The sequence below is a fragment of the Paenibacillus zeirhizosphaerae genome (assembly GCF_030705605.1).
In the GTDB taxonomy this organism is placed as follows: Bacteria; Bacillota; Bacilli; order Paenibacillales; family Paenibacillaceae; genus Paenibacillus; species Paenibacillus zeirhizosphaerae.
The window spans coordinates 115343-171739 of the sequence record NZ_JAPCKK010000011.1; the positions used below are offsets into that span (position 1 = coordinate 115343).

General features: G+C 51.9%; 59 protein-coding genes (2 of these 59 only partly in view). 22 read left to right on the top strand and 37 right to left on the bottom strand.

The features are described 5' to 3' along the window. On the bottom strand, positions 1-1424 hold the 5' portion of the coding sequence (locus OIN60_RS05205; protein WP_370872379.1) for a spore germination protein. It extends 175 nt beyond the left edge of the window; 1424 of the gene's 1599 nt are visible here — the first part of the coding sequence; its start codon is at positions 1422-1424; its stop codon lies beyond the left edge, outside the window. 246 nt (positions 1425-1670) lie between these two features. On the opposite strand from OIN60_RS05205, the gene OIN60_RS05210 reads away from it, so the two are divergent. Both OIN60_RS05210 and OIN60_RS05215 read left to right on the top strand, forming a co-directional pair. Then, positions 1671-2024, top strand: a complete 354-nt coding sequence (locus OIN60_RS05210; protein WP_305753794.1) for an AbrB/MazE/SpoVT family DNA-binding domain-containing protein — start codon at positions 1671-1673, stop codon at positions 2022-2024. Further along, positions 2025-2318, top strand: a complete 294-nt coding sequence (locus OIN60_RS05215; RefSeq protein WP_305753795.1) for a type II toxin-antitoxin system RelE/ParE family toxin — start codon at positions 2025-2027, stop codon at positions 2316-2318. 68 nt (positions 2319-2386) lie between these two features. Here the strand turns inward: OIN60_RS05215 and OIN60_RS05220 are convergent, their stop codons facing one another. The 7 genes from OIN60_RS05220 to OIN60_RS05250 form a co-directional block, all read right to left on the bottom strand. Next, positions 2387-2797, bottom strand: coding sequence for a DoxX family protein (locus OIN60_RS05220; RefSeq protein WP_305754089.1), 411 nt, complete (start codon positions 2795-2797; stop codon positions 2387-2389). A 96-nt stretch (positions 2798-2893) separates the two neighbouring features. Further along, a complete protein-coding gene (locus OIN60_RS05225) occupies positions 2894-3754 on the bottom strand; it encodes a M56 family metallopeptidase (protein WP_305753796.1) in 861 nt (286 codons plus the stop codon). Positions 3755-3757: 3 nt separating this feature from the next. Further along, positions 3758-4171: a BlaI/MecI/CopY family transcriptional regulator gene (locus tag OIN60_RS05230; RefSeq protein ID WP_305753797.1), complete on the bottom strand. Its 414-nt coding sequence runs from the start codon at positions 4169-4171 to the stop codon at positions 3758-3760. Positions 4172-4286: 115 nt separating this feature from the next. After that, positions 4287-5087 (bottom strand): winged helix-turn-helix domain-containing protein, encoded by an 801-nt coding sequence (locus OIN60_RS05235; protein WP_305753798.1) that lies wholly within the window; start codon positions 5085-5087, stop codon positions 4287-4289. Beyond that, the gene (locus OIN60_RS05240) at positions 5063-5458 is read right to left on the bottom strand and encodes a Fur family transcriptional regulator (RefSeq protein WP_305753799.1); all 396 of its coding nucleotides are present in this window, start codon (positions 5456-5458) and stop codon (positions 5063-5065) included. The genes OIN60_RS05235 and OIN60_RS05240 overlap by 25 nt, the downstream gene beginning before the upstream one ends. Before the next feature lie 293 nt (positions 5459-5751). Further along, the gene (locus OIN60_RS05245; RefSeq protein WP_305753800.1) at positions 5752-6885 is read right to left on the bottom strand and encodes an NADH-dependent flavin oxidoreductase; all 1134 of its coding nucleotides are present in this window, start codon (positions 6883-6885) and stop codon (positions 5752-5754) included. 100 nt (positions 6886-6985) lie between these two features. After that, positions 6986-7435: an Rrf2 family transcriptional regulator gene (locus OIN60_RS05250; protein WP_370872400.1), complete on the bottom strand. Its 450-nt coding sequence runs from the start codon at positions 7433-7435 to the stop codon at positions 6986-6988. A 186-nt stretch (positions 7436-7621) separates the two neighbouring features. On the opposite strand from OIN60_RS05250, the gene OIN60_RS05255 reads away from it, so the two are divergent. The 8 genes from OIN60_RS05255 (at position 7622) to OIN60_RS05290 (ending at position 13723) form a co-directional block, all read left to right on the top strand. After that, the gene (locus tag OIN60_RS05255) at positions 7622-9559 is read left to right on the top strand and encodes an anaerobic ribonucleoside triphosphate reductase (protein ID WP_370872401.1); all 1938 of its coding nucleotides are present in this window, start codon (positions 7622-7624) and stop codon (positions 9557-9559) included. Next, positions 9556-10065 carry an anaerobic ribonucleoside-triphosphate reductase activating protein gene (gene nrdG, locus OIN60_RS05260; RefSeq protein WP_305753803.1) on the top strand — a complete coding sequence of 170 codons (510 nt, stop codon included), beginning with the start codon at positions 9556-9558 and terminating at the stop codon, positions 10063-10065. Before OIN60_RS05255 ends, nrdG begins: the two co-directional genes overlap by 4 nt. A 100-nt stretch (positions 10066-10165) precedes the next feature. Then, positions 10166-10549 carry a DUF948 domain-containing protein gene (locus OIN60_RS05265; protein WP_305753804.1) on the top strand — a complete coding sequence of 128 codons (384 nt, stop codon included), beginning with the start codon at positions 10166-10168 and terminating at the stop codon, positions 10547-10549. 231 nt (positions 10550-10780) lie between these two features. Beyond that, positions 10781-11110, top strand: coding sequence for a PadR family transcriptional regulator (locus tag OIN60_RS05270; protein ID WP_305753805.1), 330 nt, complete (start codon positions 10781-10783; stop codon positions 11108-11110). Then, entirely contained in the window at positions 11103-11654 is a 552-nt protein-coding gene (locus OIN60_RS05275) for an HAAS signaling domain-containing protein (protein WP_305754090.1), read from the top strand. The genes OIN60_RS05270 and OIN60_RS05275 overlap by 8 nt, the downstream gene beginning before the upstream one ends. Positions 11655-11656: 2 nt before the next feature. Next, positions 11657-12541, top strand: coding sequence for a DUF4097 family beta strand repeat-containing protein (locus OIN60_RS05280; protein ID WP_305753806.1), 885 nt, complete (start codon positions 11657-11659; stop codon positions 12539-12541). Between the two features lie 110 nt (positions 12542-12651). Further along, positions 12652-12960: an antibiotic biosynthesis monooxygenase gene (locus OIN60_RS05285; protein WP_305753807.1), complete on the top strand. Its 309-nt coding sequence runs from the start codon at positions 12652-12654 to the stop codon at positions 12958-12960. Positions 12961-13003: 43 nt separating this feature from the next. Then, positions 13004-13723, top strand: a complete 720-nt coding sequence (locus OIN60_RS05290) for a 3-ketoacyl-ACP reductase (RefSeq protein WP_305753808.1) — start codon at positions 13004-13006, stop codon at positions 13721-13723. 173 nt (positions 13724-13896) lie between these two features. Here OIN60_RS05290 and OIN60_RS05295 read toward each other — a convergent pair whose 3' ends face one another. The 6 genes from OIN60_RS05295 to OIN60_RS05320 all read right to left on the bottom strand — a co-directional run bounded on the left by OIN60_RS05295 (position 13897) and on the right by OIN60_RS05320 (position 19336). Then, positions 13897-14355, bottom strand: a complete 459-nt coding sequence (locus OIN60_RS05295; RefSeq protein WP_305753809.1) for a hypothetical protein — start codon at positions 14353-14355, stop codon at positions 13897-13899. 61 nt (positions 14356-14416) lie between these two features. Continuing rightward, positions 14417-15544 carry a nitric oxide synthase oxygenase gene (locus OIN60_RS05300; RefSeq protein WP_370872381.1) on the bottom strand — a complete coding sequence of 376 codons (1128 nt, stop codon included), beginning with the start codon at positions 15542-15544 and terminating at the stop codon, positions 14417-14419. A gap of 164 nt (positions 15545-15708) precedes the next feature. Beyond that, the gene (locus OIN60_RS05305) at positions 15709-16191 is read right to left on the bottom strand and encodes a Dps family protein (RefSeq protein ID WP_305753810.1); all 483 of its coding nucleotides are present in this window, start codon (positions 16189-16191) and stop codon (positions 15709-15711) included. Between the two features lie 301 nt (positions 16192-16492). Continuing rightward, positions 16493-16906 (bottom strand): hypothetical protein, encoded by a 414-nt coding sequence (locus OIN60_RS05310; RefSeq protein WP_305753811.1) that lies wholly within the window; start codon positions 16904-16906, stop codon positions 16493-16495. 570 nt (positions 16907-17476) lie between these two features. Continuing rightward, positions 17477-18397: an alpha/beta hydrolase family protein gene (locus OIN60_RS05315; RefSeq protein WP_305753812.1), complete on the bottom strand. Its 921-nt coding sequence runs from the start codon at positions 18395-18397 to the stop codon at positions 17477-17479. A 177-nt stretch (positions 18398-18574) separates the two neighbouring features. Beyond that, complete coding sequence (locus OIN60_RS05320; RefSeq protein ID WP_305753813.1) at positions 18575-19336, bottom strand: SDR family oxidoreductase; 762 nt, start codon at positions 19334-19336, stop codon at positions 18575-18577. 120 nt (positions 19337-19456) lie between these two features. On the opposite strand from OIN60_RS05320, the gene OIN60_RS05325 reads away from it, so the two are divergent. After that, a complete protein-coding gene (locus tag OIN60_RS05325; RefSeq protein WP_305753814.1) occupies positions 19457-19894 on the top strand; it encodes a MarR family winged helix-turn-helix transcriptional regulator in 438 nt (145 codons plus the stop codon). 126 nt (positions 19895-20020) lie between these two features. On the opposite strand, the gene OIN60_RS05330 is transcribed toward OIN60_RS05325, so the two are convergent. The 8 genes from OIN60_RS05330 to OIN60_RS05365 form a co-directional block, all read right to left on the bottom strand. Beyond that, on the bottom strand, positions 20021-21733 hold the full coding sequence (locus tag OIN60_RS05330) for an adenine deaminase C-terminal domain-containing protein (RefSeq protein WP_305753815.1): 1713 nt from the start codon (positions 21731-21733) through the stop codon (positions 20021-20023). Between the two features lie 87 nt (positions 21734-21820). Beyond that, positions 21821-22885 (bottom strand): ABC transporter ATP-binding protein, encoded by a 1065-nt coding sequence (locus tag OIN60_RS05335; RefSeq protein ID WP_305753816.1) that lies wholly within the window; start codon positions 22883-22885, stop codon positions 21821-21823. Between the two features lie 15 nt (positions 22886-22900). Next, complete coding sequence (locus tag OIN60_RS05340) at positions 22901-23689, bottom strand: ABC transporter permease (RefSeq protein ID WP_305753817.1); 789 nt, start codon at positions 23687-23689, stop codon at positions 22901-22903. 6 nt (positions 23690-23695) lie between these two features. Next, positions 23696-24517 carry an ABC transporter permease gene (locus OIN60_RS05345; RefSeq protein WP_305753818.1) on the bottom strand — a complete coding sequence of 274 codons (822 nt, stop codon included), beginning with the start codon at positions 24515-24517 and terminating at the stop codon, positions 23696-23698. 29 nt (positions 24518-24546) lie between these two features. Continuing rightward, on the bottom strand, positions 24547-25521 hold the full coding sequence (locus tag OIN60_RS05350; RefSeq protein WP_305753819.1) for a nucleoside hydrolase: 975 nt from the start codon (positions 25519-25521) through the stop codon (positions 24547-24549). Further along, the gene (locus OIN60_RS05355; RefSeq protein ID WP_305753820.1) at positions 25521-26597 is read right to left on the bottom strand and encodes an ABC transporter substrate-binding protein; all 1077 of its coding nucleotides are present in this window, start codon (positions 26595-26597) and stop codon (positions 25521-25523) included. The genes OIN60_RS05350 and OIN60_RS05355 overlap by 1 nt, the downstream gene beginning before the upstream one ends. A 178-nt stretch (positions 26598-26775) precedes the next feature. Next, the gene (locus tag OIN60_RS05360) at positions 26776-27120 is read right to left on the bottom strand and encodes a DUF2294 domain-containing protein (protein WP_305753821.1); all 345 of its coding nucleotides are present in this window, start codon (positions 27118-27120) and stop codon (positions 26776-26778) included. A 195-nt stretch (positions 27121-27315) separates the two neighbouring features. Continuing rightward, entirely contained in the window at positions 27316-28266 is a 951-nt protein-coding gene (locus tag OIN60_RS05365) for a nucleoside hydrolase (protein ID WP_305753822.1), read from the bottom strand. 232 nt (positions 28267-28498) lie between these two features. Here OIN60_RS05365 and OIN60_RS05370 point away from each other — a divergent pair, with 232 nt between their 5' ends. Further along, positions 28499-29128, top strand: coding sequence for a hypothetical protein (locus OIN60_RS05370; RefSeq protein WP_305753823.1), 630 nt, complete (start codon positions 28499-28501; stop codon positions 29126-29128). 272 nt (positions 29129-29400) lie between these two features. On the opposite strand, the gene OIN60_RS05375 is transcribed toward OIN60_RS05370, so the two are convergent. Together OIN60_RS05375 and OIN60_RS05380 are read right to left on the bottom strand one after the other, a co-directional pair. Next, entirely contained in the window at positions 29401-29949 is a 549-nt protein-coding gene (locus OIN60_RS05375; protein WP_305753824.1) for a MarR family winged helix-turn-helix transcriptional regulator, read from the bottom strand. Next, entirely contained in the window at positions 29939-32272 is a 2334-nt protein-coding gene (locus OIN60_RS05380) for an ATP-dependent DNA helicase (RefSeq protein ID WP_305753825.1), read from the bottom strand. The genes OIN60_RS05375 and OIN60_RS05380 overlap by 11 nt, the downstream gene beginning before the upstream one ends. A gap of 304 nt (positions 32273-32576) precedes the next feature. Here OIN60_RS05380 and OIN60_RS05385 point away from each other — a divergent pair, with 304 nt between their 5' ends. After that, positions 32577-32753, top strand: coding sequence for an aspartyl-phosphate phosphatase Spo0E family protein (locus OIN60_RS05385; RefSeq protein WP_305753826.1), 177 nt, complete (start codon positions 32577-32579; stop codon positions 32751-32753). Between the two features lie 246 nt (positions 32754-32999). Here OIN60_RS05385 and OIN60_RS05395 read toward each other — a convergent pair whose 3' ends face one another. Continuing rightward, complete coding sequence (locus OIN60_RS05395; RefSeq protein ID WP_305753827.1) at positions 33000-33734, bottom strand: TetR/AcrR family transcriptional regulator C-terminal domain-containing protein; 735 nt, start codon at positions 33732-33734, stop codon at positions 33000-33002. Between the two features lie 130 nt (positions 33735-33864). On the opposite strand from OIN60_RS05395, the gene OIN60_RS05400 reads away from it, so the two are divergent. Further along, entirely contained in the window at positions 33865-34230 is a 366-nt protein-coding gene (locus tag OIN60_RS05400; RefSeq protein WP_305753828.1) for a VOC family protein, read from the top strand. Positions 34231-34301: 71 nt separating this feature from the next. On the opposite strand, the gene OIN60_RS05405 is transcribed toward OIN60_RS05400, so the two are convergent. The 4 genes from OIN60_RS05405 to OIN60_RS05420 all read right to left on the bottom strand — a co-directional run bounded on the left by OIN60_RS05405 (position 34302) and on the right by OIN60_RS05420 (position 39319). Further along, positions 34302-35990: a glycerol-3-phosphate dehydrogenase/oxidase gene (locus OIN60_RS05405; RefSeq protein ID WP_305753829.1), complete on the bottom strand. Its 1689-nt coding sequence runs from the start codon at positions 35988-35990 to the stop codon at positions 34302-34304. Positions 35991-36194: 204 nt separating this feature from the next. Then, positions 36195-37688, bottom strand: a complete 1494-nt coding sequence (gene glpK / locus OIN60_RS05410) for a glycerol kinase GlpK (RefSeq protein WP_305753830.1) — start codon at positions 37686-37688, stop codon at positions 36195-36197. Positions 37689-37728: 40 nt separating this feature from the next. Continuing rightward, the gene (locus OIN60_RS05415; protein WP_305753831.1) at positions 37729-38550 is read right to left on the bottom strand and encodes an MIP/aquaporin family protein; all 822 of its coding nucleotides are present in this window, start codon (positions 38548-38550) and stop codon (positions 37729-37731) included. Positions 38551-38761: 211 nt separating this feature from the next. Then, positions 38762-39319, bottom strand: a complete 558-nt coding sequence (locus OIN60_RS05420) for a glycerol-3-phosphate responsive antiterminator (RefSeq protein WP_305753832.1) — start codon at positions 39317-39319, stop codon at positions 38762-38764. Positions 39320-39594: 275 nt separating this feature from the next. Between OIN60_RS05420 and OIN60_RS05425 the strand changes: the two genes are divergently transcribed. From OIN60_RS05425 to OIN60_RS05455, 7 genes are all read left to right on the top strand, one after another. Further along, positions 39595-40479, top strand: coding sequence for a PRD domain-containing protein (locus OIN60_RS05425; protein ID WP_305753833.1), 885 nt, complete (start codon positions 39595-39597; stop codon positions 40477-40479). Further along, on the top strand, positions 40476-40982 hold the full coding sequence (locus tag OIN60_RS05430) for a PTS sugar transporter subunit IIA (RefSeq protein WP_305753834.1): 507 nt from the start codon (positions 40476-40478) through the stop codon (positions 40980-40982). Before OIN60_RS05425 ends, OIN60_RS05430 begins: the two co-directional genes overlap by 4 nt. 31 nt (positions 40983-41013) lie before the next feature. Beyond that, entirely contained in the window at positions 41014-42471 is a 1458-nt protein-coding gene (locus OIN60_RS05435; RefSeq protein WP_305753835.1) for a PTS transporter subunit EIIC, read from the top strand. Positions 42472-42945: 474 nt separating this feature from the next. Continuing rightward, positions 42946-44220 carry an ABC transporter substrate-binding protein gene (locus OIN60_RS05440; protein WP_305753836.1) on the top strand — a complete coding sequence of 425 codons (1275 nt, stop codon included), beginning with the start codon at positions 42946-42948 and terminating at the stop codon, positions 44218-44220. A gap of 32 nt (positions 44221-44252) precedes the next feature. Continuing rightward, positions 44253-45128: a carbohydrate ABC transporter permease gene (locus OIN60_RS05445; protein WP_305753837.1), complete on the top strand. Its 876-nt coding sequence runs from the start codon at positions 44253-44255 to the stop codon at positions 45126-45128. A 22-nt stretch (positions 45129-45150) separates the two neighbouring features. Then, the gene (locus OIN60_RS05450) at positions 45151-45978 is read left to right on the top strand and encodes a carbohydrate ABC transporter permease (protein ID WP_305753838.1); all 828 of its coding nucleotides are present in this window, start codon (positions 45151-45153) and stop codon (positions 45976-45978) included. Between the two features lie 111 nt (positions 45979-46089). Continuing rightward, entirely contained in the window at positions 46090-46218 is a 129-nt protein-coding gene (locus OIN60_RS05455; RefSeq protein ID WP_305753839.1) for a hypothetical protein, read from the top strand. 69 nt (positions 46219-46287) lie between these two features. Here the strand turns inward: OIN60_RS05455 and OIN60_RS05460 are convergent, their stop codons facing one another. The 6 genes from OIN60_RS05460 to kduI form a co-directional block, all read right to left on the bottom strand. After that, positions 46288-48015: a hypothetical protein gene (locus OIN60_RS05460; RefSeq protein WP_305753840.1), complete on the bottom strand. Its 1728-nt coding sequence runs from the start codon at positions 48013-48015 to the stop codon at positions 46288-46290. Positions 48016-48277: 262 nt separating this feature from the next. Then, positions 48278-49570, bottom strand: coding sequence for an MFS transporter (locus OIN60_RS05465; RefSeq protein WP_305753841.1), 1293 nt, complete (start codon positions 49568-49570; stop codon positions 48278-48280). 65 nt (positions 49571-49635) lie between these two features. Further along, positions 49636-50787: a winged helix-turn-helix domain-containing protein gene (locus OIN60_RS05470; protein WP_305753842.1), complete on the bottom strand. Its 1152-nt coding sequence runs from the start codon at positions 50785-50787 to the stop codon at positions 49636-49638. A 187-nt stretch (positions 50788-50974) separates the two neighbouring features. After that, positions 50975-51751 carry a 2-dehydro-3-deoxy-D-gluconate 5-dehydrogenase KduD gene (gene kduD / locus OIN60_RS05475; RefSeq protein WP_305753843.1) on the bottom strand — a complete coding sequence of 259 codons (777 nt, stop codon included), beginning with the start codon at positions 51749-51751 and terminating at the stop codon, positions 50975-50977. Between the two features lie 103 nt (positions 51752-51854). Beyond that, complete coding sequence (locus OIN60_RS05480) at positions 51855-52502, bottom strand: bifunctional 2-keto-4-hydroxyglutarate aldolase/2-keto-3-deoxy-6-phosphogluconate aldolase (protein ID WP_305753844.1); 648 nt, start codon at positions 52500-52502, stop codon at positions 51855-51857. Positions 52503-52523: 21 nt separating this feature from the next. Next, a complete protein-coding gene (gene kduI / locus OIN60_RS05485; protein WP_305753845.1) occupies positions 52524-53354 on the bottom strand; it encodes a 5-dehydro-4-deoxy-D-glucuronate isomerase in 831 nt (276 codons plus the stop codon). A gap of 299 nt (positions 53355-53653) precedes the next feature. On the opposite strand from kduI, the gene OIN60_RS05490 reads away from it, so the two are divergent. Next, complete coding sequence (locus tag OIN60_RS05490) at positions 53654-54604, top strand: sugar kinase (RefSeq protein WP_305753846.1); 951 nt, start codon at positions 53654-53656, stop codon at positions 54602-54604. Between the two features lie 24 nt (positions 54605-54628). Here OIN60_RS05490 and OIN60_RS05495 read toward each other — a convergent pair whose 3' ends face one another. After that, positions 54629-55666 carry a LacI family DNA-binding transcriptional regulator gene (locus OIN60_RS05495; protein ID WP_305753847.1) on the bottom strand — a complete coding sequence of 346 codons (1038 nt, stop codon included), beginning with the start codon at positions 55664-55666 and terminating at the stop codon, positions 54629-54631. Positions 55667-56009: 343 nt separating this feature from the next. After that, a protein-coding gene (locus OIN60_RS05500) for a hypothetical protein (RefSeq protein WP_305753848.1) crosses the window boundary here: on the bottom strand, positions 56010-56397 show its 3' portion. It continues 104 nt past the right edge of the window; only the last 388 of its 492 coding nucleotides appear in the window; the start codon falls outside the window, past its right edge; it ends in the stop codon at positions 56010-56012.

Below are 56397 nucleotides of genomic sequence, written 5' to 3' on the forward strand. Positions count from 1 at the left end.
AAGGAGGTTAATTTGGTCAAATGGACGGTGATCAGAACCGTGCCGATGATGATCCCGAACAGCCCGAAGGCCCCAGCCAGAATCATGAGCGGAAAACGCAGCATCCGAACCGTAATGGCAAAGTTAAAGCGTGGAATCGTAAAAGATGCGATCCCGGTCAGCGAGACGATGATCACAACAGGCGCCGAAACAATGCCTGCCTGCACCGCCGCCTGCCCGATTACGAGTGCCCCGAGAATGCTCACCGCCTGTCCCACGGTCTTCGGCAGCCGAATCCCGGCCTCCCGCAGCGCTTCAAAGGATACTTCCATCATCATCGCCTCGACAATCGCCGGAAAAGGAATGGATTCACGGGCTGCGGCTATGCTCAGAATCAGGGTTGTAGGAAGCATATCCTGGTGGAAGGTCGTCACCGCAATGTACAGGGCAGGCAGGAAGAGAGCAATGGTCAGAAAAAAAAATCGAATCCAGCGCACCATATTGCTGATAAAAAAACGTTCGTAATAGTCCTCGCTGGCCTGCATCATTTGCCACATCGTTACCGGTCCGATCAATGCAAACGGGGTACCGTCAACGAGTATGGCGAACCGTCCTTCCATAAGCTGGGCGACCACCGTGTCCGGCCGTTCCGTATACTGCATTTGCGGAAAAGGCGAGTGAGGGTGGTCTTCAATCAGTTCTTCAATATAACCGGTTTCCAGTACGGCATCGATCTTGATTTGATGCAGTCTTTGTTTCACATCCTCAATCAGTTTTTCACTGGCCATCCCCTCCATGTAGGCAAGCGCAACGCTGGTCTTGGTCTGTTCTCCGAGAGTAAGAGCGTATAGCTTGAACATGGGATTCTTCAGCTTGAAACGCAGCAGGGCCGTATTCACCCGCAGGGTCTCGGTGAAGCCCTCACGCGGCCCGCGGATGACTGCTTCAGTCTCAGGCTCCTGCACACCGCGCCGTGCGCCGCCTTTCACACTGAACAGATAGGCTGTCGCCGAACCCGCCAAAAACAATACGGCGTTGGCATCTAGTACAGCCTCCGTGACCTGCTGGAATTGATCCGTTGACTTGACCTGGGAGAGTGAGACCCGCATCTCGTCCACCGGCTCCAGATGCACCTTTGTCCCTTCGTTTGTCTCGATCAGCGCTTGGATGACAGGCTGCAGGATATGCATCTGCAAATCCTCAGTTTTGACCGTCCCCTCCAGAAAAACCAACAACCCCCTGCGGCCCGGTGCCACCGTAAGCTTCCGGAAAATGATATCCGAGCAATCACGCAAAATATCCTTCATCGCCTTCTCATTTTCTTCAAGGCTGCTGCTCAACGGTCGTTCAAGCCACTTCATTTCCGGCAGCTTTGGGGCAGGTTGCTTGCTCCGATTTACTGCAGGCTGCTTTCTTCCCTTCCAGGGAAATCTGATCTTCTTCATCCGCCCTCCTCCTTCACTGCTCCTTACTTGGCCAAATGTGGTTCCACAGGTTAGGATGTGTCTTGCCAGGTAAATTTATGTACATAAGACGCTCCGAGAACAAAGCATCCTTAGCGGCTCTTCTGTATCAAAGTTCTTAGGTGAAAAACACTATTCAAACGACTAAATATCGTTTACTATAAGTAAAGAAACAAAGAAGTAAAGAAAGGGTATATTATGACAATAACGAATGAGGCGGTGGAACATGTGGAATGGAAACGTGCACGAGTCTCCCAAAAACGCCAAGTCACAATACCTCAAAAACTTTTTGAACAAGCAGGCATCAAAGACGAAGTAGAATTTGGCATTAAGGGCCGAAACATAATTATGCGCCCGGTACGTGAGAATATAGGAAATGATTATTTTGGGGATTTGATTTTAGCTGATCTCATTCAAGAAGGATATAAGGAACAGGAATTGCTGACTAAGTTCCGTGAAAGACAGGCCGAATTGCACGGAGCTGTAAAAACACTAATTGCCGAATCCGTACAGACTGCTCGTGACTACAATGGCACCGATGATGAAACGGATGAATTGTTTGGCGACGTTATGGGGGATTAAATGTTACCCGTCACATATCTCGCTCCAGCGAAAAAATATTTCAAAAAGCTAGTTGAAAAACCACTTAAAAAACGCTATTTAGATGCAATTGATGCAATAAGAATGGATCCTTATATAGGAGAGCAAAAAACAGGCGACTTAACAGGTGTGTATGGTTACGACGTATCGTATCAAGGCACTAATTATGAGATTGCTTATCGAGTTGAAGAAAATGATGACGGGGAACTTGTCGTCGTTATTTTGGCGGGTTCCAGGGAGAATTTCTATGAAGAATTGAAACGTTATACAAAATAAAAAAGACCGAACCGGTGTGATCATTTGCCCGGTTCGGTCCTTCTTTTGTGTCTAAGAAGCTATCCTAATTAAACGGTTTGGGTGTTGCTGACTCCGGATCTTTTGCGGGCAATGACCGCATCCACCGAATACGCTCCTGCGCCGGTAAGTAGCTGCTGCAACGAGCCGAACAGAACGATCAGATCAAATTCAATCGCCATAAACCCTTGGCCAAACTTGGCGGTCAGCAGCACGCCAATCATAACCGCCGTCAGCGCGGCACCGGCAAAACGCGTGCCCAAGCCCAAAACGAGCAGAATACCGCCAACAAGCTCGATCGCGGCTACGGTCGGAGCGAGAAAGCCTGGAAGTCCGAGGCTCTGGAAGAACCCTGTCGTCCCGCCAAGTCCCTGGAATTTCTGTGCACCGTGAACGATAAAAATGATGCCCGTCATCCATCTAACCAGCAGTAATCCTAAGCTTGTCATGGTTTGATTCATCATCAATACTCCTCCTTTTTAATCACTACTTGGTGTAGTGTAATAATCAAAAAAAATGAACTTCTCTTTGTATACATCTTCTATTCGCGCGCACACCTAGATTAGCGCAAGCGCGAATAGAATGGACAGCAGAGACAATACATACAATGATATCATGACAGGCCTCCGAGGCAGCTTGGGCACCAGCGCCTGGTGCGGGTCCAGAATCCGCGAGATCCGGTAATTAATCGAAGTCTCCGCGAATGAAGAGCACACGGCTGTCATCAGCGGATTGGGGGCACCACGTGAAGGATTGCGCAGCAGCTTCAGCAGAGCGCTGCCGATCCCGGCCGGCGTTCCAGTACGGTTAATGGCTTCATTATCCGCCAGAATTTCACGGGCTGTCTTATAATGCTCCAGAATATGCCGAAGGACGGGAACATAGAACAACAGGGACGAACACATCTGCAGCAGCCAGGTTTTCAATGGATCGTAATGGAGCATGTGGTAGGCTTCATGGTAGACAACCGCCGCTTCTTCTTCCCGATCCAGCATGGACAACAGTCTGGAGGACAGTACAATCTTCGGCGAAAGCAAACCCATCGTGAAGGCTGCGGGCTTATCGTAATCAATAACCCAAATCCTGCTTCCCAGCTTCTCATACCTTGCGCCTAATTGCTCTGTCATCTGCTGATTGCGCATGCTGTCCAGCCGCAGAAATGCTTTCCTTGTTGCGATGCATTGACGTACGGCAAGCCATCCGGCCACTGCAAAGGTTAGTGCGACCAGCCATGTCAGACCATCGACTAGGTAATCGATGCCGAAGGCATGCAGCAACTGCCTGCAAATTTGAAAAACATTAAAGTTCAAATCCCAGCCGAACGCGATATGTCCGCCGTACATCCCCATTTGCAGCAGGATGACGCCCGACAAGCCTATCCCGGCTGTAAATAGCAGTTTGGATCGCGTTTTCCACATGGCTCACGATTCCTTTTTCCATTGTTTGATTTTTTGTTCAAGCCGTTCAATCAGGGCCGGATCGGCTTCTTCCAAGGCATCAATCATATGGTTGACCGCAAGCGGCCCGAACTGCTCAATCAGCTCATGGCTGAGCTCCTTCGACTGCTCGTCCATAAATGTCTCCCGGCTTTGCACCGGACGGTACAGCGAGGTGCGTCCGCGAAGCTGCTTGCTGAGCACGCCTTTGTCCACCAAACGGTTCATCACGGTCATCACGGTATTGAAGCTAATGTCCTTGTCATGCTCCAGCAGCGTCTGCACCTCCTTGATGCTCCGGTCAGGCGCATCCCATAAAATATCCATAATGCGGGATTCCAGCGGTCCGAAAAAATGATTCAGCCCGCTCTCTCCAGTCTTAAAGTTCAGTCTTCTCATCCTGCACACCTCTCACACTACCCATTGTAGTGATGAGCGATATGGAAGTCAACTGCCAAAACATAGCGGATTATAAAAAAAGCGGGGCTCTTCACGAGACCCCGCTTCCATTCTGTTAATCGGCCAATCTGTAGCCTACGCCTCTTACCGTGGTAATATAATGAGGTGCCGCCGCATTGTCACCCAGCTTCTTTCTGAGACTCTTGACATGCACGTCCACCACATTGCTGCCGCCGATAAAGTCCGTATCCCAAATATCATGCATCATCTGTTCGCGGGAAATGACACGGCCCTGAGCTTCAATCAGCTTGAGCAGCAGATCATATTCCGTCTTGGTCAGGCCAATCAGCCGCTCTCCCTGATACACTGTCATTTTACCGCGATCAATCCATATATCCTTGAACACGATGCGCGATCCGGAGACAGCCTGTTCCTTCTGTCCCAGCCGCCCGCTCAGTATACGTTCAATCCGCTGCACCGGTCGGGTGGAAGCCGCCGGCCAGCTCACAAGCTCTTCATGAGGCAGTTGCTGCTGGGCAGCCTCCATCAGAGCATCATTCACAAGGTATATGCGTGGTCTTGCCCCCTCCTCCAGGGATTCATGCCACAGCTTCAACTCGAACGCATCTTCAAAGACGGTTGCGTCAAAAAGAATCAGATCTGGAGACAATTGCGCCTGCAGCTCAGGACTCCAGCGGTGAAACGCCATCACATCATAACAAGCATCCGTCAGCATCCGAACCCATACCTGCACAACACCCGGAACAGCGCTGATCAGCGCGATCCGCCGTGTAGTTGTACATTGTAAAGGCTGATTAGCCGGCGCGGGTGCTGTCGGGGCAAAGCGCGCCCGCACAGTCCCTGGCAGCCGAACTCTTGTCACCGCTTGGTTTACCTGATTCGTTTGCTTTGGCATTCCGGACACACCCCTCCGAATACGACATGAGCATGAGCAATATCATACCCCGTTTCAGCAGAAACTTCCTTCACCCACTCCGACGGAACCACGCTCATCACTTCATCCACCCGTCCGCACACCTGACAGATGACATGCTGATGATCATCCATACGCCCGTCATAACGGCTGGCCGCTTCACCGAGCTTCAGCTCACGAATCAGCTCTTTATCCGTCAGATACCGCAACGAGTTATATACCGTGCCATAGGCCAAATTACAGCCCCGCTCCATCAGCCGGTTCATGACATCCGCTGCTGTCGGATGGTCATGAGATTCACGTACAACATCATACACAGCCTGCCGCTGTGAGGTTAAATTCAGAGATCTCATCCCGTGCATCTCCCTTTTATATCATAAAGTTATTTGATTAAAATCGATAACAGATTAGAATGATTATCGTTTATTGTTAGATCTAGTATAAATCTTATTTTATAGCTCGTCAATCCGTGGATAAACATCCTAATTCTTCATCAAACTATAGTCAATTATGCTTTATGGCGGCCGCGATCGTGCTGCTTCCTCCCGTACTGCCCCGGCCGCGGCATACAAGAAAAAAGCCGTGACCCCTGCAGAGCAGCAGATCACGGCTTTAACGTTCCTCTATATTGAATGGTTCATAGAGCTCAATCTTCAACCGGCACCCAGCCGGGGGCGTTCGTAACCATATTCCACAGAGGGGCAGGCATGACCAATGTCTCGCGTCCTGCCTGCCTGGATATTGCCTGCCGGATCTCCCCTTCGCGGCCGCCTTGGACTTTCTCCACCCAATGCGGCTCGACTAGGAGCTGACGGCCGAGTGCAATCAGCGGAACTCCGGTGTCAAGTGCTCTTGCTGCTTCCTCCGGCGTATGAATAGAGCCTACCCCGATCACAGCCACCCGGTCCCCTACCTTCTCATGAACCCGGACAGTCGGGAGACGGGTGTCATTCTGATCCCGAATCGAGCCCTCGAAGAAATTCATCGTGGACAGATGAATATAATCAATGGACTCATCCGCAATGCGGTCGACCAGATACAGCGAGTCTTCGATTGTAATCCCTGGCTCGTAATGCTCTTCAGGCGAAATACGATAACCGATGATGAAGGGGCGCTGCGCATGCTCTTTCACCGCTCTTTTCACCTCGGCCACTACAGCCAGCGGAAATGCGATTCGCTTTTCCAGACTGCCGCCCCATTGATCCTCACGCCGATTCGTATACGGAGAGAAGAACTGCTGAATGAGATAACGGTTGGCTCCGTGGATCTCTATACCATCGAAGCCCGCCTTGATGGCACGTCTCGTAGCCTCTCCGAAAGCCTGAATGACACGCTGGATATCCTCTGTTGTCATCTCGCGGGGAACAGGCAGGTCCTTGCCTTCCATATCCGTGTGTGCGATGGCGCTGGCACTGATTGGAGAGCCGCCTTTCAGCAGATGAAGAGGTGCAAGCCGTCCGGCATGGAACACCTGCAGAATCGCCTTGGCTCCTTCCGCGTGAATCGTATCGGCAAGCCGCGTCAAGCCTTCGATATGACGATCATCGTAGACGCCTACCTCGCCGTCGAACCCGATGCCGTCCTCGGTTACATTGGCTACGGCTGTAATGACCGCACCGACTCCCCCAGAGCGCTCGCGATAGTAAGCCAGTTCATCGTCGCTCACGTCTCCGTTCTCATGGGAAGCGCTGTTCGTCATGGGAGCCATAACGACCCGGTTTTTCAACTGAATGCCCGAAGCAGGCAGGGTAAAGGACTGGAATAACGAATCATGCTTCATTGTTTAAACTCCTCCTATACTTACCTATGTAATAAACGCCAAAAAAATATACTGTGGTTATAACAACCATAGTATATTAGATCATTATAATTATGTCCAATTAAATGTGCTGTGATTCGCTCTCACAACGCCGGACGAGGGAAGCCAGCGTGTAGGAATCCCATAACTCCAGCATCTTTTTTTCAGTCGCCTCGATAATTTCCGAGACAGCATCTGTTACATCCGTGCAAAATTCATTGTCCTCTGGTCTATGCAGAATGCCTGGACAGATGGGATCGCAAATCTCCACCGCCCGGTAAATATCCGCTAGTGTAATTTCATCGGCGGATCTGGCAAGCATATACCCGCCATCTCTTCCTTCTCTGGCCGTAACCATCTCCGCCTGCACAAGCCGGGTCAGAACACGTCTTACAAGCGTTACTTCGCTTCCGATCGCCCCTGCGATTTCCCCGCTTGAACACAACTCTCCGTCGTCTCTATTCAAATACACGAGCGCCTGAACGGCTACGCCAAGCCACTTGGGCGTCGCCGTCCGTGCTTTTTTTTCCATAGTCACAATAATGACACCCCTAATAATGTAAAAATCCGTTGTACTGCATTGTACGTGAAGAGAGCGTCAAGTTCAAGGCGGTCCCTTGCGCGGTGTGACCAACATCACATAACCCAATACAATATCTAGCTAAAATAAAGGGACTGTGTTCTACATATTGTGAAATCCGGAGGAACCTACATGAATATGCTGTCAGAACAAAATGTCCATGCCATTGGTGAACGGGTGATCGGAGCACGTGACCCCGACATCCTGCGTGAGAATGCCAATCTGAACGGGGAATCGTTCAGCGGCAAAATGAGCCGGCTGGGATCGGAATACGCCAAGTGGTATGCCCGGGAACACATTCTCCCGCGGGAGCTCCAACAAGCGATAGATCAGGGATATGTCTATGTCCATGATCTGGACCAGTATGCGCTTGGCACAACCAACTGTATCTTTATTCCTTTTGACAGACTGCTGGCACGAGGCTTCAATACCGGCAACGGCTCGGTGCGAACGCCACAGACCATCATGTCGGCTATGGCGCTGGTGGCCATTATTTTTCAGGCGCAGCAGAACAGCCAATTCGGCGGTGTATCCGCCAACAAGATCGACTGGGATCTTGCGCCTTATGTAGCCCGCTCTTTCCGACGGCATTTCAGCAAGGGGCAGCGGCTTTTTGATGAGGCGTTCTCCCTTGCGGACGAACAAATACATATAGAAAGTGGACATGCCCGGTTAGCCTGCCCCCGCTCCTATGCGTTCGCCATGGAAGAGACATGCACGGAAACGCGCCAGGCGGCGGAGTCCCTTATCCATAACCTGAATACGATGAGCAGCCGGGCTGGAGGACAGATCCCTTTTACCTCGCTGAATTACGGCATGTGTACTTCCCCGGAAGGAAGGCTTGTATCACACGCGCTGCTGGAAGCGACCATCAGCGGGCTTGGCGCCGGAGAGACGCCGGTGTTTCCACAGCATATTTTCCAGTGTAAGCAGGGGATCAATCAGGCTCCCGCCGATCCTAACTATGACCTGTTCCTGCTGGCCATCGAATGCTCCAGCAAACGGCTTTACCCGAACTTCGTCAACGTGGATGCTTCTTTTAATCTGCCGTATTACCGGGAAAATGACCCCGACACGATTATAGCGACCATGGGCTGTCGCACCCGTACCATCGGCGACCGGTTCGGCCGAAACCGCCAGAGCGGGAAAGGCAATCTTTCCTTTAATACAATCAATCTCCCGCGTATCGGCATAGAGCACGGCATATGCAGAGGAAACCGCAGCCATCCGGATATCAAGGGATTCTACGTCAAGCTGGAGCAAAGCATGAGCATTGCCGTGGAGGGGCTGATTCATCGGTACCGCATTCAGGCCAAGCAGCCTGCGAAGGCCTCCGATTTCATGATGAGGGAGGATGTATGGGAAGGTGGCGGACAGTTGTCTCCCGAGGAAGAGGTCGGCAGCCTGCTGAAGCATGGTACACTGGCCATCGGATTTATTGGGCTGGCCGAATGTATGAAGGCCATGTATGGCATGCACCATGGAGAGAACGATACAGTGCATAGGGAGGCGCAACGTGTCATTGCCGCGATACGGAGCTTCTGTGACCGGATGAGCGAAGCGTATGACCTGAATATTACCCTGTTTGCGACGCCCGCCGAAGGGCTTGCCGGCAAATTCACGAAAATGGATGTAGCGGATTTTGGCAGGATTGCAGAGGTTACGGACCGGGAGTACTATACCAACTCCTTTCATATTCCTGTTTATTACAAGCTGACAGCGGCCCGCAAAATTGATCTTGAAGCCCCATTCCATACTTACTGCAATGCTGGCGCCATCTCCTATGTTGAGCTGGACGGCAATGCCCGCAGCAACCCGGAAGCATTCCGCTCCATCGTGCAATATGCTCTCTCCCAGAATATCGGCTACTTCTCCATCAATCATCCGATTGACCGCTGCCCGGATTGCGGCTACGAAGGCATCATTGGCAGTGAATGCCCGCAATGCGGCGCGGAGGAGGGAATCACCCACTTTCAGCGGCTACGGCGCGTAACCGGATATCTGACCGGAGATTATACCGTCCGCTTTAACGTTGCCAAGCAGGCAGAGGTTCGAGACCGGGTGAAGCACCGATGAATTGGTGCGGCTATATTCCCGAATCGCTGAATGAAGGAAGCGGCCTGCGTTCAGTCGTATTCATCAGCGGCTGCCGTCACGCCTGTCCCGGCTGCTTTAACCCTGCCTCATGGAGCTTTCGTGCAGGGGAACCCTTTACCCGGGAGCTGCAGCAGTCCGTCATCCGGGAAGCGGCTGCCAACCCATTGCTGGACGGGCTTACGCTGTGCGGTGGCGACCCCTTTTTCTCGGCGGCGGACTGCATCCCGTTCGTGCGTGATTACAGAGCTACCTGCCCAGGCCACACGATCTGGGCATATACGGGCTTTACATTTGAGGTGCTGATCCAGGAGCCGAGCATGCTTGAGCTTGCCAGACTATGCGAGGTCATCGTGGACGGACCTTTTATTGAAGAAGAAAAGGATGTCTCCCTCCCCTTCCGGGGAAGCCGCAATCAGCGGTGTGTGGATGTTCACAGCAGCCTGGCGGCCGACCGGGTAATCGATTGGCAGCCTGTACCTCTATAATATAGCGCCGCACACCGTCTTCTTCAGCCTGGTAAATACAAATATTAGGCATAAAGCCCATGAACTTGTACATACCATGGTAGCAAAAGGAGGATGGTGTATGCCGGTTGAATTCAGTGTTTTCCTGATCGCCGTTGCTTTTGTCGGGCTGGTCATCAGCATCATCATGCTGCTGCGCAAAATGATGGTCTCCCTGGACGAAGCGAACAAAACGCTGGCCGAGGCACGAGCCACCCTCCGGGAGTTGAGCAGCGAGGCGGGCGACGTGCTCCAGCATGCCAACGAAATAGCCCTTGAGGTCAAGGACAAAATGCGGGCTATGGATTCCATCGTGAACTCCGCACATGATGTAGGCCAAATTCTGCACACCGTTACGGACACAGCCAGAAAAGCAGTGTCCGTGCTGAACCACGGCAGCCAGGCCGCATCGCCGGAATATGTGCCTACGAACAAAATTACAATTAAAAAGTCCCGCGACCGTTGAAGGTTTGTGGAGTCTGACCCTCCCCTAGCCGATAATGGCCCTGAACGCCGTTTCCGGCTTAAAGGGCTTTTTTCGCGTTTTCATACCCTCTCTTGTTTTTTACAAAACAGTACCTTGCATTATTCAATAGCTAATGATAAATTATACACAGCTACTATTATTCATTAATCAGTACTGAGTATTGGCCAATATAGACGTCAATTTAATTTACCCAATGAAGGAGTACGGCCTGTGAGTGTAAATATCCAGTTTAAAAAAGGAGTGCTGGAGCTATGTGTTCTTGTTTTGATCGGCCGCAGGGACCGCTACGGATATGAGCTTGTGCAGGCAGTCTCCCGGCATGTCGAGGTTGCGGAAGGTGCGCTGTATCCCCTTCTCCGGCGGCTCGTCAGCGAGGGCTTCTGCACCACCTATCTGCAGGAATCGACGGAAGGTCCTCCACGCAAGTATTATCGCCTGACCGATACAGGGCGGAAATACATGCACGAGCTGAAGCAGGATTGGAACGACTTTGTGCGCAATGTCGGAAATTTACTGGAGGAAAGGGATTTTGATGAATAGACAACAATTTTTGAATGAGCTTGAACAGCGCCTGGCACCTCTTCCTGCGGAAGCGAAGCATGAGCTCCTGGAGGATATGAACCAGCACTATGAGTTTGGCCTGCAGCAAGGCAAAAGCGAGGAGGAAATTTCGCGCGCCCTGGGACGCCCGGAGGATATCGCCAAGGAAGCTCTCGGTTATGCCGGTGCTCAGCCAGAAGCCTTCCGGCAGGCTAGACCTGCAGGGGATCGGGTGCGGACTTTTTTTACGGCCTGCGGTCTGATTTTCCTGAATCTGATTCTGGGATTGCCTTTGTTTGCGGTGTGCTGGACGTTGTGGGTTGCTCTTGGCGCAGTCATGACCGCTTTTACTCTGGCCCCTGCCGCAGTCGCCGCAGAAGTGATCGTATACCGCACCTTCAATATTTCCGAGTTTTTCCTCTCTCTGATCTTGACTGGCATCGGTATGCTCTTGTTCATCGCCGTCCGGTACTTGTTGAAGCATATGTTGAGAGCAACAGTTGCCTACTGGCATTGGAATATCAATACGATAAAGGGGAAGTAACCATGAACAAGAAAATTTCATTACTTGGTGCGGCTTGTATCATCATTGGTATAGCAGGACTGACGCTCTGGGGTTGGGGCTGGAATTCCTCTATATCCGGTCTTATCCCATCCTTAAAGCTTGGGGACCGGGATTTAATTGAACACGAACAGCGGTGGACTTTCTCCGACGGGGAACTGCAGGAACTGAAGCTGGCTTTCCCTCATGACGCCAACATCCAATTTACGGAGAGTGGCAGCGATGAGGGCTATGTAGCCTTGGAAGGAAGGCTTGAGGAAAATATCATTCAGCGGCTGCAGCAGACCCGGCTTGAAGGTGCAAAGCTGGGGCTTGATATGGAGCCAGAGCGGCAGCCGATTGAACTCTTCGCGTTCGGCCCGGGCTCCAGAAGCCAAATTACCGTTGCGGTGCCTCGTGGAACCGAACTCAGCCGATTAGATATTAAGGACACCTCGGGCAGTATTGAAGTGACGAATGCCAGAGTACAAGAGACCCACATAGAGCTTACTTCCGGTGACCTCAACATCCGTGATTTTAGAGGAGGGCAATTGGCCGTCAACATGACATCCGGTGACGTGTCCATTCAAGATGCGAAAGCGGCTGTCAATCTTGAGTTAACTTCCGGTGACATTGAATTGAAGGGACTCAGCGGTGATGGGGCTATCCGGTCGACTTCAGGAAGTGTTAGTGTCGAACAGCGGGAAGCAGGTAATCTGGACATTGAACTCAAGTCCGGAGATGTCGATATCCGCACCGCTCCCGCTTTCAAGGCGATTTATGATGTCCGTGCCAGCTCCGGTGAAGTTGAAGCCCCTGTTTCTTCTCCAGGCGCCACCAACGTCATTAAAGTGAATACAACATCGGGAGATATCAGAATCAGCGAGTAGGCTCTTCCCTCCTCCTGCCTCCGTTTGTTTTCCCCAGGAAGAAATCGGTATAATAAACTTGTCATGTGCATTACCGCTCCAAGCGGATCTTAATCGGGAGGAGAATAACCATGTTCGTTGTTACCAATACGATCAAAGTCAAGGAAGGGGCCGGTCAAGAGCTGGCCGAACGTTTTGCCGAGGGGCAGGGCGTACAGGAAATGCCTGGTTTTGTGCGTCTCGAAGTATGGCACGGTGTAAACAAGGAGCAGGAAGAACTGAAGGTCTGCACGATGTGGGACGATGAGCAGTCCTTCCGCAATTGGACGTCAAGCGACGCATTCCGGGCGGCTCATCACGGGCGGGGCAAAAACGAAGCCATTCTTGGCGCTTCCCTCGACACCTACGAATTAATGGTGCAGGTATCCGCAGAGGACTAAACTTTTTATTATACAACCCCTTGTAATCAGGAGGCTCATTCTTATGGAACTGAAAAATAAAACTGCCATCATCACCGGTGCGGGTAAAGGCATTGGCAAAGCCATCGCAGAAATTCTGGCCAAAGAAGGCGTCAGCCTCGGACTCATCGCCCGGACAGCCGCCGATCTGGAGCAGCTCCAGGCTGCGCTGGGAAGCACATACGATGTAAAAGTAGCCAGCGCGGTGGCGGACGTGTCCGACCGCACACAGGCTGAAGCGGCTGTAGCATCGCTCGAAACGGAGCTTGGCGCGATTGACATTCTGATCAATAACGCGGGAACCGCCACCTTCGGTACCGTCCTGGATATGGACCCGGAAGAGTGGGAACGCATTATACGCGTCAACCTGATGGGCACCTACTATGTCACCCGTGCCGCCCTGCCGAGCATGATGGCGCAAAGCAGTGGAACCATTATCAACATTTCCTCGTCAGCCGGCGAACGCGGCTTCGCGACCGGTTCAGCCTATAATGCTTCCAAATTCGCGGTAATGGGCTTTACCGAAGCGCTGATGCAGGAGGTCCGCAAATCCAACATCCGGGTTACGGCTTTGACACCTAGCACGGTGAACACAGAGCTTTCCTCCAATGCCGGTCTGAAGATCGGTGAGGAGGACCGCATGATGCAGCCGGAAGACGTGGCCGAGCTGGTATTGGCGACCCTGAAGCTGCCAGCACGCGTGTTCATCAAAACCGCAGGGATCTGGACAACCAATCCGCAATAATCAGTTTTTTTGCAAACCAAAAGGGAGCGATCTCCGGCCAAATGGACGGGGAACGCTCCTTTTTTTAGTTTCAAGCATGTATAAGCTTTCAGCAGAGCTGAAGCATTCTTTAATCGCCAGTTAAATTTCCGCTAAACGCGGTCTGTCTTCTGCGAAAATACGTCGATGTACACTTATGCTGTAACCGTCCGGTCCTGCACCTTCTCGCGGTAGGCCAGCAGCGACTCGTCAATGATGATGGATATAAACTTGGATTCTGCCTCAGGCAGCAGGTTCAATGTATAGTTCCACGCATTTTCTTCAATCCGCAGCGCGGTCAGCCGCCTCAAATACGGATCATCTGCCTCGTCCATGACCTCCGACAACACCCGCAACTCCGGATCAGCCGCATGGCCGATTTCATGAGCGAGCACGACAGCAAAATAATCTTCAGCCCGCTCCAGGCTTCCAAACATTTGCTGGCACTGTGCCTGAATAACATCAGTATACATGGTGATGGTGTGGGTATTCATATTGTATTTGCCCCCTACCATACGCCCGCCGGGAAATTTCTTTTCCAACCGGACGCTCACGCCGATATCCGCCCGCAGCAGCAGCTCTTCAATGCATTGCTCCAATTGCTTTGTCTTCAATTCTGCTTGTGCCCCCATAAATCAATCTACATCATCTGTTCTATTCATATGAGATCATAACCTAATGGAACGGACAACCGCCAGTGCCCCGAAGGGGCTCGTACTTCTTCTCCTGGGCAAAAAAGTTAGGCTTCAGCACTCTGTTTTCATAAGAGCTATGGAAAATATGGGTGGCGGCAGGTGAAAGGGGCGGAATCAGCCAGGTCCAATCCCCTGTCAGCTCCCGGCCAGCTTTCCGTTCCCGTTCCTCGAACAGCTTGAATTGAGCAGCCGCCGTATGATGATCGACGATACTCACCCCGTCTCGCCGGAACGAATGCAGCACAGCCGCATTCAGCTCAATCAGCGCACGATCTTTCCAGAGCGTCGTTTCGCTTGAACGGTCAAGCCCCATCAACTCTGCTACTGCAGGCAGCTTGTTATAGCGGAACGTATCCGCAAAATTGCGCGCGCCAATCTCGGTTCCCATATACCAGCCGTTGAACGGTGCGGCCGTATAACAGATGCCGCCGATGCTCAGCATCATGTCAGCAATAATGGGCACCGCGTACCAGCGCAGGCCCAGCGCAGCGAATCCCTCGATGTCCGGGTGATCGATGTTGATCTGCTTCACCATTTGCTCCGGAATCGGAAATAGGGCAGGCGCCTGCCCGTCCGCCTCAATAAGCAGCGGGAGAACATCAAAATCGGTACCCGGGGACTGCCAACCCAGACGCTGGCACAGCTTTGTGAGCTGAAGAGAGCCCGGATCACCAACAATACCATGCTCCGTCTCATACCCGGCATAACGGATCAACTGATGGTTCCAGATTCGGATGTCTGGTTGGTCCGGCTGTGAGGGCCTGTACACCGTCAAGGTAGGAATGATCTTCCCGCCGTTCGTGGCCGTCTCAACATGACGGAATAATGATTCCGCAATATGGGCAGCTCCGGTGACGTGACGCTCATCCCTGATGCGCAGCTTATCCCAGAACAGCCGCCCGATACAGCGGTTGCTGTTCCGCCAGGCCATGCGGGCTCCGTGCTCTAGCTCGGCAAAGGTATGCTCGTAGGTTCCTGTGAGTTCAATTTCCCTTTTTACCTCAAGAAACCGGGCCCCCGCTTCCTCGCGGCTCAGACCCAGCTCCTGATAACATTTATATATAAAATGCTCCGCTTCCTGCAGAAGCACTGTACTTTCCGTTTGCAATATGCTGCTCCCCCTGTTCCGTGCCCGCGGGGCCGTCCGGCCCCTCCTGCTTAGTATCCTCCATTATACGCCCCGGAACAGGGAGAACCAATGGAATGAGGCTTTTGTTCACGTGATCTACACATCCGTGACAATGCCTTCCATCCCTGTTAGACACCGTAGCTTTATTTGCCCAAAAAAGCGTTCAGCATCCAGATGTGCTTGTCCACCGATTCCCGCATGCCGTTCAGTATATCAGCAGTTGAAGGGTCTCCTGCCGATTCCGCCGATTCCATACCTGTGGCCAGATCCGAAGCTACCAGCTTCAGGTCGCTGACTACCGTCGCAACCATCTCCTCGGCACTTGGCTGTCCTTCCGCCTCACGCACAATGGACAGCTGCAGATACTCCGCCATCGTTGCTGCCGGACGGCCGCCGATCGCAAGCAGGCGCTCCGCTATCGTATCCAGATGCCCGGCCGCTTCATCATATAGCTCTTCAAACTTTGCATGCAATCTAAAGAAATGAGGCCCTTTTACATACCAGTGAAAATGGTGCAGCTTCGTATAAAGAACGGACCATGTAGCCACCTGGCGGTTTAACGCCTCATACAGATGGACTGCAGCCTCTTCGACTGAGTTCGTGTTGGTGTTTTTCAATGTGGACATATTCGTTTACCCCTTCCCGGATCTAAAATAGTTGTGTGTCCGATTATGTTCTTAAGTTTGCTTGAATCTTATGCTGTATTTATACAAATTCAGCATATTAGAATTTAGACTTAATCTAAATCTTGTTTTGATTATAGCATGCTGGCTTTCAATTGAACAGGCATGATGGGGAAGCTTTGCATGAAGATTGAATGAATACTCCTTCACTTTTACTATTCCTTCCGGAATTAAAATAGCTGACGCCGAGTGAATTTCGGCGCCAGCTTGTAGGTATCTTTTCTCTTACAGGGTGTTCTCTAACTTAATGGAGGTTAAGCCCTCGTTCCCATTCCAGCCTTAAATCATTACCAAATTGTCTTATATTATCATAATTTGCATTAATCAAAAAATTTTGCTGGGAACCGAAAAACCTCAATTGATAAGCGTTTTTAATCCCTAGCTCTTTCCATTCCAACCCATACAGGTGATTTTCAAATGAGGTATATAGTTGGTTTAATTGTATACCATTTTGTATCTCAAGAGGAAAAACAGAAGTTAGTTCAATGTAATTTTTTATTGTTATATTTGTCCATCCAAAATCCAAGTCATAAATTATTTTATTTGCTTTATGATACTGGAAATTAAGCCGGCATCCCTCATATTCACCAGGAATACATCTTAAAAAGGTAAATTTTACAAAGGTCCCTTTATTATCTTTATCATGTAGTATAGCCATACTAAATTGCTGCTCCTTTAGCACCTTCAAGATATTTAATTAGAGAACTATTAATTAATTCACTTAAAGCTCCAAACAGATTTCCACCAACGCTTCTCGATATTAACACGATAATCTATAGAGCAAAGCTGCTATGTTTTTGAATTGTTTTGTCATTATCTAACACCTCACATGGTATATTATGCAAGTCGGCCGACCAACATATTTTATAATACTGATATTTAAAAAATAGAAATTAAGTATTTTTTTACATAATAGCTGTTACATAATATTCGTGAATGATTAAAAATATCCTCTTAAAAGATTCCAATTGAGAATTTGTCAACCTTATCTATGAAACCCTACAGGAAATGTCATACCTTTAGAGGAACTCATCGTTCCCATTGACCTCTCGCTGCCAAGAGGAATATGGATCCACCTTGCTCTTGGCTAACAGTAGGCGCTCGCCAGCCCCCGTTCGGGACTTTCACCCTAGAGATGACGCACTTGCTGGGCGAACTAAAAAAAGCGGACACCATGTGAGTGTCCGCCAGAAGAGCAGTTGTTTAAAACGATATGTCCGTCAGACCCTTACTTGGACTCGATGCGGCCCAGCGGGTTGGCGCTCTCTTCCAGAGCCGTGCGAACTGCCGCCCAACTCGAATCATCAAGTCCAAGCGCGTTGCGAAGATAAGCCCACGTGACACGCTGGATCAGGGCCACTCGTTCGGGGCTCTCGTCCGTCGTTTCCTTGACATCATAGCCGGAGATTCCACCAAGGATGTGCTCGGCCCCGAACAAAGTAAGCAGGTCCGTGCTGCCTGGGCTCAGGAAGTACGGGTCGGTGAACCAGTCCGGCCCCCGCGTGGACAGGTGGGACTGGTCATGGTCCCCCGCGACCACAAGGGTCGGCGTAGTCAGCTCCGCGAAGCTCGGATTCATAAACGGGAAGTGCTCGGCCGCGAACGGGGTCAGGTCATCCCCGCCCTTGCCAGTCGTGGCAAGCAGCACGCCCGCCTTGATCCGCGAGTCGGACAGGTCCTCTCCTGGTTTGCCGTGGGCATCGAGAACCCGCGCTCCCAGCAGCATACCCACCGTCTGGCCCCCGAAGGAGTGTCCGACTGCGGCAATGCGGCTGCGATCAAGGCGTCCGCTGAGGCCAGGAACAGAAGCCTCAATCAGATCGAGCTGATCAAGAATGTGCTTCATGTCCTCGACCCGAAAACGCCAGATCAATGGTGTACGCGGATCTTCCGGAGCAAGGCCCAGTCTTCTTGAGTCGAGATGGGTGGATTGAATGACCACGAAGCCGTGGGCAGCCCAGAAATCGACCAACGGGGCGTAGCCATCCAGCGACGAGCCAAAGCCGTGTGAGAAAACGATTATAGGCAATTCATTCCCAGTCACGGGCGCAGATACTCGTACTTGCAAATCTTCACCACGGCCCGGGGCGGGCAGCATGATCGGCTTCACTGAGATGACTTGAGCAGGTGCATTAACTTTGATTTCCATTATATATCTTTCCTTTCCATAGAAACATAATTTTTATATAGAAACATATTTTTTAGAGAGATTGGCCCAACCGTTTCTGTGAAGAAGCGGTCAAGCAAGCTTCTAAGATCATCCGGCAAACACTTGCACTTCATTTCCTATCCTACGATTCCTTCGGATCATGCGCGAGAGCCTGTATCACCATGGAATTGGGCCGTTCTCACCCGAGAACGTGCCTGTCGGTCCGTCCGGGCCGAGGAGCGCGAGGCGCACGGGCTCGCGTGCAGCCTGTTGAACGGTGAGCGTGCCCGCGAAATTGTTGAGAGCCGTCGCAGCGAAGCCCGGGCTTACAGCGTTCACCTTGATGCCCGTCGACTCCAGTTCGATCGCCATGGCAAGTGTCATGGCGTTGAGCGCCGTTTTGGACGCAGGGTAGACGGGGCCGTAGATTGAGCGCCAAGGGAAGTCCGGGGCCGCGTTCATCGTCAGCGAGCCAGCGCCGCTCGACACGTTGACGATGCGGGCTGCCGGGGCCTCACGCAGAAGCGGAAGCATCGCCTGGGTAACGGCAACGACGCCGAACACGTTGGTCTCGAACACCGCACGCAATTCATCGAGGGACACGTTGCTCGGCAGGGTCGACTTAGCATACTCCTCGACGGACATGCCCGGCGGCCGCCGCGTATGCGAGATGGCTGCGTTGTTGACGAGCACATCAAGACGTCCAAACTCACTGCGGATACGCTCTGCGGCAGCGGCGATGGAGGCCTGATCCGTGACGTCGAGCTGGAGGGCGCGAGCATCCGCTCCGACGCTCTGCGCGGCCGTCTCTCCAAGCTCCAGGTTGCGCGACCCGACGAGCACGGTGAAGCCGTGCGCCGCAAGATCCTTCGCGATTTGAAGACCGATTCCTTTGTTGGCCCCGGTGACCAGGGCGACGGGTTTATCCTGAGAAGCCATAGTCTGTCTCCTTTTTGTATCGATTATGTGGCCGAATACGGCCTGCATTTAGTTGATGTATCAACCTGTATTCAGTGTAACATATTGAAGTTGATGTGTCAACCGTGTTATGATGTTGCTATGGATAACAACGAATTGAATGCAGAAGAAATGCGAATATGGTATATGTGGAAAAGCTCCTTTAAGAACATCTTTGGCCGTGTCGTAAAAGACATATTTGAGCACACAGGACTATCAGAGGGGGATTTCGGAGTATTAGACAGGTTAGTCCTTTTAGGAAATGGCAGCCTTCGCCAACAGGAATTGGCCGATTCGATGGATTGGGATAAGAGCCGATTATCACATCACCTCACACGGATGGAGAAACGCGGACTAGTGACGAGGAAACCGCTGGACACAGACCGCGGTGTTCAAGTCATCATCACTTCCGCCGGACAATCAGCACGGGATGATGCACGTCCCGTAATGTCCAAGTCCATACGCAAACATTTTCTTGATCATCTTACCGATGAAGACATTGAGTTGATTATTAAACTGAGGGAAAGAACCAAATCTTGACCGCCTAAACGCGGTCTGGCTTCTGTGAATGTACGTCGGTACGTAAAAGAACAAAAGCAGCTTTATCCTCGGATGAGGATAAAGCTGCTTTTCCTGTTTTATCGTATCCATTTCTCTGGTCCCATGTTATTTTTCCACCAGCAGGGGCACAATCCGGCCCCCATTCACATCAATCAAGCCGTGATCCGTAATCTTGAGAGCCGGGCTGACGGGCAGGGAATGTGTGCTTATCGACATAATAGGGTTGTAATGTCGATAACCTAACGAAAGCATCGCCGAGCGCAGCTCCTTGACCTGTACGGCAACCATATCCAGTGGCTCCTCCGTGAGGATGCCGCCGACAGGCAGGGCCAGGTGGGCCAGGACCTTGCCATCGAGAACAACGCAGAAGCCGCCTTGTCCTGCAATCACGGTGTTGGCAGCCAGCACCATGTCCTGCGGATTATGCCCTACAACGAGCAGATTATGATTATCGTGCGAATACGTTGTGGCGACCGCACCGCGCTTGATCGTATCTCCGCCGATTAAGCCGTAAGCGCGATTTCCGTTTTTGCCATACCGTTCAAAGGTAGCAATCAGACCATATTCCCCTTCTTCCCACTGCACCAAGCCGTCGCTCACCATCGCAGGCACGATCAGCTCCTCCGTAAAAGTGGAACCGTCCTTAACCATCATCACACGGCAGTCATGCATTCCCTCTTCCGCATTCGTATGAATTTGAAAGTCGGATTCCTCCAGCAGCGAGAGCTGCACACTGTGATAAAAATACTCTGGAAAGTTGCCTGATATCAGCTTGCTCTGGTGTGCTTCATACCGGTCAAACACCTTAATGCCGTTCTTGTACACCTGATCCGGTTCAAAGGTTTCCAAATCGGACAGCAGCACAAAGTCGGCAATTTTGCCGGGAGAGATGGTTCCCCGATCATGCATACGCATCCGGGCAGCGGGTGTAAAGGTCGCCGCATAGATCGCATTTTCAGGCTTCATGCCCATCTCTACCGCCTTGCGCACAATATGATTGAGATGCCCGCGCTCTACAAAAGAATCGGGCATCACATCATCCGTCACAAAGCAGAAATGCTGGGCCACGTCTTCACGGATCAGATAATCCATGACCTCCGGGGTCATCGATTTTTCCTGAATTTCAATGAACATGCCTGCGGCTATGCGAGCCGTCATTCCTTCAATGCTCTGATGGGTATGATCGGACCCGATCCCGGCATAAATCAAACGATGCAAATCCAAATCGAGCAGCCTTGGGGTATGCCCTTCAATGATCAGGTCCGGGTAATGCTCGCGGACATGGCTCAGAATCCGGTTGGTCTTGCTGTCCGGATCACGGATTACGTCCACATAGTTCATAATTTCACCAAGGCAGATCATCTCTCCGGTCTGAAGAAGCGCATCAATTTCCGGAATATCGATTTCACCGCCGGACGTCTCCATCGGGGTTGCCGGCACAGAGCTTGGAATGGCATAGAACATATCCGCTGTACATTCCTTGCTTGCATCCATCATCCGTTGAATCCCTTCAATGCCGAACACATTGGCGATTTCATGGGGCTCCGGTACAATGGTTGTCACACCATTGCGGATCAGCCCATGCGAGAAGGCCGCCGGAGTAACCATCGAGCTCTCAATATGAAGATGAATATCAATCAGACCGGGAATCATGTATCTGCCGCCGCCCTCGACAATCTCATCGGCATGGAACGTATCCAGCCCGCGGCTGCCGATGTACATGAATTGGCCGTTAAGCAGTGCTACATTTCCTAATTCAAACCGCTTGTAAAAGCTATTGTATACTTGCACTTGTAAAATCAGCTTATCTGCACGCATAAGGTTTCTCCTTCTCAGTTCGCTGTTCTTGCTGCTGCGTACCTTCGGCTGAAACCGGAGGCGCATACGCCGGACCGCTGTGATAGCTCATGACTGAACAAGCACCATTTTGTCTTTGGGAAAATGCAGAACGACCCGCTGACCACTCCGGTAAGGCACATCCGTTTCCTGATTAGCGGTGAAGAGACCATACTCCGTCTCCACAACATATTGGTAGCTTCTCCCAAGATAGGTACTCACCTTAATGATGCCTGCAATGTCATTGGCTCCGCTCTCTCCTGTGCTCTCCCGGATGATGATATCATCGGGACGAATTGCGCCTGTCCGTGCGCCTTGCTGTGCCGTGCCGGGGTTGCGAGACAACAGGAAAGGCCTGCCCCCGGAAGTAAGCGAAAGTTGTCCGTCGTTCTCCACTGCGCTCTCATCGAAAGACAGGAAGTTATTGAAGCCGATAAACCGGGCTACATATTCCGTTGACGGATATTTGAAGATTGCAGACGGAGCATCAAGCTGTTCAATGTTCCCCTTGTTCATAATGGCCACCTGGTCAGAAATCGAAAAGCACTCCTCCTGATCATGGGACACATAGACCGTAGTAATCCCCAGCTCCTGCTGAATACGGCGAATCTCAACACGCATGTTCACCCGCAGATTGGCGTCCAGGTTGCTGAGCGGTTCATCAAACAGCAGCAGATCCGGCTCAATGACGAGCGCTCGCGCAATCGCAACCCGCTGCCGCTGGCCACCGGACAGTTCTCCGGGGAAACGCTTCTCGAAGTCGCCAAGGCTGACGATATCCAGCATGTTCATGACACGCCGCTTGACTTCATCTTCCTTCACCTTGCGCAGCCGCAGTCCGAACGCCACATTGTCATACACGGACAAATGCGGAAACAGTGCATAGCTTTGAAACACAAAGCCAAAGTTGCGTTTGTTCACCGGAACACGGGTGTAGTCCTTTCCACCGAACAGGAACTTGCCTTCCTTGGCTTCGAGAAAGCCGGCGATCAGGCGCAATGTTGTTGTTTTGCCGCAACCGCTTGGGCCGAGCAGAGACAGCAGTTGTCCCTTTTCGAGCTGCAGATCAAAATCCTTTAAAATATACGTATTATTGTAGGCCACGGATACGCGGTCTAATGTCAGAAGTGCCATAACCTGAAGCCCCCATTACCTTTTAGTGAAATAAGACAAGCCCATGAGCCGCTCCAGCAAGAACATCAGCACCCCGGTCAAAATCATCAGCAGTACCGAGATAGCGGCGATCGTCGGATCAAAATAGTTCTCCACATACGTCAGCATCTGGATCGGAAGCGTACTGAAACCCGGACCGGTCATGAATACCGAGATGTCTACATTATTGAAAGACTCCAGAAAAGCAATCAGTACCGCCGCGATAATGCCTGAACGGATATTCGGCAGCACCACCTGGAAGAAGGTTTGCAGCCGGCCTGCCCCCAGACTCATCGCCGCTTCTTCAACAGCAAAATCGAAATTCGATAAACTCGATGCGATAACACGGATTACAAACGGCAGCATAATCACCGTGTGTCCGATCAGAAGCCCTGCCATAACAGGAAGATGATAAACGACAATCAGATACCTCAGCAGCGTAAAACCGAGCACAATGCCGGGAATCAGCACCGGAGACAGAAATAGCGCATTCAGCAACCCTTTGCCCCGGAATGAAAAGCGGCTCAGCGCATAAGCGGCCGGCACGCCCAGCAGCAAAGCCAGAATGTTGCCTGCCAGAGATACGATCATGGAAGTCCAGAAGGAGGACATGAACATATCTACCTCAAAAATATTCCGGTACCAGCGCAGCGAAAGACTCTCCGGCGGAAATTTCAGCACGGTTCCAGGTTCAAATGAAGTGGCGGAAATGATCAGAAGCGGGCCCAGCAAAAAGATGAAGACCAGCAGACTGAACAAGCCCAGCCCGAAATGTTTCTCCCGCATATCCACCTACCCCTTCGGATTGAGTTTGACCGCCGTTTTGTTCAACAGACCAACCACAATAAATGTAATGACAATCATAATTGTTGCGATAACCGATGCAAGGAACCAGTCGTTCAGCGTCACCGCATTCTGGTACAGGAAGGTCGCAATGACCCGCTGCTTGCCTCCAAGCAGCGCGGGAGTCGTATATGCCGTCAGACTTCCCACGAACACCAGCACACAGCCGATAATCAGACCCGGCACCGCAAGCGGAAATACAATCCTGCGGAAAGCGCCAAAACGTGATGCGCCCAGGCTCTGTGCGGCCTTTACAAGATCATTGTCAATATTCTCAAGCACCCCAACCAGCGATATGATCATCAGCGGCAGAAACAGATGAACGAGGCCGATAATCATGGCGACAGGCGTATACAGAATTTCAAGCGGCTTATCCACGAGGCCGAGTCCTGTAAGTGTCTCATTCACCAAACCCTTACGTCCAAGAATGACCATCCAGCTAAAGGAACGCACCACAGGGCTGGTCAGCAGCGGGAAGATGGCCAGGGCCAGCAGAATACCTTTGCTGCGCGGCGCTTTTTGCGAAATATAATAAGCGGTCGGAAAGCCGAGCAGCACACTCAGCAGCGTAGTCACAACGCTAACTTGCAGTGTGGTTAACAGTATTTTCAAGAAATAAGGGTCTTTAAAAAAGTACAGATAGCCTTCCAGAGTGAAGGAGCCCTCCTGAACAAAGGTCGATCCAATCGTCAGCACGATGGGAATGATCATAAATACCGTCAGGAAGAGCAGACCAGGCAGCAGCAGCCAGTACAGGTATGTTCTCTTCATGTGCAACTCCTTGCGGCGGGTCAATTCTCTTAACCCAAAAATGGTTTATGCTTCCCCTGACCGGCAGGGGACAGCGTCGTTTTGCCGACCTCCCTGACGAACAGATCCAGAAATGCTCTGCTATTCACCGCTTCGCACACCGCCATGTTCGACGGGTGGCCCAGTCTGTTCTGGACATCGCCGACCGTCTGTCCGTCACATAGACGGCTCGAGGTCTCTATGTCCACATACAGAGAGGAAGTCTGCACAAGGCTAGGCTCTATAGCAACACCCACGGCGAGCGGGTCATGCAGCGCGCATGCCCGCACGCCGTAGCGCGCTTCATACCTTCTCGTATAATCAGCGGTGCTCTCCTGAACAAAAGCACGTAACTGAGGGTCAGCCATCTGCGCCACGTCTTCGGCCGTAAGAAGAGCCTTGCGCGTAACATCCAGCCCAACCTGGGTCAATCTGCCAAACCCGGCATGAAACACAATGCGGGCGGCTTCAGGATCAGCATACATATTGTACTCGGCTACAGGCGTCACATTCCCAGGGCCGTGAATCACCCCACCCATAAAAATAACTTCTTTGACATAGCGGGGAAGCTCAGGACACTTCAATAAAGCGTGTGCCAGATTGGTCAACGGACCGGTACAGATCAGTGTAAGCTCGCCCGGATGCTGTTTCGCAAGGTTAATCATGATGTCAGGTGCAAATCCGGCGGAAGGTGCGGTACGCGCCTCTGCATTTTTCAATGCTCCTCCCATACCATCCTCACCATGAATCCGTTTTTCGTCATAATGCTTCCGGACCAAGGGCGCGTCTGCGCCCTTGTACACTCGAATATCCGGATACTCCAAAAGATCCATGATTTTGCATGTATTCAAGGTTGCTTGCTCCAGCGATACGTTGCCGCATACCGTTGTAATAGCCTGAATATTCAGACGCCCGCTCTTCACAGCGAGCACTATGCCTAATGCATCATCAATACCCGTGTCTACATCCAGGATCACTTTTTTCATTATTGTGCAACTTCCCTATTCCAGCGGTCTGTCCATGTTTTGATATGTTCATTGACAAAGGACATGTCCAGCTTAACAAGCTTCTCCACAACGTCAGCACCGTAAGTAATGCCTTCTGCATCAGCACCGCTCAGTACAACCTCCGTATTCACCGGAGAATCCACTTTCGCCTTGGCGGATGCTTCTTGTACTTCCTTGCTGAGAATCCAGTTTACGAATTCTTCAGACAGCTCCTTCTGATCGCTTCCTTTAACGATGTTCACCGTATTCATAACCGCATAAGCTCCTTCGGAAGGGGCCACAAACTTCGCATCCGGGATGGCTTCCTTGAGGTCTTTAAAGTACATTTCCATAATAGGTCCGCCGGCAATTTCCTCTTGGCTGAACATATTGACGAACTCGGAGGTCTGGCCGTAGAATTTGACGATATTCGGGCTCAGCTCCGCAAGCTTGGTGAACGCAGCATCCTCATTAAATTCCGTACTGCCGCCTACTTTGGAGGCAATGTCCACAGCCATCGGACCTGCGGTGGATGTAATATTAGGCAGGGTCAGGTTGCTTGCAAATTTAGAACTCCACAGATCCGCCCAGGATGTTACTTCTCCGGATACCATGCCTGGATTGTAGGCAATTCCAAGGCGTCCGATCGTGTAGGCAGGACCGTATTCCTCGCCAAGCGGCACTTTTGCAATGTCATAGATTTTATCAACATTCGGGATTTTCGAACGGTCAATCGTGTCAAACAGCTCCTCCTGTATCCCCTGCTGTGCATAATAGTCTGAGAGGAATACCACATCGACATCGGAGCTGCCTTGACGGATTTTATTCAAACGCTCTGCATTATTGCCGGTATCCACCACAATCTCCACATTATGCTCCTTCTCAAACGGGGCATATACGTTAGCTTTGAAGAAGTCCTCGGAAAAACCCCAGGTAGATACAACGAGCTTTTGCTTCTCTCCTTGCGCGGAGCTGCCGCCTTCGGCATTTTCGTTAGTGCTTGCGCTGCTTCCGCAGCCTGCCAGCAATGCAGATGCGAGTGTAACTGTAATCAGACCGCCAAACCATTTTTTCATTCTTTTTTCCCCCCACAATGTAATAGCTACCTTATTTTAAATAGAAAAAAAGAAAAGTATTCTTGAATAATCAAGAACACTTTTCTTCGTAAACAAAGATAAGCGCTGCCTTCTAATAGTAAAAACAGGTTCTCCCCTCAGATAGATCCGAGGCGAAAAGCCGAAATATGCACTTGTATCAGGATGGCTTGAGCATGATATTGGTAACAGCCCACTGGGTCCCGGTGTCATAATCACGGAGAAGGACCTCAATATCAAGCCCCATTTCTTGTTCCAGCTTCTCGCGCAGTCTCTTCTTATACAACAAGGACATACGGAAATCCACTTCCAGCTTCAAGCCGGGGGCTTCCCCTTCCAAGGCGACTGAACGCGGAGAACGCCGATGCTTCGCAACGAGGGTGATTAGATTGTCGTCAACGGTAGCTCGCAAAAGCGTGGTACCGAATCCAAACAAATCCTTCGAAATATCATTATAAATCCGGTATAAACGTTTCTTACTCTCATTACTGTCCAGCAGCTTCATGAACCCACCCTCATCAAGGACTACCGTACATTAAACGCGCCAACTCCTTGAATTATACATAAACTTTCGTGAAATGGCAACCCACAGCACTATATATGTAATTTTTGTGCATGAAAGGCGAACAATATGTCGAAAGTTGGTGAAATAAGTCCTATTTTTGACCTTTAAGAAGGGTCAAAAGAAATAAGGACAGGCTTAATACCGCTGCGGAGCAGCTTTTTTCGCCAAATCTGTCATGTAGTCAAAAAAGCTCTCCGGCTCGGTATCGTAAACCAACTGGACCGGACGACCGTCCGATACAGCGACCGTTCTGCCCTGGCTTGGCCCAGCGGAGATCACCGTGCAGTTGACCGTTTTCTTTCTCACCAGGTCCGGGCGGCCGACGGAAGCCGTTGTCAGCACATCCCACAGATAGTAAGTGGAATTGTTCTCGCTATAGACGAGCGGTGGACAGCCTGCGTAGCAGTTGCCAAGGAAATCAACGCCTTCGTAACGGCGTTCCGATGCCCAGCGTCTGCGCACGGCCGGAGTCAGCGGCACTTTGTTCGTGCTCTCCAGCGCAACCAGATCGATTTCGATCCCGCTCTGCCATACGCGCAGCGCAGCTTCCGGGTCCCAATACACATTCCATTCTGCTGTCCCGTCATGCTCCGGTTCTTCCACGTTGCCCTTCTCGAAGGTTCCTCCCATCCAGACAAGCTTCTCGATTTTATCCTCGATATCAGGCGCCTCATCCAATGCGCGTGCCAGGTCGGTCAACGGCCCGGTAAAGAGCAGCAGCGTTTTCCCTTCCGCCTCACGAACCTTCTCAATCAGATGACGATGCGCAGGAAGCTCGGACAACGGGGCCTCCATACGGCCCGACTCATTCAGGATCGGCAGGGCGTCTACATAGAACGAATGGATGCGCCAGGCTGCGGGGAACGGATTTTTACCACGTGAGTTGGATTTGGCCACCTCGATGGTTCCGTCCCCGAAGCGGTCGATAATTTTACGGCTGGCGTCTGTAGCCGGCTCCAGATAACCGTCCGCAGGAATGACAGATACCCCAGTCAGGCGCACATCCTCCATTTGCAGCAACATGAACAGCGAGACCAGATCGTCTACGCCTCCGTCATGGTTGAAATATACGTTTTTAAGTGTCATATGTGAATTCTCTTCCTTTCTTCGCGCATATATACGAATCTGCAATTATTATGAAGCATCTGTCGTGTCCCGTAAACTCGAACCTGTTCCGCATTTTTTCGATACATACGTTCATCTTCTTGTAAATATCTATAGTTATACGGTAAATGTCGCTTCGAATTCTGTGGTATTGGTTTATGAACATTATATGTAATATAAAATCGGTCCGCAGGGCCATGAAAGGAGAATGACAATGATACCACATACAATAGAAGAGCTGGACCACATACGGCGGGAATGCAGATCCATGGTAACCAAACGAGCCATCGCTTCGGGAGGAACAACTCTGATTCCGCTTCCCGGCGCGGATATATTCGCAGATGTAGGCATTCTGATGCAGCTACTGCCTGACATTAACGCCAAATTCGGCCTATCCGAAAGGGAGCTATCCGGTATGGATACGGAAACGAAGTCCATGGTGTACGGATTGATCACGTCGGTGGGAAGCAAGCTAATCGGGCGTGTCATTACACGGGAGATCATCCTGCACCTGCTGCAGAAGATAGGCCTGCGCATCGCCACCAAACAGGCGGCCAGGTTGGTTCCGCTGCTGGGCCAGGGACTGGCTGCCGCGCTCGGCTTCACCGCCATGCGCATGATCGGCAACCGGCACATTGATGAGTGTTATGAGGTTGCCAGGCGCCTCATGGAGCAGCGCTCCGCAGCGGATAACGCAGCCGAATGGACCGTTTCGCAAACACTGCCCGAGCCGCTTCCGGCAGGCCGTGTAATCCCTCTTCTTCCTGTAGGGGCGGAAAGACGGACAAAGTTGACTCCTGGGCAGGAGGGCCCTATATCATCAGCCGCTCCACGGACAATTTGATAGTCCTTTGTGAAATAAGGGCCTAAAATGGCTTAGGACAGCCCGTTTCAATTATGTTAAACCAAAAGAGGGTTGGCGATGCACAAAAGCAGCGGAGAGAACGAAGCAATTCCGGAAAAGCGAAGCGTTCGCCTTCGGCCCAGAGGGTCGACAGCGATTGTAGGAATGCTTCGTTCTCGGAGCGTCTCACAAACACACGAAAGAGTGCCCCCGGTCAATGGACCTTCTGGGACACCCCTTCATTCTAATGAAAGACTGAAAGCCAGCAGATTTTAATCCTCCGGCTTCTCTTCTTTGGCCAGCCCTCTGCATTCTGGAGTCTGCCATAGCTGGTCGAAGCCAATTTTCATCTTGAAGAGGAGCCGCCGCATCATCTCATGATCCTCCTCCGTGAAATCGGACAGGAGCTTTTCAATCAGGTTCGTGTAGTACGGAATAATATCATCGAGAAAAGCCTGTCCGTGCTCCTTCAGCCGCACCGTCACCATTCTCCGGTCCCCTTTATGCGCCACCCGTTCAATCAGCCCGTCACGCTCAAGACCGTCGATTAAGCCCGTCATCGTTCCTCGCGTCACATCGGCCAACTGCGCCAGCTCCGAAGGTGTCATGTCATGTGGGGCATTACGGGATAGGAGGCTCAATACGATCACCCGGCCCTGAGAGGCGCCCTGCTTGGCCAGGTCGCTGTTCATTTCGCGAAAAATACCGTTCGCCAGTTTGGCAAAAGCCAGAAAAGTCTCAATATCGGAAATATCCGTTTTGGCCTGTCCCAGGTTGCGGAGAATCCCGCGAATAGAATCGTTATGGAAATTAAAATTCATTCTGTACCCTTCCTGTTCCCTTGCCTAATATTCGAAAATGTCTCCATTCCTCCGGTAGAAGCGATACGTACGGCTCCTGAACAAAACGGTCATCCACCAGCACGAGCACCCCTTCGTCCGCTTCCGTCCGGATCAGGCGGCCTCCTGCTTGCAGCACTTTATTCATGCCGGGATATACATAGGCGTAATTGAAGCCGTTCTTGCCCTCACGTTCGAAATAATCACGGAGAATATCCCGCTCCGCGCCGATCTGCGGCAGGCCCACCCCAACGACCACAACACCATTCAGCCGGTCTCCAGGCAGGTCAACACCCTCACCAAATACTCCTCCGAGCACCGCAAAGCCCATCCGAGTCCTCTCCGGGTCGGGCTGGAACGCCGCCAGAAAAGCATCCCGCTCTTCTTCACGCATCCCTGGGCTCTGCACCAGAATCTCTGTATCCGCATCCCGGCTCATGAACTCTTCGGCCACTTCCCTTAAATAAGGATAGGACGGAAAGAAAATCAGCAGATTGCCCCTCTTCTCAGCCGCGAGCGTCTCCAGCATGTCAGCGATCGGTCTTCGCGAACGCTCGCGGTCGCGATAGCGTATCGACAGCGGGAGGAGACGGACATCCCATTGCTCCGGTTGAAAAGGAGACGGGATATGCAGTGTATAATCGTCTTCTCCCGCTCCCAACATGTCCCGGTAGTAAGAGAGCGGAGTTAACGTGGCCGAGAAGTAGATGGCAGACCTGTACCCTTTAACGGCGGAAGCGATCAGAGTGGACGGGTCGAGACAGAACAGCCGTGTAGTCAGGTCCTCGCGTGTATGGACTGAATAGGTCACATACCGTTCATCATACAGCCCTGAAACCCTGACCATGTTTTGCGCAGCAAAATAGGTATCCAGCAGCAGCACATGCACCTCGGCATCCCCTCCAGCGGAAGCAAGCAGCTCCCGCTCGGCTGCACCCGCAAAGGAAGCAAGCAGCTCGACAAGCTCATGAGGCTGCTCTTCGGAGACCTCATAGCCGGATTCCGTCAACGCTTTGCGCAGATTAATGAAATAAGTGTTCACTGCGCCCGCCGCAACGGCAACCTCCGGGTTCAGCGTCTTGAAGGCTCTCTTCAGCTCCAGGAATGCGTATTTGCTGATTTCAGCCGAGAACATCTCGCGACCGCGCTCGACCAAATTATGTGCTTCATCCACCAGCAGGGCGCTCTTCCGCTTATGCTCCTCCATCTGCCGCTTCAATGAGATGCGCGGGTCGAATACATAATTATAATCACAAATCACAGCGTCCGAAGCATACGCAACGTCCAGGGAGAACTCGAACGGACATACGCTGTGCTTCCGGGCATACGCCTCCACGACTGTACGGGTCATGATCGTTTCATTCTCTAGAATGTCAATTACCGCTCCGTTAATCCGGTCGTAATATCCATCACACATGCCGCATTCCCCGGCATCACATGCATGCTCATCCTTGAAGCAAATCTTGTCCTTGGCAGTCAGGGTGATCACATGCAATCGCAGGCCGCGACGCTGCATCAGGGCAAAGGCATCCTCTGCCGCAGCACGGGTTGTAGTCCGGGCAGTCAGGTAAAATATACGCTGAATACCTTCTCCCGTCACCGCCTTCACCGCCGGGTACAGCGTGGAGATGGTCTTGCCGATGCCGGTCGGCGCCTTTGCCAACAGATTCACGCCTTCGGCGATTGTTTTATAGACGGCACCCGCCAGCTTGCGTTGTCCGGCTCTGTACTGCGCAAAGGGAAATTCAAGCGTCCGAATGCTATCATCCCGGCGCTCCTTGTGTTCAGCCAGCAGATGTGCATAGGGTGCGTATGCCTCCAGCAGATGGCGGACGAATTCCTCCAGCTCAGAATGCGAAAGCTGCCGCCGGAAGCGTCTTGTCACCCCGCTCTCCTGCTGGACGTAGGTCAGTTGAACCTGCATGGAAGGAAGCCCCTCTTCCTTCGCAATCATATAGGCGTACAGCATGGCCTGCGCCCAGTGCACAGGCAGTCCGTCTCCTTCCGGTTCTCCGGCGGCACCCGCGAAAGATTTGATCTCATCAACGGTCAAGACGCCATCCAGCTCAATCAGGCCGTCGCAGCGACCTTCCACTACGAAGAGAAGATTCTCATGAACAAGCTCCGCCTTCAGGAGCACTTCCTTCCTGTCTGTCTCTTTATACTGCGCCTGAACGCTTTGATGTACCCTTGTCCCTTCCTGCATGCTGCCTGCAGAACGGAACCCGGGTATGAGGCTGCCGCTGCGGTACACATACTCGACCAGCGGCCTTACTGAAATATGAACCGTTATCCTTGGCTTCATGGGATCACCCGTTCCGGTCTTTATCCTTTCACTTTACCATGCCTTTACCTGAAATGTAAGTGATCTGGAATCCTCAGAACAGCTTAACATGGCAAAAGATGATATATAGACCTCGGTTGGACCAGATAGCGTTGACCGCCATGAGCGCCCATCGAGAGCGTCTCTATTAAAAAGAAATAGAAATAAATGATATATGTTATGGTAAAATATTATAAATTGATGATAAAATGTCGATAAGAATAGAAATCAAAATTTTTACTTCTCTGGGAGTGCATAAGAAGGTCATCTTATGAGGGGGTGCCTTGTGAACCTCAAAGAATTGGAAAAGTTATTGGAGAAAGAACGTCAGGAATTGAACCAGATGGCGAATCAGCATGGCCTCAGAGACAATCGTGTGTTGGACAAGTCGCTTAAGCTGGACAGGATTTTGGATGTATACAACCGGGCTAAGCTAGGGATATTCCGCCCGCCCTTGAATTAACACGGGAAAGCCGTTGTCTTCGTGACAGCGGCTTTTTTTGACTCTCTCCCCGCTCTCCGCTAATCCCTGCTCTCCCGGCTGCTCTTGTGCAGCATGGATTGGGTGAAAAAAATCCACTCACGACACCGGCACCTCGAAAGCATTCGAGCTGAGTCTGCTGACCAGAACGATTTCCAGCATCCCCCTGGTGCTTGCCGAGGTGTTCACACTGGCAAGTGCACCGTTCCTGGTGGAACTGCTGCTCCACTAGGTTGGCCTCATTGATTTCTTCTCATTTCCCTCAGTGAGCTTGACTGAAAATCCGTCTATTAATACACTCAATCCAAAATAAAATTCATTCTCCCAATTGGTTTTAGTGGTATAGGAAGCCAAGCGAATCATATTCGGAAATCGTTCTTCAGGTAATTGGCGATAAAATTGATCATACTGATTGCCCATTTCGTCATATGAGGAATAATGGTTCTTTGCAATGGCCTGTAGTTGGTCCTCTTCAGCGACGAAGCCCAACACATAATTTTTCAGCATAGAGGCGATCCACGGAACGTGGGAATCTGAGAAGCCCGCCGAAACAAGCAGTTGAAACAGCTTTTCGATTTGGGTTAGCCGCTCGTAACCCATTGCAATCGTTTGGCGGAACAACTCAACCGTATCTCGATGAGAGAGAAGGACCCTTCTGAACTGCCCCGCCCATTGATAAATTTGCTCCTGCCAAGACAGAGATATTTCCGGCCAAACCATTTCTCCGCTTATCCGATCCGAAAGCATCTGCATCAATTCTTCTTTATCTTTGACATGGTAATATAAGGATGCTGTTTTCACTCCTAATTTATCCGCTATTTTCCTCATGCTTAATTCTTTCAAGCCAATCTCGTCCAATAACCACAGGGCGGTTTCCAGGATTCGAACCCGGTCAAGAGGAATATGACCTGTGCCTTCCTCGTTTACCGAGTTCGGCAGCCAGGTGATTCGTCGTCTCGCCAATGCGTTCACCTCTTTCACTTGACAAGTATACCACAGCCCTTTATTCTAACATCATTAGATTATTCTAACACCATTAGAAAATGGGGTTGAGCATCCCGCGAGAGATCCTCTCAGAAAAGGAGATCATCAAATGAAACTTAGCCATTTGAACTTATGTGTTTATGATGTGTCAGAAGCAGTCGTATTTTTTCAAAATATTTTCGATTTTCAACTCTTAGATCAAAAAGGGGATTTCATTGCCGGGATGACTGACGGTCATGGGTTCAATTTAGTTCTTAGCAAACTACGGTCCGACCATAACGAAGCTCTTTACCCTAAGGACTTCCATCTGGGATTTTATGTAGAAACGATGACCGAAGTAGATCATTTCTATGAGAAACTGGTGGCAGCCGGCATTGCGTCCGAACATGAGCCTAGAATGATCAGAGGTGGTTACACTCTGTATTTCACAGCTCTTGATGGGATTCTTTTCGAAGTGACCTGCTATAATTGTTAAGAATTGGGCGTTGCTTCAACAATTCTGCCTAAACGTATAACGAGGCTGCCAGGCGGCAGCCTCGTTATCATTTAACCAACCGTCACTACGCTCTTCTCGTCTTCAGGCACCACGGCATAATGCAGCTCCGTATCCAGCTCCTCCGTATACTGTCTATGCTGCTCCGCACTCCAGCCGCCGCGTTCGGCCATGAGCGCAATCACCTGTGTCTTCCACCGCATCACCCAGGCAATGTTGAAGAAAAGCGCACCGGTACGGCGGATGAAGAAATCAGCCGGAGTGACCGCCATCTCCTCTTCCATGGCATACAGCAGCGGTACTCTCACCTCATCGGGAAGCTGCTCCTCGGCCCGGGTCTGCTTCGCCCGGGCTGCAATAGCGAACACCCGCTCGATGTTAGAGCCGTACCGCTTGGCCCAAGCCTCCGCGAGCGCACGCGGCACACCATAAGAAGCGCCCTTGTCGGCAGTCGAGCGCACGAAGCTCTCAAATCCCTTCGAGCCGCCTACGTCACCGCCGGAAATGGGCAGATCTTTCGTAATCGCCCCGCCATAGGAGACTCCCGTCCGTTCCTTCAGCAGCTCCACCGCTCGGTCCACGACCATTTCAGCCATTTTACGATAGCCTGTCAGCTTGCCCCCTGCAATAGTGACCAGTCCGGATGCCGACTCCCAGATTTCATCCTTGCGGGAAATTTCCGACGGGTCCTTGCCCTCTTCATAAATAAGCGGACGCACGCCTGCCCAGCTTGATTCCACATCAGCTTCAGTAATCTTCACATCCGGGAACATATAATTGATCGCATTGATAATATAAGTGCGGTCTGCCGTAGTCATTCGTGGATGGGCCGCATCCGCCTTATATACCGTGTCCGTCGTGCCCACATAGGTTTTACCTTCACGCGGAATCGCGAATACCATCCGGCCGTCCGGTGTGTCGAAATAGATGGCCTGTCGGAGCGGAAAACGTTGCTGGTCAAAGACCAGATGCACACCCTTGGTCAACTGCAGCGTCTTGCCTTTCTTGGACCCGTCCATTTCACGCAGCGAGTCTACCCATGGCCCTGCCGCATTAATGACCAGCGTTGCCCGCACATCGTAGCCTTCGCCGGTTACGCGGTCTGTCACATGGGCCCCGATCACACGGCCGTTCTCATAGAGCAGCTTGGAGACCTTGGCATAGTTGACCGACAACGCGCCGCTGGAGATCGCCTTCTTCATGACTTCAATCGTCATCCGGGCATCATCCGTCCGGTATTCCACGTAGGTGCCGCCGCCCTTCAAGCCTTCACGCTTCAGCAGCGGCTCCTTGGCGAGCGTCTCCTGCGCATCGTGCATCCGCCGCCGCTCACTGTGCTTGACACCTGCCAGCCGGTCGTATACCTGCAGCCCGATGGAGGTTGTGAACTTGCCGAACGTTCCCCCTTTATGCATCGGCAGCAGCATACGTTCCGGCGTCGTAACATGCGGTCCGTTCTCATAGACGATGGCGCGCTCCTTGCCGACCTCAGCCACCATCCCAACTTCAAATTGCTTCAAATAACGCAGCCCCCCGTGAACGAGCTTCGTGGAACGGCTGGAGGTCCCTGCCGCAAAGTCCTGCATTTCCGCCAGCGCCACCTTCATGCCGCGCGTAGCCGCATCAAGCGCGATGCCCGCTCCTGTGATCCCGCCGCCGATGACCAGCACGTCGAAATGCTCTCCGGCCATCCGCCGCAGCAGCTTGGTCCGTTCGTTTCCCGCAAATTGAACTGTAGTCATATCATTTCCCCCCGGTTCTTAGTTTAAATACACCCAGCTAAGCTTGTTTTAGCGCGAAAATAAAAAGAGACCACGAAATGCACCGCAGCGGTTGGCCGGGTGTATCGTGGTCTCTCCGAATCTCCTGACAAGGATATTAACTTGTATCCATCGTAACATACTGCCGTTGAAAAATAAACGTCAAATCCGCAGCATTATGTTTTATTATTTAAACGCCATGGCGGCATGAACCGCCTTCTGCCAGCCTGCATACAGACGCTCACGTGTACCCTCATCCATGGCCGGCTCAAAGGACCGATCCACCTTCATATGCGTGCGCAGCTCATCAAGATCCTTCCAGAAGCCAACAGCCAGACCGGCCAGGGAAGCCGCTCCCAGCGCCGTCGTTTCGTGAACCGCCGGACGCTCTACAGTGGAGCCGAGAATATCGCTCTGGAACTGCATCAGGAAGTTGTTCAGTACCGCGCCGCCATCGACCTTCAACGCTGTCATCTTGATGCCCGAATCGCTCTCCATCGCCGTCAGCACATCCCGGGTCTGGTAGGCCAAGGCCTCCAGCGTAGCCCGTATGAAATGCTCCTTGGTCGTGCCGCGCGTCAATCCGAACATAGCCCCCCGGACATCACTATCCCAATACGGGCTGCCCAGCCCTACGAAGGCAGGAACCATATACACCCCATCGGTGGACTCTACACGCGATGCATAAGCCTCGCTTTCCTTCGCATCCTTGAACATACGCAGTCCGTCGCGCAGCCATTGGATGGCCGAGCCAGCCACAAAAATACTGCCTTCCAGCGCATACTGCACCTTGCCCTCTTCCAATCCCCAAGCGATGGTCGTAATCAGCCCGTGCTCGGATTCAACCGGCTGATCACCTGTATTCATCAGCATGAAGCATCCCGTGCCATACGTGTTCTTGGTCATGCCTTTATCATAACAAGCCTGCCCGAACAGGGCCGCCTGCTGGTCGCCAGCCGCTCCCGCGATCGGCACATTCTCGCCGAAGAAATGATAATCAACCGTATGGGCATACACCTCGGAAGAAGGACGCACCTGCGGAAGCATGCTTTGCGGCACACCCAGAATGTCCAGCAGCTCTTCATCCCACTTCAATTCATGGATGTTGTACATCAGCGTTCTGGCAGCATTGGAATAATCCGTTACGTGCGCCTTGCCGCCGGAGAGCTTCCAGATCAGCCAGGTATCAATCGTGCCGAACAACAGCTCGCCGCGTTCTGCCTTCTCACGCGCACCTTCCACATGATCCAGAATCCACTTCACCTTCGTACCGGAAAAGTAAGCGTCGATCAGCAGCCCGGTTTTGCGGCGGAATACATCGTTCAGCCCCTGCGCCTTCAGCCCTTCACAGATTTCGGCGGTCTGACGCGACTGCCATACAATGACGTTATATACCGGAAGACCGGTTTCTTTATCCCACACTACGACCGTTTCACGCTGGTTAGTGATACCAATGCCAGCGATTTGAGCGGCTTTGATGCCCGATTCGGACAGACAAGAAGCGATTACGGCGAGAATGGAGCTCCAAATTTCATTAGCGTTCTGCTCCACCCAGCCCGGCTGAGGGAAATATTGCGGAAATTCCTGCTGCGCCGTATAGACAATTTCTCCCTCACGATTGAATAAAATAGCCCGTGAGCTGGTCGTTCCCTGATCCAGCGACATAATATATTTTTCCATAAATATCATCCCCCTATATGGTCAATGGTCATTGAATAAATCACGCTACCAGTTTGTTTGCGGTTTTGGCATCCCGCTTGCGCCCAGCCTGCAAAGCGATGCCGAGGACAATCACGATGAGAATGAGCACCGCCCAGAACGCCGGGTACAGAACTCCTTTAAATACAGCACTGTAAAAAAGTCCTCCGAACGAGCCGCCGAGCAGCGGACCCACAACCGGAATCCACGAATATCTCCAATTGGAGCTGCCTTTGCCCGCGATGGGCAGCAGGAAGTGCGCGAGACGCGGCCCCAAATCCCGGGCAGGATTAATGGCATAACCCGTTGTTCCGCCCAGGGACAACCCGATGCTGACAACCAGGAAGCCGACGAGCAGCGGATTAAGTCCTTCTGTAAATGCATTGGCCCCCAGGGCCTGAAGAGCAAGCACGAAAATAAACGTCCCGATCATCTCGCTGAGCACATTCGAAAACGGATGATCAATCGCCGGTCCGGTGGCAAATACGCCAAGCTTCGCGCCCGGATCATCGGTTGCCTTCCAATGCGGCAGGTAATGCAGATAGACAATTGCTGCACCGGCCATCGCGCCAATCATTTGAGCGATAATGTAACCGGGTACGTCTGCCCAAGGAAATGCTCCCTGGAATGCCAGCGCCAGCGTCACCGCCGGATTCAGATGCGCTCCGCTGATGCCGCCAACCGCATAAACCGCAAACGCCACCGCCAATCCCCAGCCCATACCGATGACAATCCAGCCGGAGCTCTGCGCGAACGATTTGTTCAATGCAACCCCGGCACAGACCCCCGCACCGAGTGTAATTAGAATCATGGTCCCCACCAATTCCGCTAAAAATGGCGTCATACTCGTATACCCCCTTAGTTTCCTAATGTTCTTAATTTCCCTCATTTAACATGCGTGCAAACCCTTACAACCGCACAAAAAAAGAAGAGCACACATAACGCCCCCCATGCTGCAGCATGGGATGTCTGTGTGGCTCTCCTCGTCTCCGTCACGGTGTATTAACTTGAATTGATCATATCGTAACATGTAAGCGGTGTCAATATGATTTTTTTCATAGCGCGTAATGGTCAAACAAATTCTTGTTCGAGGTGGTTACCGCTGTAGCCCCGGCCGCGAGCGCCATTTCCACATCCTTAACACTGCGAATCAGGCCGCCGGCAAGAATGGGGATGCCTGTCCGCTCATTGACCTCCGCGATCATGTGCGGCATAACACCAGGCAGCACCTCTATAAAGTCAGGCTGTGTTTTCTCGACCAGCGCATAGCTTTTCTCCAGAGCGATCGTGTCCAGCAAAAACAGACGCTGAATGGCCAGAATCCCCTTCTTCTTGGCGGTTGTAATCACCCCGGCACGAGTGGAAATGATGCCAAACGGCTTAATCTCCTGGCACAAATACTGTGCCGCATATTCGTCATTCTTCAAGCCCTGCACCAGATCGGCATGCAGCAGCATGTTCTTCTCCCTGCCACGGGCCATCTGATACAGGCTGCGAAGCTGCGCCACATGTGTATCCAGAAATACACCGTATTGGTAATTGCTCTCCAAGATCGACTCAAACTGCTTCATATGCTTAGCAGCCGGTATAATCTGCTGTCCGTAAAATGCCATATTTCGCCTCCCGTAAATGTACCTTTTCACTATGAGTATAGCCTATATTAACAACGAACGGGCAGATGACAAAATTACTGTTGACGGTGTCAGATTAGCTTCTATATTATGTAGGAAAGAAGGCTTAGGTAATTTCATACACATTGGCGTGTTACCACCCCAGAGGGCATGAGCCAAGAAGCGAACATGAGACCGTACTCGCTCGCTTCTTGGCTCTTTTTGCTGTTCCTATAAGCACAGAGGCATTTATTTTAGAAGCGAGGAGGCGGTGAACCGTGAGTAAAGGAATGATGCTGCAGGTGGAGCGGGTTGTCGGCAGCAATATAGTTCTGGCCCGGTCGCACCAGAACACCAAGGAGTACGTGCTGATCGGCAAAGGACTGGGATTTGCATTCAAAGGGGAAAGCACCGTTCAGGCCGATGATCCGCGGATTGAGAAAAGGTTCCGGCTGGAGGACCGGGAGGAGTGGGGCCAGGCGCAGGAGCTGATGAAAGACTTGGACCCCAAGGTCATCGACATCTCTGACCGGATCATCCGTCTCATCGCCGACCAATTTCCCGGCAAGCTGAATGACAAGGTCTACCTTGCTCTTCCGAGTCATATCCAGTTCACCTTATACAGGCTCCGCAACGAGATGGAGATTCTGAATCCTTTCCTTATGGAGACCAAGCTCAGCTTTCCGAAGGAATTCGAGATCGCCTCGGAAGCGGCAGCCATGATCGGAGAAGCCTTTGGCGTAGAGGTCCCGGAGGATGAAGCCGGATTCCTGACGTACCATGTGTATTCCTCCGTTAATCACGTCCCTGTCGGACAACTGGTCAAGGTATCGAATGTGATCAGCAAGCTGCAGTCCATCATTGAAGAGGAGGGCGGCATCCGCTTCGAGCAGGGCAGCCTTAGCCAGGCGAGGCTCATGATACATCTGCGTTTTTCCATGGAACGCCTATATCAGCAGCCGATGACGGCCCCCACCTTCGCACAATATGTGCAAAACGAGTACCCGTCCGAACACAGGCTGGCCAGAAAGCTGAGCGCCGTGATGGCCGAGGATCTGGGCACAGAGGTTCCCGAGGAAGAAACTGCTTTTCTCGCCATGCATTTATACCGTCTCTTTCAGACACATGCCAAAATCCACAACAGGAAGGACAACACGAAATGATCTGGAAATGGAAAAAAAACAAGCCAACTGAAGAAGCTGAGGTTATATCCATCGCCTCCCCGCTCACCGGAGCCTGTGTCAGTCTGGAGGAAGTGCCTGACGAGGCTTTCGCACAAGGAGCTATGGGGCCAGGTGCCGCAATGATTCCCCAGGAGGGCAGACTTGTTGCTCCCATCGACGGGAAAGTGGTGCATCTGATCAAATCGCATCATGCCGTGATGCTTGAGCATGCTTCCGGGCTGCAATTGCTGCTGCATATCGGCATCAATACCGTCAGCCTGAAGGGACAGGGCTTTACGCCTCAGGTCCAGACGGGGGATCAGGTCACGGTCGGGCAGACCCTGATCGAATTTGATCTGAGTGCCATAACATCCGCTGGTTATCCTGTCATCACCCCTGTCATCATTGCGAATACCGCAGAACAGCAGTGGCAGGCGCATCCGAACTACGGCAACGCAGAAGCAGGCTTGGGAACCATCATGAAAGTCAGCTTGCCCAAATAAGATAGATTAAAAAACAGAGAGGAAGAACAATATGCTAAAAGCACTGCAAAAACTGGGAAGATCCTTGATGCTGCCTGTGGCAACACTACCTGCGGCAGGAATACTTCAAGGCTTCGGCTTGCTGAACTATGAAAAGGATATTCCGCTCGGACCTGTGGTAGGGGGATTTCTCAACCAATATGTAGCTCCGTTTCTGAACCAAGGCGCTGGGGCGATCTTCGGCAACCTTGCGCTCATCTTCGCCATCGGAGTGGCGATCGGGTTGGCGGGGGATGCGGTCGCCGCGCTTTCCGCCCTGATTGCTTATATGGTGCTCACGCGGATTCTGGGCGCGGTTCCGGGCGTATTCGGCTACATTCCGGACGATGTCAAGCTGGATATGGGCGTACTGGGCGGTATATTTGCCGGGTTACTGGCAGCCTACATGTATAAAAGGTATCACGGCATCAAGCTGCCCGACTGGCTCGGCTTCTTCTCTGGCAAGCGCTTTGTGCCGATGGCCACGGCTGGATCTATGCTCGTGCTGGCCATCCTGATCGGTATGATCTGGAGCCCGATTCAAGACGCGATTGGCGTGTTCGGCGCCTGGATTGTCGGCTTCGGCGGTGTTGGCTCCATGGTCTTCATGATCGCCAACCGTTTGCTGATCCCACTTGGTCTGCACCATGTCCTCAATTCTATCGCCTGGTTCCAGATCGGAGATTATACGAATGCAGCCGGGGAAGTTGTGCACGGCGACCTGACTCGTTTCTTTGCCGGAGACCCTACGGCAGGCATGTTCATGTCCGGCTTCTTCCCGATTATGATGTTCGCTCTTCCAGCCGCGGCTCTTGCCTTGATTCATACAGCCCGGCCTGAAAAGCGTAAAATGGTCGCATCGATCTTTATCGGAGCCGCCCTGGCCTCTTTCCTGACAGGGATCACCGAACCGCTTGAATTCTCGTTCATGTTCGCGGCACCTCTGCTGTATGTGGTGCACGCCGTCCTGACCGGGGTGGCGGGACTGGTTATGTACCTGCTGAATGTGAAGCTGGGCTTCGCCTTCTCGGCAGGCCTGATCGACTACCTGGTGAACATGAAGCTGTCGACCAATCCGCTGCTCATGATCCCGGTCGGACTCGCGTTTGCAGTCGTCTATTACTTCCTGTTCCGGTTCATGATCGTCAAGTTCAACCTGAAAACACCGGGCCGTGAGGATGAAGTCTACGATGCCGATGCCCGCAGTGATGCTTCTACTGTTGCGGCAGCATCTGCTGACTCCAAGGCGGGCAAGGTGCTCGCCGAGATCGGGGGAACGGATAATATCGAGAGCATCGACGCCTGCATCACCCGCCTCCGTCTTGTCGTCAAGGACGACAAAGCCGTGAACGACCAGGCGCTCAAGCAGCTCGGCGCTTCCGGAGTCATGAGACTCGGTGGCGGAGCCGTGCAGGTCATCTTCGGCACCCAATCCGAAATCCTGAAGGACGAAATTAAGAAGCTGATGTAACGCTCCTTCTCTTTTGAGCTAAAAGGTCGAGAACCAGGGGAAATATACCTTGGTTCTCGACCTTTTTTTGTGTTAACCAAGAAGCGCAGGGGATTCTTCCGATTGGCGATATTTTCTTTTGGCTTGTGAGGTAGGGGTGAGCACGGAGCAGCGGAGAGGACGAAGCAATTCCGGAAAAGCATCAGCGTTCGCCTTTGCCCCAAAATTTCTTCCGCTAAAACATAAATTTGAAATTTGGGGGCAACTGCGATTGAAGGAATGGTTCGTTCTTGGAGCGTCTCCCCTTGCTTACAAAGCACCTTCTTCCGAATATGCCGGTCCATATTTGAATTTTATCGCACAATTAACGCACATCATCCGATCCCAAGCTCATACAATAACAGACATAAGCAGCATACATCGCATTCACTGCCTCGCCCTGGTATAAACACACCGGAAACATGGTCATATTCAGACTTCAAGGGGGTATGTTGTATGAAATTAATCTTAATCTTATGTCTTATTCTGTTGTTCCTCATTCTCTGCGTGCTCAGCGCATGCAGTCCATCTTACTCACCGGGCGCTTCTTCATCAAACGAAAAAAAGATAACGCTTACATTATGGTATTGGAACCGCTCTATCGACGATAACCTGATTGCCAAGGCGGAAAAACAGTTTCCCAACATCCAAATCAATGCACAGAAGATCGGCGGTGACTTCAAAGCCAAACTGAAGACCACGCTGGCCGCCCGGACAGGCGAGCCGGATATCGTGGCCTTGAACGATTGGATGCCGGAGCTGTTTACGAGCGCGGACCGCTTTTATGATCTGTATGAGCTGGGTGCTGCCGACCTGCAGGATCAATATTTGGAATGGAAATGGCAGCAGGGCGTAACGCCTGAAGGTAAAATGATCGCTTTTCCCATGGATACAGGTCCGACCGCACTATTTTACCGCAGTGACCTGTTTGAGCAGGCCGGCCTGCCCGGTGACCCAGAGGAGGTCAGCACCTCCATCCGCACCTGGGGGGATTACATGGCTGCGGGTGAGCAGTTGCAGCAGAAGCTGGGAAGCGGCGTATTTTTAACCGATAATATTGGCAACGTTTACAACCAGGTGCTGGCGCAAAGCTCCGCACTGTACTTCAAGCCTGACGGCTCTTTTATCGGTGACCAGTCAGAGGCCGTCCGGCACGGTTGGCAGACTGCGGTCAACTTTCATCAGAAACAACTGCTTGCCAACGCCGACGGCTGGACGCCAGAATGGAACGCCGCCGTGAATAATGGAAAAGTCGCCTCCTTCGTCGGAGCCGTCTGGATGAAGCAGGTGCTCATGGAAGCCGCCCCGGACACGGCCGGAAAATGGCGGGTAGCGCGCGCTCCTGAAGCGGACGGCAATCAAGGCGGCTCCTTTCTCTCGATTCTTAAATCCAGCAAGCATCCCAAAGAAGCCTTCCAGGTGCTGAACTGGCTGCAAAACCCGGAAAACCAGCTTCGCGCCTATGAAAGCATTGCTCTCTTCCCTTCCACACCGAGCGTGTTCGACGATCCGGCGATGAAGAAGCCTGAGCCCTTCTTCGGGAACCAGGCTACCGGCCTCGTGTTCGCCGAATCGGCACGCAACGTCAAAACCGTCTTCTTCGGCGAGCGCCATCCCGTCATCCACGGCATCATGACCCGCCGCCTGGCCAACATCGCCAAACAAAATGACAATCCGCAGACGGTCTGGGCCGAGACACTGCACCGCATTGAGCGGGAGCTGCAGCGCTAGGGGAGCGAGATCTTGTGAAAAGGAGGAGCAACATGCTGAGAGAACTATGGAAGCACCGTGCCTTGTACACCGCGATTTCACCTTTTTATATTCTGTTTGCGGTATTCGGCCTCTTCCCGGTCGGCTTCTCTCTCTATCTGGCGTTCCATAAATGGGATGGCATCGGGGAAATGACCTACAACGGCTGGGGCAATTTTCGTTATATGGTGACGGACAATGAATTCTGGCAGGCTGTTGGCAATACGCTGCTGATCTGGGTGTACTCGACGATTCCCATGCTCTTTTTCGCCCTGATCATTGCGTTCCTGCTGCATGCCCCATTTGTCAAAATGCGCACCTTGTGGCGTGTCGGCTTCTTTCTGCCCAATGTGACCTCCATTGTTGCCGTAGCGATCATTTTCGGAGCCCTGTTCGCCAACAACTTCGGCTTCCTCAACTTTATCCTGCAGACGCTGGGGCTGCCGATGGTGCAATGGCTGAATGTCCCGTGGGGCATCCAGATTGCGATTTCCTCCATGGTCGTCTGGAGATGGACCGGCTATAACGCGATCATTTACCTGGCGGGCTTACAGAGCATTCCGCATGTGCTGTATGAAGCTGCCAAAATCGACGGGGCCACCGGCATGCAGGCCTTCTTCCGGGTGACCATCCCGATGCTGCGTCCCGTCATTTTATTCACGGTCATTACATCCACCATCGGCGGCATGCAGCTCTTTACCGAGCCGCAGGTGCTGGTGGGCAATGACGGCGGGGCGGGTGCCAGCGGCATGACGATCGTGCTGTATTTATACAGAGAATCGTTCGTCAACAACTATTTCGGTTATGGAGCGGCTGTCGGCTGGGGGATGTTCCTGATCATCGCGCTGTTCTCCATGCTGAATTGGAAGCTTGTACAGGGCAAAAAATGACGCGAAAAGGAGGTCCTGCGGCATGATGCAGGCAAAGACAAGGACCGCTCTGTTATACGCCGGACTGCTGGCTGGGATGATCATCTCCATGTTCCCTTTTTACTGGCTTATGGTCATGTCTACACGAACCACTTCGGATATTTACCGTTTCCCTCCACAGCTCTGGTTCGGAAGCCAGTTCTGGGATAACATCTCCCGGGTGATGCAGCAGATTGACTTTGCGGGGGCTTTTTTCAATACATTGTTTGTTGCCGGATCGGTGACCTTGCTCGTTCTGTTCTTCGATTCCCTGGCCGGCTTCGCCTTCGCCAAATTCGATTTTCCCGGTAAAAAAGCTTTATTCATCATCCTGCTGGCGACCATGATGGTGCCTTCCCAGCTATCGCTTGTCCCTTCCTTTGTCATGATGGCTGCCTTCGGCTGGGTGGGTACGTTCAAGGCTCTGATTATACCCGGTATGGTCAATGCATTCGGCATCTTCTGGATTCGCCAATACGCAGAGGAGTCGATCCCTAGCGAGCTGCTGGACGCCGGACGCATGGACGGGTGCGGCTTCTTTCGCCTCTACTGGAATGTCGCCCTCCCCATTCTGCGTCCGGCGTTCGCCTTCCTCGGTGCCTTCACATTCATCGGAGCATGGAATGATTATTTATGGCCGTTGATCGTGCTGACAGACGAACACAAGTTCACGCTGCAAATCGCCCTTTCCCAACTGAACGGAATTTACAATACAGATTATGCCATGGTCATTTCCGGGACGCTGCTGGCGGTGCTGCCCCTGATTATCCTGTTTCTGTTCATTAGCCGCCAGTTCATCTCCGACATCGCTGCCGGGGCCGTCAAGGATTAGGAGGTCTGAATTACAGCTCAGGAGTTCAGCAGCGGTCTGGCACAGATCGGGATTTCGGCGGATTACGCAGAATTCCTTGCCAGCCTCGAAGAAGGAATCCGCAGAGGCGGTGTGGAAGATCAAGTCACAGATACCGTGGAACGGGTTACGGGAAGACGGCCCAAATCACTGGCTGAATTTGCGGCCGAGCATGTTGGCGTATGGACGACGGACAATACGAATCCGGCTCCTTCAATGTAAACCGGCAATAAACTGCATTAAGGGATTGCCCCCACCACATACATGGGAGGGCAATCCCTTACTTATGCCTTACATGTTGATCGCAGTGGTTACCGTCCAATTCAGGAAGTCATAGGTCCTGGTCTCCAGGCCATGCTTCAGTACCAGCTTAGAACTGTTATAATCCTGATGCATCCACGGGTTATCCAGCAGGGGCCAGTTGGTGTAGCTGACGGCTTTACCGTTAATTTTGCGGGATGTGCCGTACACAATTTCCATTTCCGCTCCCGTCAGGCTTTTATAATAAATGCGCGGATTGGCTCCATCAATTCCGCTGAAATCCACGACAGTGTTCGACAGAACCGCCTCAATAAAACGCTCCAGCTCGCTAAGGGCGGTGCCGCCCGCATAACCTGCCACAGGTGCCGTTTCTACAATGACCCCATTCTTGGCTCCGTCACTGCGCAGCGCCCTTTCAAGCCCGCCATATCTCCAGGATTCGGTACCGCATGTCCAGTTATAGGGTTTGGCTGTCCGGACTGCGAGCATAACCTTGCCAGCATGGAAGAAAATCCATCCGTTCCGCTCCACCGCATTCTGTTCGATGGTTGCCTTAATTCCGTTATAGGAGACCGGACCGTCAATCCAGGTGTTCGAGCCGATCATATTGTATACCGCCAGCATCGTCCCGTCGTTCTGCAGCACTTCTTCCATATTCGTACCGCCGATCCAGTATTCACTTGCAGACGGATCCAGATTAATTGTTTCCGAGTAATGCTGCTTCATAAAGAAGGTGTTCGGCTCATCATCATACGAATCACCGACCCATTTGAGCCCCCAACGGTGTAGTTGGTTCTGGGCTTGCCGATTATCCTTTTGGCCAAAGACGGCATAATCCGGCGTAATATAGCAGGTTTTGTAAGGGTTGTTGCTGTTTCTCGCCATTCGTTCCTTGTGAGTATACGTTGTACTGCGGTCTGTGGCGATGCGGGTAAAAATGGACGGAAGCTCATATTCCGACAATGCAAACGGAATGCTGGTGAATTTCAGATTCGTTTCATTGCCGAGGTACATCGGCTTGCGGCTGTCCCCGAACAGCATCCATAGCTGTACTGCGCTCTCATCCAGTGTAATGGCCGGCTCCTGCTGCGCGTTGTATGTCCGTCCTTGGCTTGTGACCCAGTATCCGTGCAGCCATTCTCCGACAATGCTCGCAAAATACCATTCCAGCGTCAGCCTGACCATCTCGCGCAGCGTCGTGTCCGTGCAATATTCGGTCACTAACAACAGCGGCCCGGTATGGTGAACAAAATAAGTGGGAGAATCATACTCCCAATATCCCTGCGTCACAATCTTCGGCAGCTCGGACAGCAGATAGCTTCTGGCAATCGCTGCGTAATTAGCCGGATAATCGCTCCATTCCTGTGCGCCGATCACCCCTATGGCGGCATACATCAGCCGGTGGTTTTCCGTCGTGCCAAGCAGCCCCGTCCCATCCGCGTTCAGTATATTGAAACTCAGCATCTTACTCTTTACCTTGGCCTGCATTTCAGTGGTGTAGTACTGCTTGTATTTCATATACGCTTCCATCACATTCATGCCCCAGAACATATCCTGATTCCGGTTCAAATGAATGTTCACGTATTCCTGCCCTGTGTTAATGTTACCTAGGGCAAACTGGGCCATAGCCGCATAGCCGCCCACCTTCCGGCCCTGATCATACTCCGTATAGGGATAACCCAATGCCGCCACATCATCAATAATGATCTGTTTGCGTTCTTGCAGTGTTTCCAGCAATACAACCTCTGCGTTAGCCATAATTTTCAACCACTCTCCCATGATATTTTAAGTTTAAGGAGTAAGTAGTTCATGATGCAGATCGGATAGCAATAAGTGCACAATTATGTTATGAAATGAATTGTTGGACTCAGAGGTGAAAGAATTATCGTAATCATATTCGATCTTTTTTTTCTTTTCAATCCATTTTTCTTTAACATTAAAATAATATATTTTATGATAAAATTTGAGGATTTTCCACAAACAAAAAGCGCGATATTTCACGCTCACACAGCACGCTTCGTCAAAGTGCCCCCCTCTTTTCTGTGAGCTCTCCCTTGTCCATTCTCCCCCACATACGGAACCTGAGCAGAACACCGCCGAAGCCCATGCAGGCAACCGATAAGCCTATCCAGAAAAAAGCCGCACTGACTCCCGCCTCCTGTATCCACACACCTCCGAGAAGGGGGGCCGTGATCATAATCATTCCCATGAGCGTGCTCTGGATGCCGAACACCCGGCCTACCATCGCTGCGGGTGTACCTGTCTGCAGAATATACGTCTGCGTGATCATGCTGACTCCATTCCCGATGCCTATCATCATCCCGACAACCAATATCACAGGCAGTCCTACTCCAGGCCTCATCAATCCCAACGCCGCGATTCCGCACCCGATCAGCAACGCTCCTCCGCCCAGACCCCAGCCGGGAGACACATGCCGGAAACGCCTCATAATCAGCATACTGCCCACACCTCCGAAGCCAAGCGCAGAAATCAGCCAGCCCATCAGCGATTCATTCCCCGGCGCGAGATAGCGTAGCAGTACGGCAAATTGGTAATCGATCATAAGAATAGCCGTCATACCCATGAAAATGAACAGCAATGTGCTGAGCAGAAGCCGATTGCCCAGCAGGAGCGTCCATCCTGCCCGCCATTCGGCCAGAAAATGCTCTTTCACAGGCTCCTGTCCGCCATCACCCGCGTCTGCAGCTCCACCGATCCGGCGTAAAGGCCAGAGCAGCGCACAGGAGGACAGCCGCATAAGCGCATTCAGCATAATGCTGGCCTGCGGGGATAAAAGCGCGAGCGTCACCGCACCAAGCAGCGGACCCGCAACCTTCGCGCTCTGGTTCGCGAGGCCGTTCCATGACGAAGCCTGCAAAAGTTCGCCATCTGCCACCACCCTGCGCGTCAGCCCCTGCTGGGCAGGTAACTGAAAGACACCAGCAGTGGCCCGTGTGGCCAGCAGCGGCAGCAGCCAAGCGATATCTGGCGCGAATAAAATCAATACAGTCAGCAGTGCGGCGATCAAGTCACAGGCCATCATCAGGCGCGCCTGATGAATACGGTCGGCAAGCGCCCCAGCGAAGGACCCGAGCACAAGTCCCGGCAGCGCGATCACTATGGGGATCAAGGCAATAATCATCGGGTCCACTCCCCATCTGTAAGCTATCAGCACTTGAATCGCAATGGCGTCAAACCAATCGCCAAGCGAAGCCATCGCGTGCGCGGCAAACATAAGGCGGAAGGGGCGGCTTCTCCAGCCCCCCGCTTTCCGGGCACCCAGCTTCTCCTCTGCATACACTTCCGTTTTCATACCAGCGATCATCTCCTGTACTTTCTGAATAGGGATGATCATAACGGAAGTTTGTCAGAAGAATATCAGACAGTAGCCAAGGTATGTTCAAGCCAGGACGCAAGCTGCGGGCGCAGGATGGAAAGCTTGTTGTCCCGATCCAGCCCCCCATAGACACGTTTGTATTTATTTTCTAATCGTTCGTGCGGACAATGCAGCTCCAAATACCGGACAATCTGGCATACGGCCTTGATTTTCATTAGCTCCTGTCCCGCCGCATCCAGAATCCTGATCCCCTCATCCACCAGCTTCTCCGCCTCTACGGCATGACCTTCACGAAGATGCCATAATCCTTTGAAAATAGTGTAGCGCCCCCGCTCCCGCAGGTAGGGCATCTCCTCCAGCATAGCTTCAATACGGCCCAATTGTTCATGGACTTTCACAAGCTGTCCGGCGGACAGATGCAAGTATACCTCCGTGATCGCAACAGGAAGTATAAACCCGTCCAATCGATCTCTCTTTACAATTTCGTGCGTGCGAGGCAGCAGCCTGGCAGCCCGTCCCGGCTCGTCGTTCTCGATATAAGCCTCCAGTATATTCAAATGACGCAGCTCCCTTGCATGCGACGAGGGAAGAACGCCGGTGGCGAGCGCCCGCTCACACTGCTGCACCGTATAAGGCGTAACCGGGCCCGTGGCCCAATACAAGATCAGGCACCAATACAGGAGAACCCCAGCGGGGAGCTCCTTTTCCTCCAAAAACCAGCCGATATCCGCTTTAACAAAATGGGCGTACATCCGGTACAGAGGAGTTAGCTCAAATCCGAGCTGCTCCTCCTGCGCGGCCAGCGTCTGGAGAGAAGTCCCCTGCCCAAGCAGGTGATATCTCTGCAGCAGTATGTGCACAGCCTCCTGCATTCGAGAGTCGTTCAAGGAAGGCAGCAACCTCTCCCCTACAGGTACCCGAATCAGCTTGTAGCCCAGACCTCTGACCGTATGAATGGAGAGCCCGCTCCAGCGGCGCAGCTTTTTGCGCAGTCTGTACACATGATCGTCCACCGTTCGCTCCACCGGATATTCCATGGGCCATACATGATCCAGAAGCTGCTCCCTGGTGAATATCTGATTGCAGTGATCGTACAAAAAACGCAACAGCGCAAATTCCTTGGCCAGCAGCGTTACACTCTCTGTGCCATAGGTGACTTTGCAGCCATCCGTCTCAAACTTCAATTCATTCATTTCGGTCCCTCCGCTCTAACTCGCATTTAGCAGAGCATAGCATATTCGTCTCCTCGCGGTCATGCCGCTTGCAGGAAAAAAGCAGGGCATACAACTTCTCCTGTATGCCCTGCTCTTAGCCATTAGCGCGACTGCTGTTTGGAAATTATACACAAAAAACAATAATATAAGTATTTAAAATTCGTTGTTATCTGACGAGCCAGCCACCGTCAACGACCAGCACATGACCATTCATGTAGTCGGAAGCACGGCTGCACAGGAATACCATAACTCCCATCAGGTCGAACGGCTTCGCCCAGCGCCCTGCAGGTATACGGGAGAGAATCTCCTGGTTGCGGGCTTCGTCGGCGCGTATCGGCGCAGTGTTAGCTGTCTCGATATAACCAGGTGCGATAGCGTTGATTTGCACATTATGGATGGCTAACTCATTGGCAAATGCTTTCGTAATTCCGGCTACGGCATGCTTGCTTGCCGTGTATGGAGGCACGAACTTGCCGCCTTGGAAGGCGAGCATGGAGGCAACGTTAACGATTTTGCCGCTCTTCTGCTCTACCATGATTTTGGCAACTTCCTGGCTGAGGAAGTATACGGAATTCAGGTTGATTTCCATGACCGCGTTCCAGTCTTCCTCTCTATATTCAAGCAGCGGCGCTCTGCGGATCGTACCCGCATTGTTGACCAAAATATCGATTTTACCGTACGCATCCACACATGCTTTGACTACACCTGTACGCGCTTCCTTATCGGTCAGATCAGCCTGGTGGAATACCACCTCGGAGCCTTCCTTTTCAATCAGACCGCGGGTTTCCTCCCAATCCTGATCATACGTCACAATGAACAGGTCAGCGCCTGCCTTGGCGAGCGCCACCGCATAACCTTGTCCGAGCCCGGTGTTGCCCCCGGTGACGATTGCCGTTTTACCTTTCAGGCTGAAAAAATCCATCGAAAATGCATCCAATTCCATTATTAACCCTCCAATTTATCTTAAAATTAAAACAATTGACAGTCTGCCTGCAGCCGCTCAAAACTGATGCCGGTGCAGGCAAACTATTGAATCCGTTTCTAGGTTACTTCTGTGCTCCGATCGCTTGTGCCGCTTTGGCTACATACTGGGCAGCGGTTTCGGTGATCAGATCATAACGGTTGTCGCGTGCAGGCGCGGTCAGATTACCACCGATGCCGACCGCAATACAGCCGTTGCGCAGCCATTGCTCAATGTTGTCCAAATCCACGCCGCCGGTCGGCATGATCTGCACATGCGGGAGCGGGCCTCTCACAGCTTTGACAAAATCAGGACCGAGCGCGCTGCCTGGGAACAGCTTCAGCACATCCACGCCGAGCTTCAACGCCTCTTTCATTTCCGTGATCGTCATGCAGCCGGGCATGTAGGGAATGCTGTACAAATTGCACATTTTGGCCGTTTCTTCATCAAATGCGGGACTCACCACAAATTCGGCTCCAGCCATAATAGATATGCGCGCGGTCAGCGGGTCGAGCACAGTACCGGCACCGATCACTGCTTGGTCTGAAAACGCAGCCTTCAGCTTCTTGATGACCTGATCCGCATCAGGCGTCGTGAAGGTAAGCTCAATATTCGTGAGGCCACCTTCGATACAAGCCTCCGACATTTTGTAGGCTGATTCAGGATCGTCTGCACGGATGACCGCGACTACGCCCAGTGACTTGATGTTTTGCAGCACCTTCATTTTGATCATACTAATTCTCCTTTCAGGTGGTTAACGCAGCTCATCCATAGCTACCGCGTCCATATCCTTGTAAGTGTAGTTCTCACCGGCCATAGCCCAGATGAACGTGTAGTTGCTTGTGGCCGCTCCGCAGTGGATGGACCAAGGCGGGGAAATGACCGCCTCTTCGTTCTTCATCACAATATGGCGGGTCTCTGTTGGCTCACCCATCATATGGAACATTCTAGCATTCTCATCCAACTCAAAGTAGAAATACACTTCCATCCGGCGGTCATGCGTATGTGTAGGCATCGAGTTCCACACACTGCCTGCATTCAAGGCAGTCATTCCCATGACTAGCTGGCAGCTTTGAATGCCGTCCTCGTGAATGTATCTGCGCAGCACTCGGCTGTTGGCTGTTTCCGGGGAACCAAGCTCCTCGGCAGGAACGGTCTTGAATTCCTGCTTTTGCGTAGGATAGGTTTTGTGGGCAGGGGCAGAGGCAATATAAAATTTGGCGGGCTGCTCGCTTGCATCACTTTCAAAAATAAGCTCCCTGCTACCCAGTCCGACATACAGACAGTCCTTCGGGTTCAGCGCGTAGACTTCTCCATCCACTCGGACCGAGCCGCTGCCGCCCACGTTGAAGATGCCGATTTCACGGCGCTGCAGGAAATAGTCAGCCTTGATTTCATTGTAGCCTTTCAATTCAACGGGCTCATTAACCGGATAAATCCCCCCGATAACGACACGGTCCTCCAGGGTGTAACACAGCTTCACTTCATTAGGAACGAACAGATCCTGCACCAGAAACTGGCCGCGCAACTGTTCTGTAGTAAATGTCTTAGCATGCTCCGGATGGATGGCATAACGCTTATCCATAAAACCAAACCTCCATTTAGATAAAATTTTATTTTATGTTTACTAATCAATACCCTTACACCGCAAAATACTAAATAGTATTATAGGTTATGTCAATGCAATAACGCATGTTTTAGTGTGAAAATTATTTTATAAAGCGGTTTCGTGACAAATATAAGAACAAAAAAGACGAATTTCATGATTTATCGAAAGAAGTCTTTTTATTATTGTTAAAAACCGGTTTATGTGATACCTTCAATTTGATCAGCACGCGTGTGCGTTTTCATCACTATAGATATGGAATGAGGAGGATTTTAGACATGACTAACAAGCTGGATGTCGTAACCTTCGGCGAGCCGATGGCCATGTTTTATGCGAATGAAACCGGACCTTTGCACGAGGTGACTTCGTTCTCGAAGGCGCTCGCAGGCGCCGAAACCAACGTAGCCACTGGCTTGTCCCGCCTGGGGTTGAGCGCCGGTCTTGTAACCCAGCTCGGACAGGATACGTTCGGCAGGTTTATCGCACAGGCTTTACAACAAGAGAAGATTGATACCGAATCGGTTTATTTTACAAATGAAGCCCCTACTGGAATGCTGCTTAAATCCAAGGTAGAGGAAGGGGACCCGGAGGTCGAGTATTTCCGCAAAAACTCCGCCGCCTCCAAGCTCAGCCTGGAGCATTTTGACGAAGACTACTTCTCTTCCGCGCGGCATCTGCATGTAACCGGCATCTCCCCCGCACTGTCCGAATCATGCCACAGCTTTGCGCTGCATGCGATGAAGTTCATGAGAGACAAGGGGCGCACGATCTCCTTCGATCCGAATCTCCGGCCCAAGCTATGGCCTGATACACCAACAATGGCCCATGCAATCAACGATCTGTCCGCTTACTGCGACTGGTTCCTGCCAGGAATTGGGGAAGGCAAAATATTGACCGGATATACTGAACCCCATGATATCGCCGCTTTCTATATGGAGCGGGGCGTCAAGGTTGTCGTGATCAAAATGGGGGCGGAAGGCGCGTATTATAAAACAGCCGGTGAAGAGGGAATGGTGAAGGGCTTTAAGGTGGAGCAGGTGGTGGATACCGTCGGAGCCGGTGACGGGTTTGCCGTTGGGGTCATCAGCGGGCTGCTCGACGGACTCTCCCTGACAGAGGCTGTGCAGCGCGGGAATGCGGTCGGGGCCTTGGCCGTCATGTCGCCAGGCGATTCGGACGGATTGCCGTCACGCGAACAGCTTAAGGCTTTTATGCAGGAACACAAATAAGATGGGTTCGAGGGGGATTCTAGTCTAACCCCCCTTCCTGCCAGAGCCCTTCCAGCTCCCTACCGATTGCCCGCGCACCAGTGTCGGTACGAAACGGTAGATGATCGGAACGGCGCTGTCCCTGTCCTCAATAGAGCTCATAAGCGTCCTCGCTGCCTGTCTCCCGATATCCGCCGTAGGCTGGCGGATCGTTGTAATCGCTGGATTATAGATATGCGCGAATTGGGCATCATCGATGCCCACGATGGACACATCCTCCGGTATTCTCATGCCTCTTGCGTTCACGAACTGGAGCATCTCGGCAAGGACGATGTCATTGCCGGCCAGCAACGCGGTCGGCGGCTCCTCCAGCGCGAACAGCCGGTCAAGCGTGGCAAAGATCTCATCCCTCGGCACGCTGTGCATATACTCCTGCCGGAGGGGAAGCTCCTGCTCCTCCATCCCTTTTTTGTAACCGCTCACCCGCTCAACTCTTGGCGTGATCCTGTGCTCTCCGATAGGCAGCGTCACAAGAGCGATTCGGGTATGACCATGCTCTGTCAGCTCCTGTATCCCGATTTTGACAGCCATCTCATTATCGAGAAGCAAGCTCGGGGTATTGACTCCCTCCACCAGCCTGTCGAGAAAAACAAGCGGAAACTTCTCTTCCACCAGCCGGTTGTAGGCTCCCGCATTTTGTCCTGTCGGAAAAATGATCAGCCCGTCCACCTTACGGGCCATCAGCATGTCAATGTGCCGGTTTTCCTTGTCAGGATTCTCATCCGCGTTGCAGATAATGACTTGGATGCCTGACTGCTGCAGCTCACTTTCAATCGCCCGGATGCTCTGGATCGACAGCGTATACTCCAGATTGCCGACGATGACGCCTGCCATGTAGGTGCGATTATGCTTCAGCCCTCTTGCCAGCCCGTTAGGCTGATAATTTAATTCCTTGATGACCTGTTCGATTCGATCCTTGGTCGCGTCGCTCATATATTTATATCGTTTATTCAAGTACTGGGAAACCGTGCTTTTGGACACTCCCGCTTCCTTGGCTACATCCGCTATGGTCAATTTCTTCATTACCCAATCTCCTCTTATCGCCTCTTCGTAAACATGATCGTAAATGAGTATACGTTTTTTTTAGTAAATTTACTACATAGAACTTAACCTTGATCCCTCCGCCGTAGCTATTCTCACGTTTCGCTGGAGTTAAATATTTCGGCAAAATAGTTGTTTCTCTAACCGCTGTGATGGAGCAAATGGATTTCGAATAGGGACTGAAAATAAAAAATCCTCCTGCGGAAGTAGGAGGAGAAAAGTTAAACTTTAGACTAAGAAATACTCTTAGGAGTGCATTTCCCGGATTCTAATGATCTCTTGGTTCACAAATTCGTACAAGAGTTTCGCTCGTCTACTCTTCAATTTACAATGCCCCCCTCGATACAGGTGAACAACTCGCATCGTAACAGTTAGCACTAGTTCCAGGAAAAGCATTTATGAATCTAGTCATCATATCAATATCATTTTTAAATACAGTCATCCAAATTGAGAAAAATCCTGTTGATGTTGCCGTTTCCACAATTTGCTCCCTCATCTCTATTGTATTACAGGTTGAGAGTCTTACCTTTGAATGTTCTGCTTTATCGTATGCCGTTCTACGTTCTCTCCAGCGACGGTCTTTAGCTTCTGGGTTAATTAACGGGTCAGAACTTGGAATGCGATCAAGGCCCGTTAATTTGATAGTATTTTCAGCCATTTGTTTTTGTTTCGGGCTAAGCACTGGAGATGGTGATATAACTGCCCCCGTTGAG

Bases quoted from the DNA above. Each gene is read 5' to 3' on its own strand.
- OIN60_RS05405 (WP_305753829.1), bottom strand. From the start codon at position 35,990: ATGACTACAGTTCAATTTGCGGGAAACGAACGGACCAAGCTGCTGCGG.
- OIN60_RS05440 (WP_305753836.1), top strand. From the start codon at position 42,946: ATGAAATTAATCTTAATCTTATGTCTTATTCTGTTGTTCCTCATTCTC.
- OIN60_RS05445 (WP_305753837.1), top strand. From the start codon at position 44,253: ATGCTGAGAGAACTATGGAAGCACCGTGCCTTGTACACCGCGATTTCA.
- OIN60_RS05465 (WP_305753841.1), bottom strand. From the start codon at position 49,570: ATGAAAACGGAAGTGTATGCAGAGGAGAAGCTGGGTGCCCGGAAAGCG.
- OIN60_RS05350 (WP_305753819.1), bottom strand. From the start codon at position 25,521: ATGAAAAAAGTGATCCTGGATGTAGACACGGGTATTGATGATGCATTA.
- OIN60_RS05430 (WP_305753834.1), top strand. From the start codon at position 40,476: ATGATCTGGAAATGGAAAAAAAACAAGCCAACTGAAGAAGCTGAGGTT.
- OIN60_RS05245 (WP_305753800.1), bottom strand. From the start codon at position 6,885: ATGAAGCATGATTCGTTATTCCAGTCCTTTACCCTGCCTGCTTCGGGC.
- OIN60_RS05495 (WP_305753847.1), bottom strand. From the start codon at position 55,666: ATGAAGAAATTGACCATAGCGGATGTAGCCAAGGAAGCGGGAGTGTCC.
- OIN60_RS05230 (WP_305753797.1), bottom strand. From the start codon at position 4,171: ATGAGAAGACTGAACTTTAAGACTGGAGAGAGCGGGCTGAATCATTTT.
- OIN60_RS05400 (WP_305753828.1), top strand. From the start codon at position 33,865: ATGAAACTTAGCCATTTGAACTTATGTGTTTATGATGTGTCAGAAGCA.
- OIN60_RS05265 (WP_305753804.1), top strand. From the start codon at position 10,166: ATGCCGGTTGAATTCAGTGTTTTCCTGATCGCCGTTGCTTTTGTCGGG.
- OIN60_RS05240 (WP_305753799.1), bottom strand. From the start codon at position 5,458: ATGAGATCTCTGAATTTAACCTCACAGCGGCAGGCTGTGTATGATGTT.
- OIN60_RS05375 (WP_305753824.1), bottom strand. From the start codon at position 29,949: ATGAATTTTAATTTCCATAACGATTCTATTCGCGGGATTCTCCGCAAC.
- OIN60_RS05315 (WP_305753812.1), bottom strand. From the start codon at position 18,397: ATGGAAATCAAAGTTAATGCACCTGCTCAAGTCATCTCAGTGAAGCCG.
- OIN60_RS05255 (WP_370872401.1), top strand. From the start codon at position 7,622: ATGCTGTCAGAACAAAATGTCCATGCCATTGGTGAACGGGTGATCGGA.
- OIN60_RS05335 (WP_305753816.1), bottom strand. From the start codon at position 22,885: ATGGCACTTCTGACATTAGACCGCGTATCCGTGGCCTACAATAATACG.
- OIN60_RS05450 (WP_305753838.1), top strand. From the start codon at position 45,151: ATGATGCAGGCAAAGACAAGGACCGCTCTGTTATACGCCGGACTGCTG.
- OIN60_RS05345 (WP_305753818.1), bottom strand. From the start codon at position 24,517: ATGAAGAGAACATACCTGTACTGGCTGCTGCTGCCTGGTCTGCTCTTC.
- OIN60_RS05250 (WP_370872400.1), bottom strand. From the start codon at position 7,435: ATGGAAAAAAAAGCACGGACGGCGACGCCCAAGTGGCTTGGCGTAGCC.
- kduD (WP_305753843.1), bottom strand. From the start codon at position 51,751: ATGGAATTGGATGCATTTTCGATGGATTTTTTCAGCCTGAAAGGTAAA.
- OIN60_RS05480 (WP_305753844.1), bottom strand. From the start codon at position 52,502: ATGATCAAAATGAAGGTGCTGCAAAACATCAAGTCACTGGGCGTAGTC.
- glpK (WP_305753830.1), bottom strand. From the start codon at position 37,688: ATGGAAAAATATATTATGTCGCTGGATCAGGGAACGACCAGCTCACGG.
- OIN60_RS05285 (WP_305753807.1), top strand. From the start codon at position 12,652: ATGTTCGTTGTTACCAATACGATCAAAGTCAAGGAAGGGGCCGGTCAA.
- OIN60_RS05360 (WP_305753821.1), bottom strand. From the start codon at position 27,120: ATGAAGCTGCTGGACAGTAATGAGAGTAAGAAACGTTTATACCGGATT.
- OIN60_RS05365 (WP_305753822.1), bottom strand. From the start codon at position 28,266: ATGACACTTAAAAACGTATATTTCAACCATGACGGAGGCGTAGACGAT.
- OIN60_RS05225 (WP_305753796.1), bottom strand. From the start codon at position 3,754: ATGTGGAAAACGCGATCCAAACTGCTATTTACAGCCGGGATAGGCTTG.
- nrdG (WP_305753803.1), top strand. From the start codon at position 9,556: ATGAATTGGTGCGGCTATATTCCCGAATCGCTGAATGAAGGAAGCGGC.
- OIN60_RS05355 (WP_305753820.1), bottom strand. From the start codon at position 26,597: ATGAAAAAATGGTTTGGCGGTCTGATTACAGTTACACTCGCATCTGCA.
- OIN60_RS05215 (WP_305753795.1), top strand. From the start codon at position 2,025: ATGTTACCCGTCACATATCTCGCTCCAGCGAAAAAATATTTCAAAAAG.
- OIN60_RS05490 (WP_305753846.1), top strand. From the start codon at position 53,654: ATGACTAACAAGCTGGATGTCGTAACCTTCGGCGAGCCGATGGCCATG.
- kduI (WP_305753845.1), bottom strand. From the start codon at position 53,354: ATGGATAAGCGTTATGCCATCCATCCGGAGCATGCTAAGACATTTACT.
- OIN60_RS05310 (WP_305753811.1), bottom strand. From the start codon at position 16,906: ATGGCTATACTACATGATAAAGATAATAAAGGGACCTTTGTAAAATTT.
- OIN60_RS05320 (WP_305753813.1), bottom strand. From the start codon at position 19,336: ATGGCTTCTCAGGATAAACCCGTCGCCCTGGTCACCGGGGCCAACAAA.
- OIN60_RS05290 (WP_305753808.1), top strand. From the start codon at position 13,004: ATGGAACTGAAAAATAAAACTGCCATCATCACCGGTGCGGGTAAAGGC.
- OIN60_RS05305 (WP_305753810.1), bottom strand. From the start codon at position 16,191: ATGTCCACATTGAAAAACACCAACACGAACTCAGTCGAAGAGGCTGCA.
- OIN60_RS05460 (WP_305753840.1), bottom strand. From the start codon at position 48,015: ATGGCTAACGCAGAGGTTGTATTGCTGGAAACACTGCAAGAACGCAAA.
- OIN60_RS05235 (WP_305753798.1), bottom strand. From the start codon at position 5,087: ATGCCAAAGCAAACGAATCAGGTAAACCAAGCGGTGACAAGAGTTCGG.
- OIN60_RS05220 (WP_305754089.1), bottom strand. From the start codon at position 2,797: ATGAATCAAACCATGACAAGCTTAGGATTACTGCTGGTTAGATGGATG.
- OIN60_RS05340 (WP_305753817.1), bottom strand. From the start codon at position 23,689: ATGCGGGAGAAACATTTCGGGCTGGGCTTGTTCAGTCTGCTGGTCTTC.
- OIN60_RS05325 (WP_305753814.1), top strand. From the start codon at position 19,457: ATGGATAACAACGAATTGAATGCAGAAGAAATGCGAATATGGTATATG.
- OIN60_RS05370 (WP_305753823.1), top strand. From the start codon at position 28,499: ATGATACCACATACAATAGAAGAGCTGGACCACATACGGCGGGAATGC.
- OIN60_RS05280 (WP_305753806.1), top strand. From the start codon at position 11,657: ATGAACAAGAAAATTTCATTACTTGGTGCGGCTTGTATCATCATTGGT.
- OIN60_RS05330 (WP_305753815.1), bottom strand. From the start codon at position 21,733: ATGCGTGCAGATAAGCTGATTTTACAAGTGCAAGTATACAATAGCTTT.
- OIN60_RS05415 (WP_305753831.1), bottom strand. From the start codon at position 38,550: ATGACGCCATTTTTAGCGGAATTGGTGGGGACCATGATTCTAATTACA.
- OIN60_RS05420 (WP_305753832.1), bottom strand. From the start codon at position 39,319: ATGGCATTTTACGGACAGCAGATTATACCGGCTGCTAAGCATATGAAG.
- OIN60_RS05435 (WP_305753835.1), top strand. From the start codon at position 41,014: ATGCTAAAAGCACTGCAAAAACTGGGAAGATCCTTGATGCTGCCTGTG.
- OIN60_RS05275 (WP_305754090.1), top strand. From the start codon at position 11,103: ATGAATAGACAACAATTTTTGAATGAGCTTGAACAGCGCCTGGCACCT.
- OIN60_RS05380 (WP_305753825.1), bottom strand. From the start codon at position 32,272: ATGAAGCCAAGGATAACGGTTCATATTTCAGTAAGGCCGCTGGTCGAG.
- OIN60_RS05470 (WP_305753842.1), bottom strand. From the start codon at position 50,787: ATGAATGAATTGAAGTTTGAGACGGATGGCTGCAAAGTCACCTATGGC.